Annotated in this window: 39 protein-coding genes, 1 tRNA gene and 3 pseudogenes; 22 read left to right on the forward strand and 21 right to left on the reverse strand. The window is 71.0% G+C overall.

The window, feature by feature from the left end:
* Positions 1–21: 21 nt before the first annotated feature.
* A complete protein-coding gene (locus D3105_RS10090) occupies positions 22–1,077 on the reverse strand; it encodes a helix-turn-helix transcriptional regulator (protein ID WP_118902368.1) in 1,056 nt (351 codons plus the stop codon).
* A 61-nt stretch (positions 1,078–1,138) separates the two neighbouring features.
* On the opposite strand from D3105_RS10090, the gene D3105_RS10095 reads away from it, so the two are divergent.
* Complete coding sequence (locus D3105_RS10095) at positions 1,139–2,695, forward strand: MFS transporter (RefSeq protein WP_412080938.1); 1,557 nt, start codon at positions 1,139–1,141, stop codon at positions 2,693–2,695.
* A gap of 63 nt (positions 2,696–2,758) precedes the next feature.
* On the opposite strand, the gene D3105_RS10100 is transcribed toward D3105_RS10095, so the two are convergent.
* Positions 2,759–3,514 carry a DUF6227 family protein gene (locus D3105_RS10100; RefSeq protein WP_118902374.1) on the reverse strand — a complete coding sequence of 252 codons (756 nt, stop codon included), beginning with the start codon at positions 3,512–3,514 and terminating at the stop codon, positions 2,759–2,761.
* Positions 3,515–3,741: 227 nt separating this feature from the next.
* Positions 3,742–4,824 (reverse strand): P1 family peptidase, encoded by a 1,083-nt coding sequence (locus D3105_RS10105; protein ID WP_118902377.1) that lies wholly within the window; start codon positions 4,822–4,824, stop codon positions 3,742–3,744.
* Positions 4,825–5,056: 232 nt separating this feature from the next.
* Between D3105_RS10105 and D3105_RS10110 the strand changes: the two genes are divergently transcribed.
* The 6 genes and pseudogenes from D3105_RS10110 to D3105_RS10135 all read left to right on the forward strand — a co-directional run bounded on the left by D3105_RS10110 (position 5,057) and on the right by D3105_RS10135 (position 10,612).
* Positions 5,057–6,166, forward strand: coding sequence for an MFS transporter (locus D3105_RS10110; RefSeq protein WP_118902380.1), 1,110 nt, complete (start codon positions 5,057–5,059; stop codon positions 6,164–6,166).
* Positions 6,163–8,490, forward strand: coding sequence for a molybdopterin oxidoreductase family protein (locus D3105_RS10115; protein ID WP_118902383.1), 2,328 nt, complete (start codon positions 6,163–6,165; stop codon positions 8,488–8,490). Before D3105_RS10110 ends, D3105_RS10115 begins: the two co-directional genes overlap by 4 nt.
* A 5-nt stretch (positions 8,491–8,495) precedes the next feature.
* Positions 8,496–9,098 carry a 4Fe-4S dicluster domain-containing protein gene (locus tag D3105_RS10120; protein ID WP_010059620.1) on the forward strand — a complete coding sequence of 201 codons (603 nt, stop codon included), beginning with the start codon at positions 8,496–8,498 and terminating at the stop codon, positions 9,096–9,098.
* A pseudogene (locus D3105_RS10125) lies at positions 9,095–9,784 on the forward strand (ubiquinol-cytochrome c reductase iron-sulfur subunit); the annotation flags it as partial. The gene D3105_RS10120 and the pseudogene D3105_RS10125, both read left to right, overlap by 4 nt.
* 146 nt (positions 9,785–9,930) lie before the next feature.
* Complete coding sequence (locus D3105_RS10130; RefSeq protein WP_118902390.1) at positions 9,931–10,326, forward strand: hypothetical protein; 396 nt, start codon at positions 9,931–9,933, stop codon at positions 10,324–10,326.
* Between the two features lie 61 nt (positions 10,327–10,387).
* Positions 10,388–10,612 (forward strand): hypothetical protein, encoded by a 225-nt coding sequence (locus D3105_RS10135; RefSeq protein WP_118902393.1) that lies wholly within the window; start codon positions 10,388–10,390, stop codon positions 10,610–10,612.
* A gap of 40 nt (positions 10,613–10,652) precedes the next feature.
* Here the strand turns inward: D3105_RS10135 and mscL are convergent, their stop codons facing one another.
* The 6 genes from mscL to D3105_RS10165 form a co-directional block, all read right to left on the reverse strand.
* Positions 10,653–11,186, reverse strand: a complete 534-nt coding sequence (gene mscL, locus D3105_RS10140) for a large conductance mechanosensitive channel protein MscL (RefSeq protein WP_118902396.1) — start codon at positions 11,184–11,186, stop codon at positions 10,653–10,655.
* A 113-nt stretch (positions 11,187–11,299) separates the two neighbouring features.
* Positions 11,300–11,821 carry a hypothetical protein gene (locus D3105_RS10145; RefSeq protein ID WP_118902399.1) on the reverse strand — a complete coding sequence of 174 codons (522 nt, stop codon included), beginning with the start codon at positions 11,819–11,821 and terminating at the stop codon, positions 11,300–11,302.
* 223 nt (positions 11,822–12,044) lie between these two features.
* Positions 12,045–12,929: an S-methyl-5'-thioadenosine phosphorylase gene (locus tag D3105_RS10150; RefSeq protein ID WP_118902403.1), complete on the reverse strand. Its 885-nt coding sequence runs from the start codon at positions 12,927–12,929 to the stop codon at positions 12,045–12,047.
* A gap of 106 nt (positions 12,930–13,035) precedes the next feature.
* Entirely contained in the window at positions 13,036–13,377 is a 342-nt protein-coding gene (locus D3105_RS10155) for an FmdB family zinc ribbon protein (RefSeq protein ID WP_118902406.1), read from the reverse strand.
* 66 nt (positions 13,378–13,443) lie between these two features.
* Complete coding sequence (locus D3105_RS10160; RefSeq protein WP_118902409.1) at positions 13,444–14,724, reverse strand: MFS transporter; 1,281 nt, start codon at positions 14,722–14,724, stop codon at positions 13,444–13,446.
* Between the two features lie 334 nt (positions 14,725–15,058).
* Positions 15,059–16,642 (reverse strand): potassium/proton antiporter, encoded by a 1,584-nt coding sequence (locus tag D3105_RS10165; RefSeq protein WP_240646858.1) that lies wholly within the window; start codon positions 16,640–16,642, stop codon positions 15,059–15,061.
* A gap of 278 nt (positions 16,643–16,920) precedes the next feature.
* Between D3105_RS10165 and D3105_RS10170 the strand changes: the two genes are divergently transcribed.
* The gene (locus D3105_RS10170) at positions 16,921–19,665 is read left to right on the forward strand and encodes a penicillin acylase family protein (RefSeq protein WP_118902415.1); all 2,745 of its coding nucleotides are present in this window, start codon (positions 16,921–16,923) and stop codon (positions 19,663–19,665) included.
* Between the two features lie 3 nt (positions 19,666–19,668).
* On the opposite strand, the gene D3105_RS10175 is transcribed toward D3105_RS10170, so the two are convergent.
* Positions 19,669–20,280, reverse strand: coding sequence for a 5-formyltetrahydrofolate cyclo-ligase (locus D3105_RS10175; RefSeq protein ID WP_118902417.1), 612 nt, complete (start codon positions 20,278–20,280; stop codon positions 19,669–19,671).
* 93 nt (positions 20,281–20,373) lie between these two features.
* Between D3105_RS10175 and galU the strand changes: the two genes are divergently transcribed.
* The 7 genes from galU (at position 20,374) to D3105_RS10210 (ending at position 25,972) form a co-directional block, all read left to right on the forward strand.
* Complete coding sequence (gene galU, locus D3105_RS10180; protein WP_118902419.1) at positions 20,374–21,276, forward strand: UTP--glucose-1-phosphate uridylyltransferase GalU; 903 nt, start codon at positions 20,374–20,376, stop codon at positions 21,274–21,276.
* A 4-nt stretch (positions 21,277–21,280) separates the two neighbouring features.
* Positions 21,281–22,591 (forward strand): gephyrin-like molybdotransferase Glp, encoded by a 1,311-nt coding sequence (glp, locus tag D3105_RS10185; RefSeq protein ID WP_118902422.1) that lies wholly within the window; start codon positions 21,281–21,283, stop codon positions 22,589–22,591.
* 99 nt (positions 22,592–22,690) lie between these two features.
* A complete protein-coding gene (gene moaC / locus D3105_RS10190; RefSeq protein WP_093811492.1) occupies positions 22,691–23,200 on the forward strand; it encodes a cyclic pyranopterin monophosphate synthase MoaC in 510 nt (169 codons plus the stop codon).
* Between the two features lie 68 nt (positions 23,201–23,268).
* On the forward strand, positions 23,269–23,772 hold the full coding sequence (locus D3105_RS10195) for a MogA/MoaB family molybdenum cofactor biosynthesis protein (protein ID WP_118902455.1): 504 nt from the start codon (positions 23,269–23,271) through the stop codon (positions 23,770–23,772).
* A gap of 17 nt (positions 23,773–23,789) precedes the next feature.
* The gene (locus D3105_RS10200; RefSeq protein ID WP_118902425.1) at positions 23,790–24,419 is read left to right on the forward strand and encodes a GNAT family N-acetyltransferase; all 630 of its coding nucleotides are present in this window, start codon (positions 23,790–23,792) and stop codon (positions 24,417–24,419) included.
* A gap of 157 nt (positions 24,420–24,576) precedes the next feature.
* Positions 24,577–25,791, forward strand: coding sequence for a gephyrin-like molybdotransferase receptor GlpR (gene glpR, locus D3105_RS10205; protein ID WP_118902458.1), 1,215 nt, complete (start codon positions 24,577–24,579; stop codon positions 25,789–25,791).
* Between the two features lie 107 nt (positions 25,792–25,898).
* Positions 25,899–25,972, forward strand: a tRNA-Ala gene (locus D3105_RS10210).
* Between the two features lie 126 nt (positions 25,973–26,098).
* Here the strand turns inward: D3105_RS10210 and D3105_RS10215 are convergent.
* Positions 26,099–27,166: a M23 family metallopeptidase gene (locus tag D3105_RS10215; RefSeq protein ID WP_118902460.1), complete on the reverse strand. Its 1,068-nt coding sequence runs from the start codon at positions 27,164–27,166 to the stop codon at positions 26,099–26,101.
* 242 nt (positions 27,167–27,408) lie between these two features.
* Between D3105_RS10215 and D3105_RS10220 the strand changes: the two genes are divergently transcribed.
* From D3105_RS10220 to D3105_RS34530, 3 genes and pseudogenes are all read left to right on the forward strand, one after another.
* A complete protein-coding gene (locus D3105_RS10220; RefSeq protein ID WP_118902428.1) occupies positions 27,409–27,939 on the forward strand; it encodes an Lrp/AsnC family transcriptional regulator in 531 nt (176 codons plus the stop codon).
* 173 nt (positions 27,940–28,112) lie between these two features.
* Positions 28,113–28,373, forward strand: a pseudogene (locus D3105_RS10225) (amidinotransferase); the annotation flags it as partial.
* A gap of 19 nt (positions 28,374–28,392) precedes the next feature.
* Positions 28,393–28,536, forward strand: coding sequence for a hypothetical protein (locus D3105_RS34530; protein WP_165890994.1), 144 nt, complete (start codon positions 28,393–28,395; stop codon positions 28,534–28,536).
* On the opposite strand, the gene D3105_RS10230 is transcribed toward D3105_RS34530, so the two are convergent.
* Entirely contained in the window at positions 28,528–29,283 is a 756-nt protein-coding gene (locus D3105_RS10230; protein WP_118902431.1) for a transposase family protein, read from the reverse strand. The two genes, D3105_RS34530 and D3105_RS10230, sit on opposite strands and share 9 nt — an antisense overlap.
* A gap of 206 nt (positions 29,284–29,489) precedes the next feature.
* Here D3105_RS10230 and D3105_RS10235 point away from each other — a divergent pair, with 206 nt between their 5' ends.
* Positions 29,490–30,113, forward strand: a complete 624-nt coding sequence (locus D3105_RS10235; protein WP_338103974.1) for an NUDIX hydrolase — start codon at positions 29,490–29,492, stop codon at positions 30,111–30,113.
* Here D3105_RS10235 and D3105_RS35855 read toward each other — a convergent pair.
* The 5 genes from D3105_RS35855 to D3105_RS10260 form a co-directional block, all read right to left on the reverse strand.
* Complete coding sequence (locus D3105_RS35855) at positions 30,092–30,775, reverse strand: hypothetical protein (protein WP_338103975.1); 684 nt, start codon at positions 30,773–30,775, stop codon at positions 30,092–30,094. The genes D3105_RS10235 and D3105_RS35855 overlap by 22 nt on opposite strands.
* Before the next feature lie 101 nt (positions 30,776–30,876).
* Positions 30,877–31,518, reverse strand: a complete 642-nt coding sequence (locus D3105_RS10245) for a GNAT family N-acetyltransferase (RefSeq protein WP_276311804.1) — start codon at positions 31,516–31,518, stop codon at positions 30,877–30,879.
* Between the two features lie 29 nt (positions 31,519–31,547).
* Positions 31,548–32,486, reverse strand: coding sequence for a MerR family transcriptional regulator (locus D3105_RS10250; RefSeq protein ID WP_118902437.1), 939 nt, complete (start codon positions 32,484–32,486; stop codon positions 31,548–31,550).
* 161 nt (positions 32,487–32,647) lie between these two features.
* A complete protein-coding gene (locus D3105_RS10255; RefSeq protein ID WP_118902469.1) occupies positions 32,648–33,310 on the reverse strand; it encodes a M15 family metallopeptidase in 663 nt (220 codons plus the stop codon).
* An 11-nt stretch (positions 33,311–33,321) separates the two neighbouring features.
* A complete protein-coding gene (locus D3105_RS10260) occupies positions 33,322–33,870 on the reverse strand; it encodes a GNAT family N-acetyltransferase (RefSeq protein WP_118902441.1) in 549 nt (182 codons plus the stop codon).
* A gap of 335 nt (positions 33,871–34,205) precedes the next feature.
* Here D3105_RS10260 and D3105_RS10265 point away from each other — a divergent pair, with 335 nt between their 5' ends.
* Complete coding sequence (locus tag D3105_RS10265) at positions 34,206–34,688, forward strand: maleylpyruvate isomerase N-terminal domain-containing protein (protein ID WP_240646860.1); 483 nt, start codon at positions 34,206–34,208, stop codon at positions 34,686–34,688.
* A 229-nt stretch (positions 34,689–34,917) separates the two neighbouring features.
* On the opposite strand, the pseudogene D3105_RS10270 reads toward D3105_RS10265, so the two are convergent.
* The 3 genes and pseudogenes from D3105_RS10270 to D3105_RS10285 all read right to left on the reverse strand — a co-directional run.
* Positions 34,918–35,160 (reverse strand): annotated as a pseudogene (locus tag D3105_RS10270) (transposase); the annotation flags it as partial.
* A gap of 595 nt (positions 35,161–35,755) precedes the next feature.
* Positions 35,756–39,085, reverse strand: coding sequence for a hypothetical protein (locus tag D3105_RS10280; protein ID WP_240646861.1), 3,330 nt, complete (start codon positions 39,083–39,085; stop codon positions 35,756–35,758).
* A 65-nt stretch (positions 39,086–39,150) separates the two neighbouring features.
* Positions 39,151–39,504, reverse strand: coding sequence for a hypothetical protein (locus tag D3105_RS10285; protein ID WP_240646862.1), 354 nt, complete (start codon positions 39,502–39,504; stop codon positions 39,151–39,153).
* Positions 39,505–39,832: 328 nt separating this feature from the next.
* Here D3105_RS10285 and D3105_RS10290 point away from each other — a divergent pair, with 328 nt between their 5' ends.
* Positions 39,833–41,053, forward strand: a complete 1,221-nt coding sequence (locus tag D3105_RS10290; RefSeq protein ID WP_118902450.1) for a S1 family peptidase — start codon at positions 39,833–39,835, stop codon at positions 41,051–41,053.
* 57 nt (positions 41,054–41,110) lie between these two features.
* Here D3105_RS10290 and D3105_RS10295 read toward each other — a convergent pair whose 3' ends face one another.
* A complete protein-coding gene (locus D3105_RS10295; RefSeq protein ID WP_118902452.1) occupies positions 41,111–42,214 on the reverse strand; it encodes a helix-turn-helix domain-containing protein in 1,104 nt (367 codons plus the stop codon).
* Positions 42,215–42,353: 139 nt separating this feature from the next.
* On the opposite strand from D3105_RS10295, the gene D3105_RS10300 reads away from it, so the two are divergent.
* The coding region (locus D3105_RS10300) for an RNA polymerase sigma factor (RefSeq protein ID WP_133305679.1) at positions 42,354–43,350 on the forward strand (997 nt) is incomplete at its 3' end.

Genomic DNA, 43,350 nt, shown 5'->3' on the forward strand with positions numbered 1-43,350 from the left:
CACCCCCCCCGGCGTCGGGGCTCATCCCTGTTCCGGGCCCGCCCCCTGACGCGGTTCCCTACCGGCCCCGGCGGCGGCCCGGGTCAGCCGGGCGCCGAGGCCCTCCAGGTACGCCACCAGCTGCGGCGGCCCCTGTACGGAGAACGCGCAGTCCACCAGCGCCAGCCGCAGCGCCACCCACTCCAGGGAGTCTGCGCACGAGGCCCGCAGCCGGCAGCCGCCCTCCCCGTCCGGCTCCGGCGTCCCGAGGTGCGCGGGCAGCCGCGCCGTAACGAACTCCGCCGGCGCGTCGAACCGCACGTCGAGGCGCAGCTCCGGCTGCATCCGCCGCATCGACCGGGCCAGGAAGGCCGCCGCGTCCCCACTCCCCGCATCACTCCCCGTACCGCCGCTCGCATCGCTCCCCGGGCCCTCGACGGGCAGGGGCCTCGGGGTGAACCGGGCCCCGGTCGCGTACGGCTCGCCGACCCGGTCCACCCGGAACGTCCGCCAGTCCTCCCGGCCCACGTCGTACGCCACCAGGTACCAGCGCTGTCCGGTGCTCACCAGCCGGTACGGCTCGACCTGCCGCTTCGACCGGGTGCCGTCGCCGCTGCGGTACGCGAACCTCAGCCGCTCCCGCCCGGTGGCCGCCGAGGCCAGCGTCGTCAGGGTCCGTGGATCGATGGTGGAGCCGTCGCCCCGGGTCAGCGGCACGGTGGCGTTCTGGAGCGCGGAGACCCGGCGCCGCAGCCGGGAGGGCAGCACCTGTTCCAGCTTCGCCAGCGCCCGTACGGAGGCCTCCTCGACGCCCTCGATCGCGTGCCCCGCCCCGGCCCGCAGCCCCACCGCGATGGCGACCGCCTCCTCGTCGTCCAGCAGGAGGGGCGGCATGGCGGCGCCCGCCACGAGGCGATAGCCGCCCACCGAGCCGCGCGAGGCCTCGACGGGGTAGCCCAGGTCGCGCAGCCGGTCGATATCGCGGCGAATCGTGCGCGGACTGACGTCGAGCCGTTCGGCCAGTTCGCCGCCGGGCCACTCGCGCGGGGTCTGAAGGAGGGACAGCAACTTCAGCAGTCGTGCCGGGGTATCGGACATGGCTTCAGCATGGCGGACCATCAGGTCATGATCTGACCTAATGGCCTTCTAGGTTCTTGCCATGCCTTCTTCCGCACCGCCGCCGCCCGCGGCACTGCAGCTCGCACCGCCCACGTCGTCCGTCCCGGTGAAGACGCCGGTCGCATCCGTACCTGCCACCGGACCCGCACCCGAGTCCGCCCCGGCCGACCGACGTCGCTGGTTCGCGCTCGCCATCGTGATGACCGCGGCCTTCATGGACCTGGTCGACGTCACGATCGTCAACATCGCGATCCCCAGCATCACGCGGGAGACCGGAGCCTCCGTCTCCGCGATCCAGTGGATCACCGCCGGTTACGCCCTCGCGTTCGCGGCCGGGCTGATCACGGGCGGCCGGCTCGGCGACATCTACGGCCGCAAGCGGCTCTTCCTCATCGGCATCGGCGGATTCACGCTCGCCTCGGCCCTGTGCGGCTTCGCGCCCAACCCCGAGATACTGGTCGCCGCCCGCATCCTCCAGGGCGCCACGGCGGCCCTGATGGTGCCCCAGGTCCTCTCGATCGTGCACGCCACCTTCCCGGCCCACGAGCGCGGCAAGGTATTCGGCCTCTTCGGCGCGGTCGTCGGACTCGGAGCGGTCTCCGGTCCGCTGCTGGGCGCCCTGCTCACCGAGTGGGACCTCTTCGGGCTCGGCTGGCGGCCGATCTTCCTGATCAACCTGCCCGTAGGCATCGCCGGACTGATCCTCGGCGCGAAGTTCATCAGCGAGTCCAAGGCCCCCAAGGCGGTCCGTCTCGACCTGCCCGGCGTCGCCCTGATCACCCTGGCGATGCTGATGCTCATCTACCCGCTCACCCGGGGACACGAGCTGGGCTGGCCGCTCTGGGGCCATCTCTCGATGGTGGGCAGCCTGTTCGTCTTCGGGGCGCTGGTGATCCTCCAGCGGCAGAAGGCCCTGACCGACGGCTCGCCGCTGATCGAGCTGTCCCTGTTCCGGGTGAAGAGCTTCGCCGCCGGCATCGCCGTGCAGCTGACCTTCGGCGTCGGCCTCGGCATCTTCTTCCTGGTCTGGACGCTCTACATGCAGATGGGCCTCGGCTGGAGCGTGCTGCGTGCCGGTGTGACGGGCATCCCCTTCTCCGTCGCCGTCTCGGTGGCCGCCGGAATCTCCGTGCAGAAGCTCGTGCCCCGTTTCGGCCGCAAGGTCCTCCAGGCCGGTGCGCTCCTCATGATCGCCGGGCTGCTGATCTACCTCTGGGAGAGCGAGCAGTACGGCATGGGCATCAGCTCCTGGCAGATGGCCGTCCCGCTACTGGTCATGGGCGCGGGCATGGGGCTGATCGTGGCTCCGCTGACCGACACGGTGCTCTCCGAAGTGCCGCGGGAGCATGCCGGTTCGGCTTCCGGCCTGATCAACACCGTGCAGCAGATGGGGACGGCGCTCGGCCTCGGTCTGGTGTCCGTCGTCTTCTTCGGCGCGATCGGCGACCGGATCGCTCCCGAAGCGGTCGGTCCGGCGTTCGTCGACGCGTTCCAGGAAGCGCTGTGGTGGGTGGCCGGGGTGCTCTCGGTGATCTTCCTGGTGATGTTCGCGCTGCCCGCCCGGCCGCGCGCCCACGCGGAGTCAGGCCCGCACTGACCGGCGCGGCGGTGGGAATCGGGCCCCGGGCGTCGGCCTTTGCCCGCGGGCCACGGGCCCGGGTCAGCAGATCCGGGTGCGGCTCTCCATCGCCGCGCGGGCGGTGTGCTCGTCCTCGTACACCTCGCACATGTGGCGGCCGTCGGGCGTCGCCGTGTGCTCGACCTCCCACAGGCTCGTCTCGCTGCCGTCCAGCAGCAGGAACGCGTGCTCGTAGAGCGTGAATCCGGCGGGCCGGCCGTCGACATCGCACTGCCGCCCGAAGATCTGGGTGATGTGGTGGGCGAAGGCGGCCCGGAGCAGCCGCGCCTTCTCCTCGCCCGGCCGGTCGGCGTTCTCCGCACGGCGCAGCACGCGGCGGGCGTGGTCCGAGGAATTGTCGGGGGCGTACGTCCGGGGGAGCGGGGCCGGCGGGGCGGACATCAGGACCGTCAGCATCTCCAGGTCCCCCGGCGCCTCCGGCGTCACCTCGTCGCCGAAGGCCGGGGAGTCGGAGAGGCTCCCGGCCAGCCGGGACGCGGCGATACGGGCGTCGCCCTCGTCGTCGTACAGCTCGTGCCGGCGTGGGCTCCGCACGTCACGGCCGCCGCTGTGCACCAGCTCCCACAGGGTGAGGGCGGAGCCGTCGGCGAGCAGATACGTGTGGCGGTAGGTCTCGCGGTGCAGCACCGAGCTGTGGTGCGACGAGTGCAGCGAACTGCTGTGGGCGAGCGCCGTGCCGAGGCGGTCGACCGTGCTGTCGGGAAGGTCGAAGGAGTTCAGGGCGCGTCGCAGGAGTCGGTCGAGGTGGTGCTCGGTTGTCTCGCACGGATCGCTCAAGGTGGTGTCTCCAGGCCGTCGCCGCGTGTTACTCGATGCGTGCTTAACGTAGTCCCTGGGCCTGACATCGTGACCGGGGTTGCGTGAAAACGTAAGGCGCACGCCGAAAGTTCCCCGCCCGTTCCCGGTGCATTTCGGGCGCTTGGGAGGAACTCCCTTGACTGGGCGGTGAGTCGGCCGTCCGTGCGCGCCCCCGGCTCACCCCGCACGCCCCCTCCGCCGCTGCCTCACCGCAGCCCGATCCCGCCTCCGTACAGCTCCGTGTACGAGAGGAGCCTGCCGCCCGGCCCCTCGGTGCTCCGGGCCGCGCGCACCGCCTTCACGATGGCCCGCGCCAGGACGTCGGCGCCCGCCGCGAGGATCTCGTTGACGGCGACCGGGTTCCCCGGCTCCACCGGCACCTGCCCGGTGGCCAGGGTGAACACGGTGTCCCCGTCGGTCAGCAGGTGGACCGGGCGCACCGCGCGGGCCAGGCCGTCGTGCGCGGTGCCCGCCAGCTTCTGGGCCTGCGCCCGGGTCAGGTCCGCGTCCGTGGCGACGACCCCGATCGTCGTGTTGAACGGTGGGGCCCCGCCTCCGGCCGCCTCCCGCTCCTGCGCGAGGCGCCGCTCCGCCGCCGCGTGGACCTCGGCCGGAGGGTGGGCCGGCGGCTCCCCGGCCCCGTACTCCCCGAACAGCACCCCGGTCAGGGGATCGACCACCGAGCCCGCCGCGTTCACCGCGACGACGGCGGCCACCGTGACCCCGGAGGCGAGGCGGACGCTCGCCGTGCCGATGCCGCCCTTGAGCTGCCCGGCCACCGCGCCTGTGCCCGCGCCCACCGAACCCTCGGCGACGGGCTCCCCGGGGCCCGTGGCAGCCGCCGCCTCCACCGCGGCCCGGCCGGTCGACGCGTCGGGGCGGGCCCGCCAGTCGCCGCCCCGCCCGAGGTCGAAGAGGGCGGCGGCCGGAACGACCGGTACCACCTGGGTGGGCCCGGGGCCGACCCGGACGCCCCGGCCCTGCTCCTCCAGCCACGCCATCACGCCGGACGCCGCGTCGAGCCCGAAGGCGCTGCCGCCCGTGAGGACGACGGCGTCGACCCGCTGGACCAGGTTGCGCGGATCCAGTGCGTCCGTCTCCCGCGTACCCGGGCCGCCGCCCCGTACATCCACGGCTGCCACCGCCCCGCCCTCGGGCGCCAGGACGACGGTCGTGCCGCTCAGCGCGCCCGCACCGGCGACCTCGGCGTGGCCGACGCGGAGACCGGCCACATCGGTCAGCGCGTCCAGCAGGGGCGGGAGTTCGGGGGCCTTGTCCTCGCGCGTCATCGTGCGGCTCCTCCGGTCGGCATCGGGGCCCGCCGAAGAGCACGGGCCACTACACCTCGAACGTACCGGCGAGCCGAAACCGGTGGGCGAGACTCCGTACGGCCGGTGCGCGAGGCCCCGCCCGGGGCCCCGGCCCGGGCAAGGCGCCCCTTAGCGACTGTCCGGGCGACCTGCTCACCCTCCCACCCCCTAAAACGGGTTCAATCGGCCCAAACAGTCCTACGGTGTCCGGGTGACCGAGCCCTCAGAAGCCACCGCAGCAGCCGAGCCCTCCGTCCCCGGCAACCCCGCGGCCACTTTTCCCGCGCCGACCGGCCCCCGGTCCGTCACCACCCGGGCCACGCTCGCCGGAGTGGCAGTCTCCGCCCTCCTGATCCTCGCGATCGTGCTCGGCAGCCGCATGCTCCGCAACTTCGACTCGGCCCTCCTCCCGTACGCCGTGGCCACGGTCTTCCTCGCCTTCGGCGTCGCCTACCGCTACACCGTCTGGATCTCCGCCCCCGGTGCCCGACGCCTCTTCAAACAGGGCTGGCGCAGCCTCTTCTCGATGGAGAACTTCCGCAGGGCCCCCACCGCCCTGCCCAGGATGATCGCCACCTACCTCGGCTTCCAGAAGTTCCTCGGCGCCCGCTCCCACGCCCGCTGGGCCGCTCACCAGCTCATCTTCTGGGGCTGCGTCCTCGCCGCCCTGATCACCTTCCCGCTCACCTGGGGCTGGTTCACCTTCACCTCCGGCACCGGCTCGGGGCCCGGTTACGAGATGCGCATCTGGGGCTTCAAGATCCTCGGCTTCGACTCCCTGAACCTTCTCGGCTGGCTGATGTTCCACGGCCTGGACATCGCCGCCGTCCTCGTCATCCCCGGCGCCTCGTACTTCCTGTGGCGCCGGATGAAGGACCGCGGCGCCGTCACCGGCCAGCGCTTCGCCTACGACCTGGTGCCGCTGATCGCGCTCATCGTCATCTCCGTGACCGGCCTGCTGCTCACCTTCTCCTCGGTCTTCCTGCACGGCGGCGGATACCAGTTCCTGGCGATCCTCCACATGGTGTCCGTCGTCTTCACCCTGATCTACATCCCGTTCGGCAAGTTCTTCCACATCGTCCAGCGCCCGGCCGCGGTCGGCATGCAGCTGTTCAAGTACACCGGCCGCAAGGACGACGAGGTCTTCGCCTGCCGCCGCTGCGAGGAACCCATCGACACCGGGCCCTACGTCGAGAACCTGCGCGGCACCATGCGCGACCTCAGCCTCGACTTCGACACCTGGGCCGAATACTGCCCGCGCTGCAAGCGGGTGCTGCGCGGCAGCGCCTACCTCTCCCATGTCAAGAAGGGCTTCAAGTGACCGCGGATCCGCGAGCTGCTGCCGACCGCCGCACCTTCATCCCCCTGGATCCCTCCCTCGCCCCGCCCGGCACCCGCGCCTTCCGGGACGCGGGCGGCATCCCGGCCGACCGGTGGCACGCCGACCAGAACGGCGAGACACTCGTCCCCACCCACTGCTGCTTCTGCGGTGTCCAGTGCGGGATGTATCTGCGCGTGGACCACGGCGGCAAGGTCTTCGGCGTCGAACCCCGCAACCACGACATCAACCGGATGCGGCTCTGCCCCAAGGGCATCAACGCCTATCAGCAGGTCAACCACCCCGACCGGCTCACCGCCCCGCTGATGCGCCGCTCCCGCGACGAGGAGTTCCGCGAGGTCTCCTGGGAGGAGGCGCTCGACTTCACCGTCTCCGAGGTCAGGCGCATCCAGCAGACGTACGGCAACGACGCCTTCGGGCTGCTCGGCGGGGCCAGCCTGTTCTCCGAGAAGACCTACCTGGTGGGCAAGTTCGCCCGGGTCGCGCTCAAATCCCGGCACGTCGACTACAACGGCCGCCTCTGCATGGTCAGCGCCGCGGGCGCCAACAAGCTGGCCTTCGGCATCGACCGGGCCGGCAACCCCTTCTCCGACATCCTGCTCACCGACTGCCTGCTCATCGCGGGCTCCAACGTCGGCGAGTGCTTCCCCGTGATGACCCAGTACGTCTGGGGAGCCCGCGACCGCGGCGCGACCCTCATCGTGGTCGACCCGCGCGAGACCGCCATCGCCCGGACCGCCGACATCCACGTCGCCCTCAAACCCGGCACCGACTCCGCCTTCTTCACCTCCGTCCTCAACGTCGTCATCGAGGAAGGGCTCACCGACGAGAACTTCCTCGCCGATCACGCCACCGGCTGGGAGGAGCTCAAGGCCAAGGCCGTCGAATGCCCGCCCTCCCGGGCCGCCGCGATCTGCGGCATCCCCGCCGAGCAGATCGTCCGGGTCGCCCGGGCCTTCGCCCGCGCCCCCAAGGCCATGGCCTGGCACGCCCGAGGCATCGAACACCACTCGCAGGGCGTCGAGAACTGCCTCTCCGTGATCAACCTCTGCACCGCCACCGGCCACATCGGCAAGCCCGGCGCCGGCTACGGCACCATCACCGGCCAGGGCAACGGGCAGGGCGGGCGCGAGCACGGCCAGAAGTCCGACCTCCTCCCCGGCGGACGCTCCATCATGAACGAGGAGCACCGCCGCCAGATCTGCGAGATCTGGGGCATCGAGGAGTCCGAACTCCCGCCCGCCGGCACCTCCATGATGGAAATGGTCTGGCAGATGCAGCGCCGCGAGATCCGCGGTCTGATCGGCATCTGCAACAACCCCTTCGTCTCCCTGCCCAACTACCGGGTGGTCAAGGAGGGGTACGACACCACCGAGTTCCACGCCCAATTCGACTTCTTCCTCTCCGAGACCGCCGCCAACGCCCATGTCGTCTTCCCCGTCACCACCTGGGCCGAGGACGAAGGCGTGATGGCCAACGCGGAGGCCCGCGTGGTCAAGCACAACAAGGCCCAGGACCCGCCGCCAGGCGTCCGGACCGACACCTGGGTGATCTGCGAACTCGCCCGCCGCCTCGGCGCGGGCGACAAGTTCGACTTCCCCGACTCCCGGTCGGTCTTCGACGAGCTGCGCGTCGCCTCCGCCGGAACGGTCAACGACTACTACGGCATCACCTACGAACGGCTGGAGGAGACCGGCGGCATCGCCTGGCCCTGCCCCGCCACCGACCACCCCGGCACCCCCCGGCTCTTCGAGGACGGGAAGACCTACCACCCCGACGGCAAGATCCACCTCCAGGTCGTCGAATGGCACCCGCCGATGGACCCGTACGACGACGAGCACCCCATGTCCCTCACCACCGGCCGCACCGTCGCCCACTTCCTCTCCGGCAACCAGACCCGCAGGCTCGGCGCCCTCGTCGAACAGACCCCGCGCCCCTGGGCCGAGATCCACCCCTCCCACGGCTTCCGCAACGGCGAACCCGTCCGCGTCGTCACCCGGCGCGGCAGCGAGGTCTTCCCCGCCCTGGTCACCGAGGCGATCCGCCCCGACACCGTGTTCGTCCCGTACCACTGGCCCGTCCCCACCGCGGCCAACGCCCTCACCATCGACGCCCTCGACCCCCGCTCCAAGATCCCCGAGTACAAGGTGTGCGCCTGCCGCATCGAGCACGCCGAGCGGATCGACGAGGTGCCCGCCCCGCCGGTCGCCCCCGGCCATGTCGCCTATCCGGAGACCCAGGTCTCCCGTACCGACCCGCTGCCCCCCACGGCCCCGCAGGGCCGTGGCACCTCGGAGAGGAGCTGAGGCCCATGATGGGCAGAACGATCTTCATCGACCCGGGGCGCTGCATCGGCTGCCAGGCCTGTGTATCCGCCTGCCGCGAATGCGACTCGCACCGCGGCAAATCGATGATCCACCTCGACTACACCGACGAGGGCCAGTCCGTCGCCTCCCTTCCGACCGTCTGCATGCACTGCGAGGACCCGGTCGCCCCGTGCGCCGAGGTCTGTCCCGCCGACGCGATCCTGGTGACCGCGGACGGTGTGGTGCAGCAGGCCGACACCACCCGCTGCATCGGCTGCTCCAACTGCGTCAACGCCTGCCCCTTCGGCGTACCGAAGATCGACCTCCAGGCGAAGCTGCAGATGAAGTGCAACCTCTGCTACGACCGCACCGCCTACGGCCTCGCCCCCATGTGCGCCACCGTCTGCCCGACCGGAGCGCTCTTCTACGGCACCGTCGAAGAACTTCAGGCGGAGCGCCCCGGCGTCCAGGTCGCCGACACCTTCGTCTTCGGCGAGACCGAGGTCCGCACCGGCGTGGCCATGGTCGTCCCCGCCGAACGGGTCCAGTGGCCGGTGCCCGGCGGTCTTCCCGTCGTCGAGATCAACGGGAAGGACGTCCGCCGATGAGCGTCACCGGCCGGCAGCCGGCGGGCGAGCACCCCGCCGGGGGAGACCCGCGCGAGGCGCTCCAGGACCGGATCGCCGCCGACTCCCTCACCACCCGGCGGGACTACCTCCGGATCGTCACCACCGTCTCCGGCGGACTCGCCGTCGGCGGGATCGGGGTGGCCGCGGGCATCCTCCACCGCCACGGCGACGGCGAGGAGGGCAAGGCCCCCGAGCCGAAGCGCATCGCCGCCGGGCTCCCGCCCGGCGAATCGATCGCCTTCCGCTACCCGGGCGAGGAGGACCGGGCCGTCGCCGTCCGCCTCGACGACGGCACCCTCGTCGGCTACTCCGCCGTCTGCACCCACCTCGCCTGCGCCGTGCTCTGGCGCAAGGACCGAGGCGCCGAGGGCGAGCTGTACTGCCCGTGCCACGAGGGAGTCTTCGACGCCCGGTCCGGCGAGGTCACCGCGGGCCCGCCGCCGCGCGCGCTGCCCAAGGTCGTGGTCGTCGAGCAGGACGACGGAAGCGTCTGGGCCGTGGGGACCACCCGGTCCGGCGAGAGCGTCGAGGAGGGCCTCTGCCGCCAGCTCGGCGGGGAGCGCCCCGACCTCGCCGCCCGTATCGGCTGCCCGGGCGTCGACGGCGGAGCCGAGTCCCCGCCCCGGGCCGCCGGAGCCGGCCCTGGGCGCGGAGCCGAGTCCACGCCCCGGGCCGCCGGAGCCGGTTCCGCGGCCGGCCCTGGGCGCGGAGCCGAGTCCACGCCCCGGGCCGCCGGAGCCGGTTCCGCGGCCGGCCCTGGGCACGAAGCCCGTGCCACGTCCGCCACCGCCGAGAACCCGGGCAGGCGGTCATGAACGACACCCCGCATCCCGAGCAGCCGCTGCCGCCCCCGGGCACCCACTACCCGACCTACCACCCCGGCAGCGCCGACCCCCAGCTGAACCGGCCCGTCCACGAGCGGTATCCGCAGATCCGCCCCACCAGCGGATACGGGGACCCCCGGGTCCGGCACACCGGCCCCGGACCCGGAGCGGGCACCGACCAGGACCCCGAGCGCTCCTCGAAGCTGACCGCCCGCCTCGCCCTGGCCATGTCCGTCGTCATCGGCCAGCTCTGGGGGCTGACGATCCTGATCGACGAGTGGATGGAGGGCAACACCGGCACGGCCTGGTGGGGGGCCGGTTTCCTCTGCCTGTCGTTCCTCGTCGTGCTCGGCCTGTGGCTCCTCGACCCGAAGGACCGCTGACGCCCGCCGCCCGGTCCCACGGCGGCTCACCCCCCGTGGTGAGCCGCCGTACCCTGGAGACATGAGCGCCGCCCCCGCCCCCAGCCCGCGTGATGCGAAGCAGCAGCAGCCACAGGAGCAGCCGCACCGGGAACCGAAGCCCAAACCGGTTCTGATCTTCGACGATCCGCTGGACCGGCAGTCCGCGGACGATACGGACCAGGGGTGGGGCGAGCGGCCTCCGGCCGGCGGCAGCGCCGCGGACCTCGCGCGCTTCCTGGACGAGAAGCCGCCCCACCACATCTGAGCGATGCCGCCCCACCACATCGGAGCGGTCGCGCGGAGGGCTACCGGTCCTCGCGCGGGCCGGCAGCAGCCCCGCCGACTCCGCCCGGTCCGTCGCCCGAGGCCGGCCCGGGCGCGCCACCGGTGCGCTGGGCGACCAGTTCGTCGCGGATCTCCTTCAGCACCTCCAGCTCGCTCACCTCGATCGTCTCCTGCACGCCTTCCTTGGCGGCCTGCATCGCCGCCCGCCTGGCCAGGTACTTGGCCATCGGCAGCACCATCAGGAAGTACACGACGGCGGCGGTGATCAGGAAGCTGAGGGTGGCGCTGAGCACCGAGCCCCACAGGATCTCGATCCCGTCCATCTTCCCGGTCTTCGGGTCCGTGGTGCACGGGCCCTGGAGGCAGGAGCTGTAGCTGTCCAGGTCCTGCGTGCCGAACGCGCCGACCAGGGGGTTGATGATGCCCTTGACGACCGCGTTCACGATGTTGGTGAAAGCGGCACCGATGACGACAGCCACCGCGAGGTCGATCACATTGCCGCGCATCAGGAAGGCCTTGAAGCCCTCCAGCAGACTGACCTTCTTCTCGCTCACGGGTGAGCCTTCCTTCGCAGGGACAGTGAGGGGAGCACACTGCCCCACCACCCAAGTCGGGTGAAGGCGCTACTGTCCAATCCGCCGATTTCCACGGGTGCGGTGACAGGACGTCAGTTCGCATCGGACACCGCCACGGCCAGCCGCCCCGAAGCGCCCGCGCCGAGCAGCGCCGTGGCCGTCGGCCGCTCCACGGACAACACCACCAGCGCCCCGGCCCCCGTGGACGCCGGCGGCACCTTCGCCACCCGCGCCCCTCGGGCCACCAAGCGCGCGTCGCCGCCGCCCGCATCGCCCACCGCGATCACGTCGACCCGGTCTCCCGGCCGCAGTAGCCGTACGGTCTCCGGGTCCGCGATCCGGACCGGCGCGGAGACCAGCCGCACCGGCGACCGGCCCGCCCCCGGCGGATCGTCCGGCGGGCCGGCCCCTCCGTCGGCGCTGCTCAGCCCCGTGGTGGCCAGTGCGGCGCCCGCCAGCGCGAGCCCCGCGGCGGCCGCACGCCGTTGGCGGCGCAGCATCCGCCGCAGCCGGTCCGCGCCACCGCCCCGCACCCGCAGGGGCCCGAACGGGCCCACCCCGCACGGCGCGGGCACCGGAGCAGGGAAGGGGGAGGGAGGGGAAGAAGTGGACATGGCACCACCTGGGATCAGTGCGGACGAGCGCAAGGGCAAGCGCACGACCGCGAAGGAAAGAGCTACGGAAAGGGGAGTCCGGACCGGTGTGACCCGGCCGGACTCCCCTCACTTTCCACCGTTCCAGCAGATCCCGCTGAGCCCTGTGGACAGCCTCCGCGCTGTGGACAACTCCGTCACCCGAACCGTGAGTTCCGCGCTGTCCGAGCAGCAGCCGTCCCCGCTAGGGCAGCGTGATCCCCGTGTCGATCCCGTCCAGCGCGTGGGCGCATGTGCAGTTGCGGCTCTCGGTCTTCGGCAGCCCCGCCACCGCGTCGAACAGCACCGAGCGCAGCCGGTCCACATTGGCCGCGAACACCTGGAGCACCTCCTCGTGCGAGACGCCCTCGCCGGCCTCGGCCCCCGCGTCCAGGTCGGTCACCAGGGTCATCGTGGTGTAGCAGAGCCCCAGCTCCCGGGCGAGGACCGCCTCGGGGTGCCCGGTCATGCCCACGACGGACCAGCCCATCGCCGCGTGCCAGCGCGACTCCGCGCGGGTCGAGAACCGGGGGCCCTCGACCACCACCAGGGTGCCGCCGTCCACCGGCTCCCAGTCCCGGCCGCGGGCCGCCGCGAGCGCGGCCTTGCGGCCCTCGGGGCAGTACGGGTCGGCGAAGCCCAGGTGGACGACGTTCGGCACGGTCCCGTCGGCCCGGGCCTCACCGTCGTAATAGGTCTGCACGCGGGTCTTCGTGCGGTCCACCAGTTGGTCGGGGACGAGCAGGGTGCCCGGCCCGAACTCCGGCCGCAGTCCGCCCACCGCGCACGGCCCGAGCACCTGCCGGACGCCGACGGAGCGCAGCGCCCACAGGTTGGCCCGGTAGTTGATGCGGTGCGGTGGCAGGTGGTGGCCGCGTCCGTGGCGGGGCAGGAAAGCCACCCGGCGGCCGCCGAGCTCGCCGAGGAAGACCGAGTCGCTCGGCTTGCCGTAAGGGGTGTCCACCGCGACCTCGGTGACGTCCTCCAGGAAGGAGTAGAAGCCCGAGCCGCCGATGACACCGATCTCCGCGGACCCCTCGGCCCCCGCCGTACCCGTACCGGAGTTCGTTTCCGTATGTGCGTTCACCATGCGGTCACCGTATCCGCAGGGGTGCCGCCCGGGGGAAACGACCGGACCCCGCCGAGGGGTCTCGGCGGGGTCCGGTGAAAGGCGGGTGGTGCGGGTGTACGTGGGCTCAGGCGGCCGACGTACCGCTCGACGAGGCCGACGCGGGGGTCGACGACGAGGAGGAGGCGGACGACGAGGCGCTCGCCTTCGTGTCCGAGCCCGTCGACGACGAGGACGAACCCGAGTCGGACGACTTCGAGGCAGTCGACGCCGGCGTGCTGCTCGACGAGGAGCCGCGGCTGTCGTTCCGGTAGAAACCGGAACCCTTGAAGACGATGCCGACCGCGGAGAACACCTTCTTGAGGCGTCCGTCGCAGCTCGGGCACACGGTCAGGGCGTCATCGGTGAACTTCTGCACCGCCTCGAGGCCCTCGCCGCACTCGGTGCACTGGTACTGATAGGTCGGCACTTGCTCCTCCTGGCACTCTCACTCAATGAGTGCTAACGACGCTCCATACTGACGTATTCCGTCGGATCAGTCCACCGTGACCGGCTCGCGGTGACCGATCCCACGTGCCACCGTGCGTCCCTGGGACTTCGGAGCCAGCCGGGAGCGCAGGGCGAGCAGGGTCATGAGAGCCAGGGCGGTTCCGGCCAGGGGGACCAGGAATCCGGTGCTCGCGCCGTGGGCGTCGGCGAGTCGCCCCGCCACGGTCACGGCCGCCGCCTGGCCGAGCGCCACCGCGCCCGTCAGCCAGGTGAAGGCCTCCGTACGGGCGGTGGCGGGAACCAGCGCCTCGACCAGGGTGTAGCCGCTGATCAGGGCCGGGGCGATGCAGAGGCCGACCAGCAGGCCGAGCCCGGCCAGCAGCGGTACCGAGTGCACGGCCCACAGGCCGGACGCGGTCAGGGTCAGCGCCACGTACCCGACGATCAGTCGGCGGCGCGGGCTGCTCTTCCAGGCGATGGCGCCGCAGGCGATGCCGGCCAGCATGTTTCCCGCGGCGAAGATGCCGTAGAGGACACCGTTCACACCGGGGTGGCCGATCTCCTCCGAGAACGCGGTCAGCGAAACCTGCATGCCGCCGAAGACCGCGCCGATGCCCAGGAAGGTGATGGCCAGGACGCGCACGCCCGGTACGGAGAGTGCCGATGCGTGCGGCTCGGCCGCGGTGGCCTTGGCGCGCGGGGCGGGCTGGGTGGCGCGCTGCGCTGCGAAGAGCAGGCCACCGATCAGGGTCAGGGCGGCTTCCGTGATCAGTCCGGCCGCCGGGTGCACGCCGGTGCACAGGGCGGTGGCGATCACCGGGCCCAGGACGAACGTGAACTCGTCCGTCACCGACTCGAACGCGGCCGCGGTGGACATCAGCGGGGAGGCGGGCCGGTCGGGGGTCGCCCCCAGCATCGCCGCCCAGCGGGCCCGCACCATGGGGCCGATCTGCGGGATCGACGCACCGGTCGGCACGGCGGCGGCGAACAGCGCCCACAGGGGCGCGTCCGCCAGCGCCAGTACGGTCAGGGCGCTCACGGAGACGGCGTGGAGCAGGACCCCGGGCACCAGGACGGCACGCTGGCCGAACCGGTCGGCGAGTTTGCCGCTCTGCGGGGCGAACAGCGCCATGGAGACGCCGGAGACCGCAGCGACGGCGCCCGCGCTGCCGTACGAGCCGGTCGTGTGCTGCACGAGGAGGACGATGCCGATGGTGAGCATCGCGAAGGGCTGCCGTGCGGCGAAGCCGGGGAGGAGGAAGGTCCACGCACCGGGGGTGCGCAGCAGTTGCCCGTATCCGGGGCGGTCGGAGACCGTGGTCGCCACGGTCCTTGCCTTTCTGCCGCCTGGTGGCCCTGCTTCCCGGCGCCCTTGTGGGGCGGGCCGGACGGAAGCGGCCGAGAGCTGTCCTCTTCGCGCGGAACTGCGGTAGATGCCGGGCGGCTCGCTGCCATCGGCGAAGAAACGCCGGGCGAAGAGACACCACGACCGCCATACGGTCGCGCCAGCTCTGCATCAGACAGAGTTGGTCGATCAGGTTTGCCTTCATGCTACAGGTAGGAAGCCCTGTGCGCCTGAGAATGCGCACAGGGCTTCCGTGTCAGCCTGTGATCTACGACGCGTTTGTCGTAGGTTGCCTGTGTTGTCACCTCTCAGAGGCTCAGGGACGGGTCTTCGTGCCGCTGCCGCTCCCGTTGACGCCGGTACGGGTGTCGGCACCGGCGCCGCCGAGCTTCTTGGCCAGTTTCATCGCCTGGGGGATGGCCGACCCGCCCTGCGGGCCCGTGGCCCCGGGGGGCCCGGAAGCGTGGGATCCGCCCGTGCCCAGCCAGCCGGCCAGCTTGCCGCCCTCGGCGACCGCCCGCAGGCGTTCCTCCGCCCGGTCGCGCACCGGGTCGGTGGCCACCACCAGCAGCTCGTCCCCGCGCCGCAGCACCGTCGCCGGGGAGGGCACGAAGGTCTGGTTCTCCCGGACCACCAGCGTGACGGCGGCGCCGGCCGGGAGCCGCAGCTCGCTGACCTCGACCCCGTGCATCTTCGACTTCGCGGGAACGGCGACCGACAGCAGATGGCCGCGCAGCCGCTCCAGCGGCGCCGACTCGATGCCCAGGTCGTCGGCCTCGGCCGGGTCCTCGGCGATGTCCAGCTTGTTCGCGACCCAGGGCAGCGTCGGGCCCTGGATCAGGGTGTAGACGATGACCAGGACGAAGACGATGTTGAAGATGCGCGTACTGCCCTCCACCCCGGACACCATCGGAATGGTCGCCAGGACGATGGGCACCGCCCCGCGCAGTCCGGCCCAGGACATGAGCATTTTCTCGCGGGCCGGAATCCGGAACGGCGCGAGGCTGAGGAAGACCGACAGCGGTCGCGCCACCATGGTCAGCACCAGACCCACCACCACAGCGGGCCAGAAGTCGTCGACCAGGTCGTGCGGGGAGACCAGCAGGCCGAGCAGCACGAACATGCCGATCTGGGCCAGCCAGCCCAGCCCGTCGGCGAAACCGCGCGTGGCGGGCCAGTGGGGCAGCTTGGAGTTGCCGAGGATCATCGCGGCCAGGTAGACGGCGAGGAACCCGCTGCCGTGGGCCAGGGCGCCCGCCGCGTACGCCGAGACGGCGATGGCCATCACGGCGATCGGGTAGAGGCCGGAGGCGGGCAGGGCGACGTGCCGCAGCCCCAGGGAGCCCAGCCAGCCAACCGTGATGCCGATCGCGGCGCCGATGGCCAGCTCCATCGCGATCTCCGCGACCAGGACGTACCAGTGCTCGACCGGGCCGACCGCGGAGAGCGCCACGACCATGATGACGACGGGAGCGTCGTTGAAGCCGGACTCGGCCTCCAGGACACCGGTGATCCGGGGCGGCAGCGGCACCCGGCGCAGCACGGAGAAGACCGCCGCGGCGTCGGTCGAGGAGACGACCGCGCCGATGATGAGCGCCTGACGCCAGTCCAGGCCGACGAGGTAATGCGCGGCGGATGCGGTGATGCCGACGCTGATCGCGACGCCGATGGTGGAGACCACCGCGGCGGCGGGCAGGACGGGTTTGACCTCTTTCCACTTCGCCCCGAGTCCGCCCTCGGCCAGGATGACGACCAGGGCGGCGTAACCGATCACCTGCGTCAGCTCGGCGTTGTCGAACTTGACGTCGAAGATGCCGTCCTGCCCCAGGGCGATCCCGATGCCGAGGTACAGGAGCAGGCTGGGGAGCCCGCTGCGCGAGGAGATCCGTACCGCCGCCACGGCGACGAGCAGGACGAGCGAGCAGACGAGCAGGAGTTCGTTGAGCGCGTGGACAGTCAGGGTCCGTTCCTTCCCTGCGTGCGCCTGCCGGATCGGCCCCCGGCAGCCAGGTACTTCGTTACCTTACCTAATCGTTAACGATTCCTTGACGGCATCGAGTGTTCGTACGAGGAAGACGCAAATGGATGCATCCCTATACCGCGTCCGAGTGGCTTCTCCGCTGCGCCTATGGTTGCTCCTGCACTCCCAGGACCACCCTGCCCCCTCGAAGGACAGCGATGCCCGCCAACACAACCGCCTCTTCCGGCCCTTCCGACGCGAAGAAGCCCGGCAGGAAGAAGGGGCGACGCGCCCGCCTGCTCGTGCTCGTCCTGGTGCTGGCGCTCGTCGCGGGTGTCGGGTACGGGGCGTACTGGTCCGTATCCACCGTGCGGGCCTCGTACCCGCAGACCACCGGGTCGATAACGCTCGACGGTCTTTCCGGCGACGTCGAGGTCAAACGCGACTCCTACGGGATTCCGCAGATCTACGCGGACTCCGACGCCGACCTCTTCCGCGCCCAGGGCTTCGTCCAGGCCCAGGACCGCTTCTGGGAGATGGATGTCCGGCGGCACATGACGTCCGGCCGGCTCTCCGAGATGTTCGGTTCCGGGCAGGTGGAGACCGACGCCTTCCTGCGCACGCTCGGCTGGCGGGAGGTCGCGCAGAGGGAGTACGACGAGGTGCTCGACGAGAGCACCAAGAAGAACCTCCAGTCGTACGCGGAGGGCGTCAACGCGTATCTGAAGGGCAAGGAAGGCCGGGACATCTCGGTCGAGTACGCGGCGCTGGGCCTGACCAACGACTACAAGCCCGGCGAGTGGACCCCGGTCGACTCGGTGGCCTGGCTCAAGGCGATGGCCTGGGACCTGCGCGGCAACATGCAGGACGAGATCGACCGTTCGCTGCTGACCAGCCGCCTCGACCAGGACCAGATCGAGGACCTGTACCCCGGCTACCCGTACAAGCAGCACAAGCCGATCGTCGAGCAGGGTGCGATCTCGCCCGTCACCGGGAAGTTCGACCCCGAGGCGACCCCGTCGGACTCCGTCGGCCCGACGACCCCTCAGGGCGCCGCCGAGGGCCTGAACACCCAGCTCTCCGCGCTCTCCGACACCCTCGACGAGATCCCGGCGCTGCTCGGCCCGAACGGCAACGGCATCGGCTCCAACTCCTGGGTCGTCGGCGGCGCGCACACGACGTCCGGCAAGGCGCTGCTCGCGAACGACCCGCACCTCGCGCCGATGCTGCCCTCCCTCTGGTACCAGATGGGTCTGCACTGCCGGAAGCTCTCGGCGAGCTGCCAGTACGACACGGCCGGCTACACCTTCTCCGGCATGCCCGGTGTGATCATCGGTCACAACCAGGACATCGCCTGGGGCCTGACCAACCTGGGCGCCGACGTCACCGACCTCTTCCTGGAGAAGGTCTCCGACGACGGCTATCTGTACGACGGTGAGACCAAGCCGTTCAAGACCCGCGAGGAGACCATCAAGGTCGCGGGCGGCCGGGACCGGACGATCACCGTCCGCGAGACGAACAACGGCCCTCTGGTCTCCGACCGCAGCAAGGAACTGGACAGGGTCGGCCAGAAGGCCCCCGTCAGCAACGCGGCCCCCGACCGGGCCGACGGCTACGCGGTGGCGCTGAAGTGGACCGCGCTGGAGCCGGGCAAGTCCATGGACGCCGTCTTCGCGCTCAACCGGGCCAAGGACTTCACGACCTTCCGGGCCGCCGCCCAGAACTTCGAGGTCCCCTCGCAGAACCTCATCTACGCCGACACCGAGGGCAACATCGGTTACCAGGCGCCCGGGAAGATCCCGGTCCGCTCGGCGGGCTTCGACGGTACGGTCCCGGCGCCGGGCTGGGACCCGAAGTACGCGTGGAAGAGCTACATCCCCTTCGACGAGCTGCCCTACGAGTACAACCCGGACCGCGGTTACATCGTCACCGCCAACCAGGCCGTCATCGACGAGAAGAAGTACCCCCACCTCCTGACCAAGGACTGGGGCTACGGCGCCCGCAGCCAGCGGATCAACGACCTCCTCGCCGAGAAGATCAAGGGCGGCGAGAAGGTCTCGACCGATGACATGCAGAAGTTGCAGATGGACAACTTCAGCGAGATCGCCGCGCTGCTGGTGCCCGAGCTGAAGAAGATCAACATCTCCGACCCGAGCGTCCGCGAGGCCCAGAAGCTGCTGGACGGCTGGGACTACACCCAGGAGTCCGACTCCGCCGCCGCCGCGTACTTCAACGGCGTCTGGCGCAACATCCTGAAGCTCGCCTTCGGCAACAAGCTGCCCAAGGAGATGCGGGTCAAGGGCGACTGCCTCAACGTGCCGCCGGCCAAGAACAGCGGCCCGGCCGATGCGCAGAAGAAGCTCGTCCGCGAGTGCGGCCAGCGCGACGGCGACTCCGCGCAGCCGGACGGCGGCGACCGCTGGTTCCAGGTGGTCGGCGACATCGTGGACGACCCCGAAAACGAGTGGTGGAAGGCGCCCGCCCGGGGCCGCGAGGACGCCCTGGAGAACCGGGACGACCTGTTCGCCCGGGCGATGGAGGACGCCCGCTGGGAGCTGACCTCCAAGCTCGGCAAGAACATCTCCACCTGGAGCTGGGGCCGGCTGCACCGGCTCACGCTGAAGAACCAGACGCTCGGCACCGAGGGCCCCGGCCTGCTCCAGCGGGCGCTCAACCGCGGCCCCTGGAACCTCGGCGGCGGCGAGGCGGCGGTCAACGCCACCGGCTGGAACGCGGCGAGCGGCTACGAGGTCGTCTGGGTGCCGTCGATGCGCATGGTCGTCAACGTGGGGGACTGGGACAAGTCCCGCTGGATCAACCTCAGCGGGGCCTCCGGGCACGCGTTCAACGCGCACTACACCGACCAGACCGACAAGTGGGTCGACGGCGAACTGCTCGACTGGTCCTTCGGGACCGAAGCGGTCGACGCGTCCACCGTCGACACGCTGACGCTGAAACCGTAGGCCCTAGAGAGGGCTCACGAAGCGCCGCGCTCCGGCCGGTGTGACGACGGCGTCCACGGGGTGGTCGTGCGGTTCCGACGGGACCCGCGCGACCACCTCGTTCTCGTACAGGAGCACGACGAGCGACGGGTGTGCCCCGTCGGCGCTCAGCCGGGCCAGCACCCGGTCGTAGCTGCCGCCGCCCCGCCCCAGCCGCATCCCGGCCCCGTCCACCGCCAGGCCGGGCAGCAGCACCGCGTCGGCGGCGAGGACGGCGTCGGGACCCAGGCGGGGCCCGTCCGGCTCCAGGAGGCCCCGCCCGGCAGGGAGCAGGTGCGCCGGACCCTCGTAGGCCGCCCAGTCCAGGTCGTTGTCGGCCAGGAGAACCGGCAGCAGCACGCGCACGCCGCGGCCGCGCAGCGCCTCCAGGAGGGCGCGGGTGCCCGGTTCGCGGCCCACGGAGACATACGCGGCGACCGTACGGGCGTCGGCCAGTTCGGGGAGGTGCAACGCCGCCTCGGCGAGAACCGCGGCGGCCCGGAGCGCGTCTTCCTTCGTCAGGAGGGCCCGTGCGGCGAGCAGTTCGCGGCGCAGGGAGCCCTTCTCGGACGCCTTTCCGGACTTGTCGGTGTTCATTGGTTACTCGCACGGTTCTCGTATGGGCATATTTAAGGACGAAGTTAACCGGAATATCAGCTTCCGGCCGTGTGCACCCGTTAAGGTCGGCACATGACTCAGTCGCCCTCCAGGATCAGCAAGGCCGTCATCCCGGCAGCAGGTCTCGGCACCCGGTTCCTGCCCGCCACGAAGGCCACTCCGAAAGAGATGCTGCCTGTCGTCGACAAGCCGGCCATCCAGTATGTCGTCGAAGAAGCCGTGGCCGCCGGTCTCTCCGACGTACTGATGATCACCGGTCGCAACAAGCGTCCCCTGGAGGACCACTTCGACCGCAACTACGAGCTGGAGTCCGCGCTCACCCGCAAGGGCGACGCCGATCGCCTGGCCAAGGTCCAGGAGTCCAGCGACCTGGCCACCATGCACTACGTGCGCCAGGGCGACCCCCGTGGGCTCGGGCACGCCGTGCTGTGCGCCGCCCCGCACGTGGGCGACCAGCCCTTCGCGGTGCTGCTCGGCGACGACCTGATCGACCCGCGCGACGCGCTGCTGGCCCGGATGGTCGAGGTCCAGGAGCGTGAGGGCGGCAGCGTCATCGCGCTGATGGAGGTCGACCCCTCGCAGATCCACCTGTACGGCTGCGCCGCCGCGGACGCCACCGTCGACAGCGACGTCGTCCGCGTCACCGACCTGGTCGAGAAGCCCGACCCGGCCGACGCCCCCAGCAACCTCGCCATCATCGGCCGGTATGTCCTGGACCCCGCGGTCTTCGACATACTGCGACACACCGAGCCGGGCCGCGGTGGCGAGATCCAGCTCACCGACGCGCTCCAGCTGCTCGCCGCGGACGAGAAGATCGGCGGCCCCGTGCACGGCGTCGTCTTCAAGGGCCGCCGCTACGACACCGGCGACCGCAGCGACTATCTGCGCGCCATTGTCAGACTGGCGTGCGAACGTGAAGACCTGGGGCCGGACTTCCGGACCTGGCTGCGCAAGTACGTCGCTGAGGAGATGTAACCCCGTGAGCAGCACGATCTGGTCGGTCGACGATCACCTGGACGACATCCTCGCCTCGGTGAGGCCGCTGGAGCCCATCGAGCTGCAGCTGCCCGACGCCCAGGGCTGCGTCCTCGTCAAGGACGTCGTCGTGCAGGTGGCCCTGCCGCCCTTCGACAACAGCTCCATGGACGGTTACGCGGTCCGCATCGCCGATGTCGAGGGCGCGAGCGAGGAGTTCCCCGCCGTTCTCACCGTCATCGGTGACGTTGCCGCGGGCAGCGCGGGGCTCGCCGACGACCAGGTCGTGGGACCGGGACAGGCCGCCCGCATCATGACGGGCGCCCCGCTGCCCGCCGGTGCGGAGGCCGTGGTCCCGGTCGAGTGGACGGACGGCGGCACGGGCGAGGGCCCGGCCGAGGGGATGCGCGCCCACGCCGACGCGCCGGAGGGCGCCACCGGCGAGGTCCGCGTCCACCGTCCGGTCACGGCGGGCGCCCATGTGCGCGAGCGCGGCAGCGACGTCGAGCCGGGCGAGCTGGCCCTGGCCGCCGGATCGGTCGTCGGTCCGCCGCAGATCGGGCTGCTCGCGGCGATCGGCTGCTCCACCGTGGTCGTACGGCCCCGCCCCCGCGTGGTCGTCCTGTCCACCGGCAGCGAACTGATCCAGCCCGGTGAGGGCCTGACAGGCGGCCAGATCTACGACTCCAACAGCTTCGCGCTGACCGCCGCCGCCCGGGACGCCGGAGCCATCGCCTACCGGGTCGGCGCGGTCGCCGACGACGCCGAGACGCTGCGCGCCACCATTGAGGACCAGCTGATCCGCGCGGACATCGTCGTCACCACGGGAGGCGTCAGCGTCGGCGCGTACGACGTCGTCAAGGAGGCGCTGTCCTCCGTCGGCGACGCGGACGAGCCGGGCAGCGGCGTCGAGTTCCGCAAGCTCGCCATGCAGCCGGGCAAGCCCCAGGGCTTCGGCTCGATCGGCCCGGACCACACCCCTCTGCTGGCCCTGCCGGGTAATCCGGTCTCCGCCTACGTCTCCTTCGAGCTGTTCGTCCGCCCCGCCATCCGGGCGCTGATGGGCCTGCCCGATGTGCACCGCCCCACGGCCCGCGCCGAGCTGCGCGCCGACAAGGCGCTCACCTCGCCGTCCGGCCGCCGTCAGTTCCTGCGCGGCCGTTACGACGCGGAGGCGGGCACGGTCACCCCGGTCGGCGGCTCCGGCTCGCATCTGATCGCCGCGCTGGCCCAGGCCGACGCGCTGATCGTGGTGCCCGAGGACGTCACCTCGGTCGAGCCCGGCACGGAGACGGACGTGGTCCTGCTCCGCTGACCACCGCCCCGTGGCGGTACGGTGTCTGCCGCCGTGCCTTCCGGGGGACCCCCTCCGGGTCCGAGGCCCATCGGTGCCCCTACCGCTAGGCGGAGTGAGTTGAGTACGCAGAACAGGCTGACGCACATCGACGAGGCGGGCGCGGCCCGCATGGTCGACGTGTCGGCGAAGGACGTCACCACCCGCGTCGCCCGCGCATCCGGCCGGGTGCTCGTCGCGCCGCGCGTGATCGAGCTGCTGCGCGGCGAGGGAGTCCCCAAGGGCGACGCCCTCGCCACCGCCCGGATCGCCGGGATCATGGGGGCCAAGCGCACCCCGGACCTGATCCCGCTCTGCCACCCCCTGGCCGTCTCCGGTGTGAAGGTCGACCTGAGCGTGGCCGACGATGCCGTGGAGATCACGGCCACCGTGAAGACGACGGACCGCACGGGCGTCGAGATGGAGGCCCTGACGGCGGTGTCGGTGGCGGCGCTGACCGTCGTCGACATGATCAAGGCGGTCGACAAGAGCGCGGTCATCACCGACGTACGGGTCGAGGCGAAGTCGGGCGGCAAGTCCGGCGACTACCGGCGCACCACGCCGGCGGCACCGGCGGGACCGGACGCGTGACGCCGCCCGAGCCCACCGGAGCCGTCGGCCACGAGCGGCCTGCGCGGGAGGCCGGGCCCACCGGAGCCGTGCCGGGCACCCCGTACCGGGCCCTCGTCGTCACCGCCTCCAACCGGGCCTCGGCCGGCGTGTACGCGGACAAGGGCGGCCCGTTGATCGCCGAGGCGCTGGCCGGCCTCGGTTTCACGGTCGAAGGCCCGCAGGTCGTCCCCGACGGCGACCCGGTCGAGGCGGCCCTGCGCGCGGGCGTCGCCGCCGGGTACGACGTGATCGTCACCACCGGCGGTACGGGCATCTCGCCCACCGACGCCACCCCCGAGGCCACCCGCCGCGTCCTCGACCACGAGATCCCCGGCATCCCGGAGGCGATCCGGGCCGAGGGCCTCGTCAAGATCCCGACCGCCGCGCTCTCCCGGGGGCTCGCGGGCGTCGCGTCCCGCACCCTGATCGTCAACCTCCCCGGCTCCACCGGCGGGGTGAAGGACGGGCTCACCGTCCTCGGCCGGCTCCTGGTGCACGCCGTCGACCAGCTGCGCGGCGGCGACCACCCCCGACCGGGGAGCCCGAGCTGAACATCGCGACCTGGCCGGTGACGCTGACCGACGGCGAGATCGTCCTGCGTCCGATAAAGATGCGTGACCAGCGGGTCTGGCGTGAGGTCAACCGGCGCAACCGCGACTGGCTGCGCCCCTGGGAGGCCACCGTCCCGCCGCCCGCCCCCGGCGGCCCGACGGCGCAGCGCCCCACGTACCGGCAGATGGTCCGCCACCTGCGCGCCGAGGCGAACGCGGGGCGGATGCTGCCGTTCGCCATCGAGTACGAGGGCCGGCTGGTCGGCCAGCTCACGGTCGCGGGGATCACCTGGGGCTCGATGTGCTCCGGCCATATCGGCTACTGGGTCGACCGGAGCGTCGCCGGACGTGGCGTCATGCCGACGGCGGTGGCGCTCGCGGTGGACCACTGCTTCCGTACGGTGGGCCTGCACCGGATCGAGGTCTGCATTCGCCCGGAGAACGCGCCCAGCCGCCGGGTGGTGGAGAAACTCGGATTCCGTTCGGAGGGCGTGCGCCCGCGCTATCTCCACATCGACGGCGCCTGGCGCGACCACCTGATCTTCGCGCTCACCGCCGAGGAAGTGCCCGAGGGGATGCTCCGGCGCTGGCGCCGGTCGCGGCCGGTGACGCCGGGAGGGCCCGGGACGACCGAAGAAATAAAATAAGTGTTCGAATTTGATCGCCGAGTGACCGTATGGGATAGGGCTATCGGCGTCTGTTGATCTGAACAGTCACAAAAAAAGTCCGTGATATCAGCCGGATCGTGCGACACACCGGGCCAATTGGCGGATCCTTCCGTGCAAACCCCTCTACGGTGTGAGCGTGAGCAGCAGCGGCCTCATCTACGCAGTCATCGTCGGGGCCTGGGCCGCCTACTTGGTGCCGATGTGGCTCCGCAGGCAGGACGAGCTCAACGAAGCCCGTCCGACGGAACGCTTCAGCACCGCCATCCGGCTGCTGTCCGGCCGGGCGGCGATGGAGCGTCGTTACGCCAAGGAGCTGCGGGAGCGCACCGCCGAGGAGGCGGGGCCCGAGGTCGACCCGGACCGGGAAACGGACCGTATGGAATCCGTGGACGTCCGGGCCTTCGCCGCGCCTCCGGCGCACACGGAAGCCCGGCTGAGCGACCCGGCGCACGCGCCCGAGCGTGCCCCTGGCCCCCAGGCGTCCGACCGCCCGGCGCACGACCGGCTTCCGGGGCACCAGCCCCCGGACCGTCAGGACCCGGACCGCCCGGCGCACGAACGCCGGTCCGGCGAGCACGTGCCGCCCGCCCGGCGGCACCCGCGCTCCGGTACGGCCGACGCCGAGCGGGCCCGGCGCGCCCAGCGCTCCCAGGTTCTGGCGCGGCGCAGGCGGACCACGGTCGTCCTCTTCCTGGCCTTCACCCTCGGCGCGATCGTCGCGGCGGTCGGCGGCCTCGGCTTCCTCTGGGCCCCCGCGGTGCCGGCCGTGCTGCTGAGCACGTACATCGTGCATCTGCGGGCCCAGGAACGCCGGCGGTTCGCCTTCACGATGGACCGCCGCCGGGCCGAGGACGCGGCGCAGCGGCTGCGGGAGAACCGCCCGCGCCGGAACCAGCCCGCGGCCTCCGACTCCGCCGAGCCGGACGACGACTCCGAAGCGCACCACGCGGAGCCGGAACCCACCCCCACGGTCTCCCCCCAGGAGGCCGGCCGCCGCGCTCTCGTCGAGCAGACGGACCACGCGGAGTGGGTGGACCAGCAGCGCGAACGCGGCCGCGCCCAGGGCGACAGCTGGGAGCCCGTTCCCGTACCGCTGCCCACCTACGTCACCGCGCCCGTCGCCCCCCGGGCCACGGGCGGTGTGGAGGTCGGCGACCCGGAGACCTGGAGCGCGGCCCGCTCCAGCACCGCCGAGCCCACCCAGACGGGCACGTCGCACCCGACGGCCCCAGAGGTCGACCCGGCCCCGCGTCAGCGCACCAACCAGTCCCGCCGCAACCGCGACCGGGGCCGGACCCCGCTGTTCGACCAGTACGACGACGAGGACCGGCCGCGTGCGGCCAATGAGTGAGGCCCCCGGGGACGCCCGGGGGCACCGGGAAACCCGACACCGCTGACCAGCGGAGGAACGGATTTCCAAGCACCCCTGTGAGGGTGCTAGAGTTTCACACGTCGCAAGGGCCTGTGGCGCAGTCTGGTAGCGCACCTCGTTCGCATCGAGGGGGTCTGGGGTTCAAATCCCCACAGGTCCACAACCGACAGTTCTTGAGTAGCTCTCAAGAAACGTCACGGGATCCCGTCCAGTTACGCAACTGGGCGGGATCTCGTCGTACTCCGGCCATCGGGCCCGTGACGTCCCGCAAGCGGTACCCCGGGCGTCAGCCGGTGCGGTTGTAGATCGCCGTACCGGGGCAGGCCGTGACGCCGAGACGGGTGCCGCAGCCGGAGTACTGGAGAGATCCGTTCCACCACGCCCAGCCGCCGATCGTGCGGCCGTTCAGCCAGGTGTACTGGCCGTTGTAGTCGGCGTCGTACGTGCGCAGGGCCCAGTGCACATGGGCGCCGGTCGCGGAACCGCCGGCGCAGGTGTCGGTGCCGATGCTGCCGAGCAGGGCACTGCGCGCGATCGATGTCCCGTTGTAGTAGGTCGTGTTGTGCAGGTGGTAGTAGTCCGTGGAGAAGCCGCCGGGGTGGATCACCCGGGTCCAGCCGCCGCCCGCGCCGCACATCGAGGTGGCCGTACCCTCACGCGACGAGCGCACCAGACCACTGGCGTTGCCGCCGGCGAAGTCGAGGGAGCTCCAGTAGCCGGTCGCACCGTCATGTGCATGGGCGCCGCCGGTCAGGGTCATGTAGTAATCCGGCATCCAGGGCAGCAGCAGCCCGTTGGTGTTGGCCAGGGTTCCGGCCGGCGAGGCCTGCGGGTCCGGGGTCACCTCGCGTTCGGCGTAGGCCGTCATCGTCCGCCGCTCCGCCGCGCCGACCAGCGGTGAGTCGGCCACGTGGTCGGCGAAGTCACGGTCGCCCTCAAGACCAGGGACCCATCGCCCGTCCTCGCGGTGGGCGATGTAGAGCCAGCCCTCCGGCGCACCGTGCCGCGTGCGCGACGCCTCGACGTAGGCGACGCCACGGGCCCAGTCGCCCGCGACGTCGCGCACGTCGACGACCACCTTGCGGCCCTCGTCGGCGAGTTCGCCGACGGCGGCACTCGGGGCGAGACCTCTGGTGTCGTGGGACCGCGAGAGGACGTCCGCGGAGACGGCGTCCACCAGCGCTTCGCGTTCGGCGCCGAGACGGTCGGCGACGGCGGCCGGCATCTTGACGGTCACCCCGGCGGACGGGTGCCCGGCGCCGGCCGAGGAGTCCGCCGGAGCGGCGGGTGCGGCGGCGAGCAGCCCGGTGACGGCGAGGGCTGTGGCAGCGAGGGCGGTGACGGCGGTTCTCATGTACGCGGACACACTCGGTCTCGGCAGCACGGGACATCCCCTGTCGTTGGTAAGGCGGTTGTCATGGACCTGACCGAGTCTGGTGTTCCTTGTCAACGCGCGTCAACCAGGCAGGAGTGCCGTCATTTGTCGGCCCAATGACGACGGATCCGGGCCGCCGCGCTCGCCTGCCGGGGCTCCCCGGCAGGATGGGAGGGAAGACGGCCCCTTCCCGGGGCGGCACGAGGAGAAGGCCACCCGCCATGACCACGAAGCCCACGCCGTTCGACGAGCTCGACCGGAAGATCGTCGCGACCCTGATCGCGAACGCCCGGGCGAGCTTCGCCGAGATCGGCACGGCCATCGGGCTGTCGGCCACCGCGGTCAAACGACGGGTCGACCGGCTGCGCGCCACAGGGGTGATCACGGGGTTCCGGGCGACCGTTCGCCCGGCCTCGCTCGGCTGGCGCACCGAGGCGTACATCGAGGTGTACTGCGACGGCGCGGCGCCGCCCAGGCGGCTGTCGGAGGTGGCGCGCAAGTACCCGGAGATCGTGGCGGCGATGACGGTGACCGGGGCCGCCGACGCCCTGTTCCACATCAGGGCCACCGATGTGGAGCACTTCGAGGAGGTGCTGGAGCGGATCCGCAGCGAACCCTTCATCCGCAAGACGATCAGCTACATGGTGCTGTCCCACCTGCTGCCGGACAGCCCGGAGGCGGGAGTCAGCGAGCCCGCGCCGGACGCCGGGGAGAGCCCGGGCGGCCACGCTGACGCACTGAACCTGCCCTGAGTGACGTATCTGCGCAGCATTCCTGCGTATGTGTGCAGCTTTTCGTTCTTGTCGGGCGCACAGGCCGCTTTCTACGGTGAGGGCATCCCCATCGTCACCGGAGAAGGCGGAGGAAAGCCGTGCCCGCGGAACGTGGCCCGCTGGGCCATGGCCCTAGCCTCAGGCGCTATCTGATGTGTGAGCCCCGCTATTTCGAGGTGGCCTACGCCATCAACCCGTGGATGGACACCGGCACACCGGTCGATCTCCCGCTCGCCCGTGACCAGTGGCTGACCCTGGTCGAGGCGTACCGGGGCCATGGCCACACCGTCGAGACGATCGCCCCGGTCGCCGGTCTGCCCGACATGGTGTTCGCGGCGAACGCGGCCCTCGTCATGGACGGCAAGGTCTTCGGCTCGTCCTTCCACGCGCCCGAGCGGCAGCCGGAGGCGGCGGCGTAAGCACGCCTTCCGGATGGGCAAGGTCGCCGAGGTCTATCCGTACCCGCATCAGCACCATCTCAACTCGTTCTCCAAGGCGTGGATGGCGATGACCATGACGCTTTCCATGACCGAGAGTGCCTTGACGGGCAATGAGCCTTTTCCGACCTCACGCTGACGCGTGGTGAAGGACAAGAACGGCCTGGACGATCGCGGTGATGCGGTTGGTGCTGCAGCGGAGTTTCCGCAGGAGGCGCCAGCCCTTGAGGGTGGCCATGGCCTGCTCGCCAAGACAACGGATCTTGGCGTGGGTGGTGTTGTGGCGGCGCTTCCACTGCTTGAGGTGGCGCCCTCTAAACGGGACACGGACGGGCCTGCCGGCTCCTTGGTATGCCTTGTCCGCCCAGCACTTGAGGCCCGCTGCGGCGAGCGCGTCGATGTTCCCGTGCTGCCGGGCGGCGGTCAGGTCGTGGGTCGAGCCGGGCAGAGCCGGTGAGGCCCACAGCAGACGGCCGAACGGATCGGTGAGAACCTGGACGTTCATGCCGTGGCGTTTGTGTTTCCCGCAGTAGTAGGGGGTGTCGGCGGCGATGCGGTCGATGGGCAGCAGGGTTCCGTCGAGGATGACGAACGCCTTCGTCCGGATGGTCCTCATCGCGTCGGCCAGGGTCGGGGCGAGGGCGGCCAAGACCTCGATGGCTTCACGTATGTAGCGGTGGACGGTGGCGATCCCGATGCCGAACCCGGCCGCAAGCCGGGCGTAGGTGTCGCCGCACCGCAGCTGGGCCAGGGCGAGCAGGGCCTGACGTGCCACGGGAAGCCGTCGCCACCGCGTCCCGATGTCCCCACGCCTGGCCGTCAGCTGTCCGGCCAGGAACCGCAGGGTGCGGGTGGACAAGTCGATCGAGGACGGGTAGACAAGCACGCGAAGCTCCTGGCGGAAACGGGTCATCTTGGTCGAGAACCCGTCTACCAGGAGCTTCGTCGTTGTGCGGAACCGTCCGACACGCGATCAACGCCGCCAGCTTGAAAGAGGCTCAGTCCGTTCCGGGCGGTAACAGTGGGTCCTTTGGATCAGCCTTGCGGACCACATGGCGTTGGACTGTTTCGACGCAGTCTCACCGTGTCCTCGTGCTATCTGACATCTTGTGGCTCATGAGTGAACTTGTTGAACGGGTTGACGACCGTGATGAGGTTCTGACTGTCGTGAGCAGGAGCGACGCGATTCGGGAGGGATGGTTGCACCGCGTTGCCACGATCGTGTGCCGTGACCCCGAAGGGCGCACGCTTGTGCATCGCCGTACTGAGGGCACATCGCGATTTCCGGGCCACTTCAATTGGATGCTTGGCGGTGCAGTGGAGGTTGCCGAGACCTATGAGCAGGCCGCTGCCAGGGAGTTGGAGGAGGAGATAGGGGTCCGGACCTGTCCAAGGTTCGTGTTCAAGTTCCGGTGCACCGGCGCCATCAGCCCGTACTGGCTTGGGCTGCACGAAGTCGTTGTGGACGAACCGATCAAGCCGGACCCCGAAGAGATTGCCTGGCACGACTGGCTGACGGAACACGAGCTCAACGAGTTGGTTCGGCATGATGCGTTCGTCCCCGACGCCCGCGAGGCATTCGAACGCTACCTCGCTATCCGCCCCCGAACCCAGTCACGAGTGGGTTCGGGGCAGACTCCGACGGACCGGCCACGAGAGGACGCTCGAGGACATGGCGGCCAGTGTGGGGGCGGTCACGATCGAGAGCGTTGGTGACGCCAAAGGAAGGCTGCGCCAATCATCACTGCCAAGGTGGTGTTGGCGGCGCTCCAGAACATGAGCTTGGAGTTCGCCCCGTTGACCGTGCGCAACTCCCCGTCGGCATGGCGACAGAAGGAGTCGGGCGGGAAGTACTGCGAGACAGGAGTGCCGCTCGTGCCGTAGCAGGGCGAGGTCTCAGGAAACAGGAACGGCTGAGCGCGCTGTGAAAGAGCCCACCCAGCCAACACGGTCAGCCAACCAGCCAGCAAGAAGACGGTCAGCATCCAACTGGGCACCTTCGCGCGCCGTCCCAGCAGCCACACCGTGGCGGTTGGTATGCCGATGATGGCAGTCGCGGCGAACAGCAAGATCAGAGACATGATCCCGTCACCATACTGATCAAATATCCGATGGACAGGGCCTGTGCGCTGGTACAGCGGGAATGCCAAGAAGGGTCGGCCCTCGTGGGCTGGCCGCTGCGTCGCCACCCAGTCAGGGGCGACGTGGGCATAGAACTGTGGTGTCCCCCGAGAGTATTCCTTCTCGAACCGGCGGACCAGCCCGCCCGAGCGCAGCCGTACGCCGGCTACAAGGGAGAGGACGCAGGCGATCTCATCGTCGAAGGTGAGATTTACTGCTTGTTTCAGAATGGAAGGAGTTGCGTCCGTGTACGGCACCGAGCTCCAACAGATCCCGGCCTCCAGCCACACAGAACACGTCGGCCGCCCACGCAGCCGGTGCGGAGGGACGCCCCGAGCACGTCTCGGCGTGAACAGCCTCAGCCGGTCCGCAGAAGCCGTGAGGATTTCAGACGCTCTCGCGCCCGTATGTGCAGGTGGCCATCGCGGGGGAAGGAGGGCGGTGCCGCGGGCAGGAGGGTGTCGAAGTCGTAGCGGCTCTTCTGTGCAACCCGGCACGATGCCAGGTTGTCCACCTGGTGCAGGAGTTCGAGACGCTCCAGCCCGTCGGCTTCGAAGGCGTCGAAGGCCCAGTTGGTGAGTGCCTCCAGAGCGCGGGTGGCCACTCCCCGCCCGCGGGCGTGTGCCGCGGTCCAGTAGCCCACTTCGGCTGCCGGTTTGCCGGAGGTGACTTTCTTGAGGACCACGTTGCCCACCAACTGTGCGCGAACTGAATCGGGTTGTGTCTCAAGGACAGCGAAGCCGAACCGGTCCCCCGCTGCCCAGCCCTGCTGCTGAGCCTGCACCCAGCGTGTCCCGTCGGAATCGTTGTCCACGCCAGAGCTCGCCCACCGGCGCAGTGCCCGATCCCGGCTCACCTCGACCAATGCGGCGACGTCTTCCATGCGCCAGGGGCGAAGAACGAGAGCGGGAGAGACCGGCGACGCGGCCACCTGAAGTACGACCGGGGCACTCGTCAGCCGATGATATGTGGCGGCGTTTTCACCCAACGTCGGCCGCATCCGCCCCATGCCGCCTTGTGACCGCCCCGTCATCGCCGTGTCCGGGCGCGCAGAGCCTGGACGGACCAGTCGAACACCGAAGCCAGGCTCTCCGGGGCCGGCCAGCCGTTGACCACTGCGAGCAGCTGGAGGTACCGCCGCCAGCGCGGTTCGTTCACGCTCTCCAGCCGAGTCGCCAGCCGACGGCGAAGCTCGACGTCGTCGGGGCGGCCGAGGAGGTGCGCGTAGTGCGCCGTGAACTGCGCGACGATCGGATTAGCCTGGGGCGAGGCCGGGTCGATGCCGGCGGTCACGGCCGGGCCGGCCTGGTCACGGACGGCTGCGGTGATGTCGCGGCGCGGGACCGTCACGCCGCTTCGGGCGTGCTCGGCCGCCTGGTCCTCGGCCATCCGCCGCACGACGGCGCGGAAACCCGGGTCCAGAGACATTTCGGCCAGCTCCACCCACGCCTGGACCTGCTCTGTCTTCGGGTTACGGGGCAACTCGGGGGTCATCGAGCGCATGACCCCCGCAAAGGTGGGGGCCGCGTCAAGACCGCCGAAGACGGCGTCGAGGAAATCGCCGGTCAGACGGCTGCGTTCGTCCTTGGAAAGCCGGGCCAGCTGGTGCATGCGTTCCGTCTCATCAGGTGTGGACCCGCGCTCGGCCACCGCCGTCAGCACCGCGCGCCGCAGGCGCAGGACGCGGATCTGCACCGTCAGTGCTTCGGCATGCGCTGCGGCGACCTCCGGAAGCGAGAGCTCACGGTCCACGACCTTTCGGATCGTGGGAAGGTCCAGTCCCAGCTCGCGCAGGGTGCGCACGAGGTCCAGGCGTGCGACGGCGTCGATGCTGTAGAGGCGGTAGCCAGCCGGGCTGCGGTCGGTCGGCGCCACGATTCCGCGATCGGAGTAGAACCGAATGGTCTTGACCGTGAGACCGGTCCGTCGAGCAAGTTCGCCGATCGAGTAGAGCGTGTCGCCGTTCATGTCCCCACCTTCGTGTCTCCCCCTACGGGAGACTCAAGTCCCTTCGCCTGCCGGCAGGCAACCACTCCTCATCCACAAGTCGTGACAATTCCTATTGCCGGATCAAGGCGGACGGCTCGCCGTCGGTACGCTGCCCGGGCCGGAACAGGACGTCTGGTCGGTCAGTTGCGCGAGTCGAGCTCCTTGGGGCCGTAAAGGGCCGCGGGCTTTCCCGTGAGCAAGGCCCAGTAGCGGTCCCCGAAGGACCAGTGCCACCACTCCGTGGGGTAGTTCACCAGCCCTGCGGCCGTGAGCACGGTGCCCAGCAGCTTCCGGTTGGCGCGGGCTTCCTCGCTGATGTCCGGGGCGTGGGTGTAGCAGGCGCCGGCGCTCTCCTCGGGATCCGCGTTCATGCGCGTGCCGAGGTCCAGTTCGTGTCCGTCGGCGTCGGCGAGGGTGAGGTCGACGGCCGCGCCGGCGCTGTGCGGCGCGATGTCGGGGGGTGAGACGTACCTGCTCGCCGCTGAGTGGATCTCATGGGAGGACCAGCCGGGGTTGGCGGCCCGCAGCCGGCCTGCGTACTTTTCGAAGTACTCCCGCTGGAGGGAGGGGGGTCGGTATCCCTCGACGAACAGCAGCCGGATGTCCGCCGGCAGCATCGTCTGTGCCGCGAGCAGCCGCTCCAGCACGCCTTCCCGCAGGTGGGCGAAGGCGTCTGCCTGGTCCTGCTTGCGGGTGTCGACGAGCAGTCGGCCGCCGGGGCGGACGTCCACGAGGCGTTCGCCGGACTCGATCAGGGGCACGGCGGCGACCTTCGGATCCGACATCAGGACGATCGCGTTCATGGGGCCGCCCTTCATCCGGCCGGTGTGGCCGGGGCGCGCACGCCGAACCACTGCTCGGCGCCGTACTCCTCGAACCGTTCGACCTCGGTGAAGCCCAGTCTCGCCGCGAGGCGCATCGCCCGGTGGTTGGTGCTCTGGGTGGAGAGCACCACGGGTTCGCCGGGCCGTGCGCCGGTGAACCAGTTGAGTGCCGCCGCGCACGCCTCGAAGGCGTACCCGTGTCCCCACGCCTCGGGCAGGAACAGGTAACCGAGTTCGGTCTCTCCGGCCTCGGGGCGGACGTGTCCCCGGCGTTCGGCGCCGCGGGGGTCGAGCGTGATCATGCCGATCATCGTTCCGTCGAGTTCGACCACGAAACAGCCGGGGCGTCGGCCGGGCACTTCGGGCATCGCGCGTTCAAGTTCGTCGCGAGTCCGGGCGCCGCCGATGTAGGTGCCCACCTCGGGCGAGGCGAACAGTTCGACGAAGGCCGTACGGTCGCGGGCCTCGGACGCGCGGAGCACGAGCCGTTCGGTCGGTATCGGAGCCGTCGGCCAGGTGAAGATTCCAGGTTCGATCATGGCGGGGAACCTATCGCACGCCCCGCAAGGAGGATCGGCGGAGAAGCCTGGCGCCTACTTGGCAATCGGTCCCGGCGGTCTGCAACCGGGACCGCTTCGGCGCACGTATAGATGATCTGAGAAGCGAGCGCGGAGGGGAACCGGCGGGACGGCGAAGTGAGCGCGGAATGGCGAACGGACGGAAGGCGACACAGCGTGGGTCACGACCAGGCTCTCCAAGCGTTTCAGCTGGAATGCGGAGCTCTCGGCGACGCCGTGGCCGGACTGTCCGATGCCGAGTGAGACCTTCCGACACGCTGCACTCCCTGGACCGTACGCGACCTGCTCGGGCACGTGTGCGTGGTGATCGACTGGCTTCCGGCCATCTGGACGCGCCGTCACCCCCGGAGGCGGAGATCTCCGCGGTGGAGTACTACCGCCCGGACGACCGCTTCTCACCGCAGACCAACGGCAAGCGGATCGCCCTGGCCCAGGACCGTGCGGCGAGGCCGCCCGACGGCGGCGCCTTCGCCGAGGACTTCGCCGCGACGTGGCGGCGGGCCTACCGGCTGTGCCGGGACCAACCCGGGGGCCGGACCGTGCGGACACGTCATGGCGGCGCCATGCTCCTGTCGGAGTTCGTCCTCACCCGCGTCGTGGAAGTCGCCGTCCATGGACTCGACCTGGCCGACGCACTCGGGCGCGAAGCCTGGCTCACCCCGGCGACCGGTGACGCCGCCCCGAGCTGCTCCTGGGCGCGGAGCACGCCCCGGCGGCCGACAAGCTGGGGTGGAGCCGTTCCCGCTTCCTGCGCAAGGCCACCGGTCGGGAGCTGCTGAACGAGGCGGAGGCCACGCAGGTCGAACGGCTCGGCATCCGCTGGCTCGCCCTGGGCTGATTTCCGTGCACAAGGCGGTCTGGGTCGGAGACCGCCGAGGTAGTAGTGGCATGTGGCACCACGCGGGCAGGTCGAGAGGGGCGGCCGGGACGGTGCTCGGGGCAGCGCGGTCGATCTACTTGCGCAGGCTCACCCGCGGCCTCGCGCTCTACAGGGCGTAGCTGATCGTCTCAGGATGCGGTTCGCAGGCGGCGCAGGCATATGAGGCTGCAGGCCAGTTCGAGCAGACCCTGATGGAGATCGGCGCGTCGCTCGTAGCGGGTGCGGAGCCGTTTGAACTGGTGCAGCCAGGCGAAGGCGCGCTCGACCACCCAGCGCACCTTGCCCAGTCGGGAACCGGGGGCGACGCCGCGCCGGGCGATCATCGGCTTGATGCCGCACTTCCACAGCAGGCGGCGGTACTTGTCGAGGTCCGGGTCGTCCTCAGGCGTGAGCCCGCGAGCCGGCACGGTTTCGTCGCGCTCACCACCGTCCCGATCTATCTGTAGAGGTCTCACGCCCTGTCCATGAAGCCGCTCGAATTCGACCGCCGCTACGGTGAGTTGGACCAGGTCATCAGGGCGTACACCGGGATGTCGGCCGATGACGAGCCGGACAGGCCGAGCGAGGCCCTCCAGGCCTACCTCCGCCACACCTGGCACACCCGCCCCGACGCCCTGGCCACGGCCGACCGGCAGATCCGCGACTACGCCCGCAACCCGCCGGGACGCCTGCGCCTGAGCCTCGGTGAGTTCTACCCCGTACCGGATGTCGGCCTGCCCCGGCCGGCGATCCAGGACTGGCTGTTCGTCGTCGCTGACCATCTGAAGCGGTCGATCGAGGAAGGTGAGGTGCCGCCCGCGGCGAGCCCCGCACCCACTGGGAGTGGAGGTCGACCCTCCCCAGCCGTACTCTCCGAGCGGGTGGCTGGCCCACCTCGCGGACGGCCTGAGCGGATTCAAGGCGGACTACGGGACCGGCCCCGCCGCCGGCTGACCGCGCGGTCGCCGCGCCCCGCGCGGAGCGCGCCTAGTGCTCGTTCCGGGACAAGGCCGCCAGCAGGAGCAGATGCTCCGGGGCCACTCCGGCGATCTCCTCGACCAGTTGGTTCCAAGGACCCAGGGCCAGTGCTTCGACGAGCAGGACGCGCCCCTCCGGGGTGGGGCCGTGGGCGTGGGCGATGGCCGCTAGGGCCTTGCTCCGGTGGCCCGGGTCGGTGATGGCGTCGGCCAGGGCCTGGGCTTCGTGCGGCGCGTCTGCCCGGGGCGATGCGCTGACGATCTCCCTCATGGCCTCGTCACGCAGGCCGGGTACGGAGATCTCGTCGAGCAGGGCCACCGCGCCGGGGACATCACCCCTGGCCGCCATGCCCGCCGCGATGTGTATGAGGCTGCGATCGCCTTCAACGGTGCCCGTCAACTCCCAGGCGAGCCGCCCCGCCCACGCGTACTCGCCGGCCGCCACCAGCTTCTCCACGACACCGGAGCGGAAATCCGCCACCACGTCGTCCGGCAGGGAGTCGGTGAGAGCCAAGGCCTTGTCGAAGTCCCCGGCCGCCAGATAGGCGCCGGCCGCGCTGTATCTGTTCCACCCCTGCTGGTACGCGCTGTCCAACGCGTCCGCACTGTCCAGGAGCTCCCGGGCCACCTTCCTCGCAAGGTCGGGGTGGCCTGTCTCACCGAAAGCCTCGGCCACGTGCTGCTGGGATTCCGCGTGTTCCGAGTGGTGCGCCTCCTGCCGGGCCTCGTCGAGCAGCGCGGACAGCATGGTCACCTTGCGGTCGTCCTGGCCGATCACGTGCAGCCCGCCCGCCACGTCGACCAGACGCAGCAGCCGGACGTATCCGTCCTCCGCTTCGGCCGACTCCATCGCCCAGTCGACGAGCCGGTGTGCCTCGGCCTCGGCGCCCGCCGCCACCAGGGCCCTGGCGACGGCGATCTGCGCGGTCACGCTGCCCCGGGGCGTCGTACGGTTCCGGGCGAGAACCGTCGCCGTGGTCGCCACGGCCTCGGCCTGTTCCCGCGCGCCCGCCCGGAGGAGGAACTCCGACGTGCTGGTCAGAAATCCCACCTGCCATACCTCGGCGGACACTTCGTCGATCACCGTGAGAACCCGCCGGGCCAGTTGCGCGGTCTCCGCCGGGTCGGCGGACCGCGCCGCCCTCCTACCGACGGCGACCAGAACACTGGCCCGGTCGATCGGATCGGTGAGACGGTCCGCAACCTCCAGCGCCCAGCCCGGGGCGCCGGCCTCGGCCGCTGCCCCGGCTGCGGCGCACAGCCCTTCGTCGAAGTCGGCCGGATCGGGCAGAACCCCGGCGATCTGTTCCGCGCGCTCGTACTGCCCGGTCGCCGCGAGGCCCGCGGCGATCTGCGGGAAGAGCCACTCGACGCTTCGGGGGTCGTCGATCGTGTCCGCCAACTCGGCCGCGTCACGGGCGATGCTCGCGGCGCGCTGCGCGAGACCTGGTGCCGGTGCGAGGCGTTCGGCTATGTGACTGAGATTCTGGGCCTGCCGGAACGCCCCTTCGCCGTCCGAACGGTCCCGGACGGCCAGGTCTATCGTCTCCCGCGCCTGTTCCTCGTCACCGAACAGGGAGAACGCACAGGCCAGATCGGCGTACAGCTCGCCCTGCTCGACGCCGCGAACCGTCGCGACGGCCTGCACCGCCTCGGCGAGGTGCGGCGTGATCGCCTCCTTCCCGACCCGCCCGTGTGATGCGTGGTCGCCGGCCGCCCGCCTGACCGTCGCGACGAGAGCCTTCGCCAGTCGGTCCGTGCCCTCCGTCCTCGCGGCCGTCCGGAAGGCCTCGCTGTAGAGGCCCGCCTCCGCCAGCCCTTCTGCGATGGCCTCGAGGAAGCGTGCCTCGTCCTCGCCGCTGTCGGCGTCCGCCGCCAGCGCTTCCGCCCGCTCCCGGTGACCGGTGGCGGCAAGACAGGTGGCGACGGCGGTCAGGGCGCTCACCCGGTTGTACGACTTCTGTTGCGATTCCGCCAGGCTGATGGCTCGGCCGGTGTGCCCGAGCCGTGCCCACAGGCCGATGAGACCGGCGGGCAGGACAGCCGTCCGCTTGTGCAGTCCGTCGCGGGCGGCCGCCAGACGCAGAGCGGCCGAGACGTCCAGGTCGCCGCTCCGCCTGCCGCGTGCCAGCAACTGGTCCAGCGAGGTCGACAGTTCGCTGAGCGCCTCGAGGTCCGCCCCGGTGACCTGCCACAGCCGCTCGTGCCGTGCGGCGTCGCACACCAGCTCCACCAGCTGCCCGGTGCTTTCCAGTTCGCGCAGGAGCTGGGCGTAGCCGCGCAGCAGATACTCGGGCGTCGTGGCGGGCCAGCCCGCGCTCCGGTACGTCTGGGCCCATCGGTGCAGACGTGTGCGGCAGTCCGCCAGCTCCGCGTCGGTGATGAGATCCGCCGCGCTGCGCTGGATCTCCTCGTGGGCCAGGAGGTAGACCTCGGGACCGTGGGACGCCCAGTGCACGGAGCGGCGGCGGAAGCTGCGACCGGTCACCGCCGACAGTTCGCGCTCCACGAGGCGGGGGCGGCTGCCGGTCAGTTCGGCGATGTCCCTCGCACTGAGGCCACCGCCCGCCGCCACCGTCAGGCCGACCAGCTCACGCCCCAGTCCGCCGCCGTCGAGCAGGCGCAGCAGGTTCTGCTCCGCGTCCCAGCGGACCGCCTGAGCGTACGGGGAGGGTGCCAGCCAGTGGTTGATCTCCGTCGTCCGCAGCGGATGGTCGCCGGGCACGTCGTCCGGAACGGGCGGGTGCGGGCGTCCGGCCACGATGATCCGCATGTCGTGCGGGGGCGTACGCGGCAGCAGCGCGGCGATGCTGTGGCAGTCGGGACCGGCGGTGACGCCGTGGTCCTCGTCCAGCCCGTCCACCACCAGGACGAGCCGTCGGCCCTCCGCCGCGCAGCGCTCCGCCGCACGGTCCATGGCGAGCCGCAGCTGTTCGTCCCGCGTGGCGGGCGTGCTCAGCGGCTCCTCCTCCCGCAACAGGGCGTACAGCTGCCGCTGGACGACCTCGCAGAAGGCGGCGGCGTCGTTCTGGCCCGCCATACGGGAGGTGATGAAGAACGCGACGACGTCGATCCCGGACGGCGGATTCAGGACGAACTCCGCCAGCAGGGCGGACTTTCCGGTCCAGGCGGGGGCCAGCCAGCGCCAGTAGTTCCTTTCGGCCGCTCCCTGCGGACGTTCCTCTGTGCCGAAGGACGCCAGTTCCGAAAGCTCGGCCTCACGTCCCCGAAAGTCGGCCGCCGCCACCCTCTCGACCTGGAGCAGATAGCCCGATACGGCGGGTCGTTGCCGGGCAAGGGTGACCGAGCCGTTGAACACCCCGGTGTTCGAGAAAGCCACGTCCCCTTGTGCCGACGCGTCGCCCGTATCCTTCGCCCCGATCCTGCCGCCGGTCACAGCTCCGCCTACCCCTGCCGGAATCCGGTGTTCGCGCTGCCCCCGTCGGCCTCCGCGTCGCCGGTGTCGCTGACGGACACCGAGCCGGGCGCGGTGGTCGGGGCCGGAGCGACGAAGCCGGTGTTGGCCTCGCCGCCGCCGCGGGACACCGCGCTTCCCGTGCCCGAGACCTGCACGTCGGGGCCCCGGGCCGGGCCGAGCGCCCCGTACACGCCGACTCCCAGGGCGGCCACGCCCACCACGGCGGAGATCACTCCGGCCACCTGGTCGGCCCGGTCCCAGCTGAGGAAGGACAGCACTCCCGCGAGCACGGCGACCGCCAGGCCCGTCCACATCAGTACAGCTCTTCGGCCTCGGTTCATGCCGGTGTCCCCCCTCATTCGGAAGTCAACTCTACTGCCGGGGAATGGTGCTGGGGGTGGACTCCGGAGCGGGCGTACGACCCGGCACAAAGGTCCGCACCAGCGCTTTCCGCCGTTCTCTCTACAGTTCTCGGCCAGTTCTGTAGAAAAGAGCCCCACCGCCACTTCTTGTCGCGGCAGTTCCGGCTGCGCCAGAGTTCGAGGCGCGGCGACAGGAACATGTCATCGCCGCCGGGCAGTGTCCATGGAACACATCGCGCTTCCCCAGGCGCGGTGTGGCCACCCCCCCCATTGTCTGGACGCTCGCCTGCGTAGCGGAAGGAATCGCGTGAAGCACGGAAAGAAGAACGCGCGCAGATACATCGTGGCCGCCTCGATCGGCGCCCTTCTGTCGGCCGGAGTCGCCACAGGGGCCTACGCCGGTACGACGGAGGAGCCCTCGGCGCCCGCGGCGGCGCCGGCCTACCAGCCGGAGATGGTCAAGGCGCTCGCCGTGACCCTGGGCGTCAGCGAGAAGGCCGCCGTCGAGCGGCTGGACCGCGAGGCCGATCAGCAGGACCGGTTCGCGGAGCTGCGGAAGGACCGGGTCGACACGCTCGGGGCCTTCTTCGCCAAGGACGGTTCGCTGGTCGTCAACGCCGCCGACGCCGAGGCGGCGAAGGACGTCCGGGCCGCGGGCCTCAAGGCCCGGGTTCCCGAGCGCGGCGAGAGCGAGCTCGACCGCATCAAGGCCCAGCTCGACGCCAAGGCGCTCAAGAGCGCCCCGGCCGGGGTCTCCGCCTGGTCCGTCGACCTGGCCTCGGACACCGTGACCGTCGAGGTCAACGGCGACACCGACGCCGCCACCCGCAGCTTCCTCAAGGCCGCGCAGAGCAACGGCGACGCCGTGCGCGTGGTCAAGGGGCAGGAGAAGCTGGAGACCCAGGCCGTCGTTCCGCCCGGCAGCCGGATGACCTTCAACGGCTACCTCTGCTCCGTCGGTTACGGCGCCAAGGACCGTAACGGCAAGCAGGTGCTCGTGACCGCCGGGCACTGCATCGAGGACCTGCCCGCGCTGGCGTACAACGGCACCCGGTTCGCCAAGGGCACCCACACCCGGTTCGCGCTCGGCACCCGCAGCGTCGACATGGGCATCGCCTCCGTCGACGCCGGGAACTCCATCGGCCTCGACATCACCACGTACGGCAGGGCCGGCACCGTCCCGGTCAAGGGCAGCAAGCGGGCCCCCTCCGGTGCGGCGCTCTGCAAGTCCGGCCAGACCACCCAGTGGACCTGCGGCAAGGTCGGTTCGTACAACGTCAGCGTCACCTACACCGACCCGAACGGCGGCCCCGACACCGTCGTGACCGGCCTCGCCAGCTCCAGCGTCTGCACCCAGGGAGGGGACAGCGGCGGCGCGTACGTCTCCGGTGACCAGGCCCAGGGCATGACGTCCGGCGGTCCCAGCAACCAGCGCTGCAACGGCCAGGTCAACTCGCCCGGCTCCTCCTACTTCCAGCCGCTCGACGACGCCCTCGCGTACTACGGGCTGACGCTCAACACGAAGTAGTCCACGACAGACACCGACCGAACGAAGGCCACCCCCCAGACGCGGGAGACCGTCCACTCATCCTGGGCGGTCTCCCGTTCCACTTGGCCCCGTACCACCCGTTCCCGTTCCGTACTCCCACGCCACCCCGTGGACGCCCGGCTTGCACCGGGAGGTGAGCACATGGACGTCGTGCGCCTCGCTCAGCGGGATGCGACGGCGGCCGCGCGGCGGGGCGCCGACCTTCTCCCGGACGTAGCGGTGGCAGTCCGCGGGCAGGGCGGCGGGGTGGAAGAAGACCTGCTGGAGGTATTCGTGGAGGTTGGTCCGCGACCAGCGTTCGTAGTGCGTGGCCGGAGTCTCGGAGGGACTCACCTCGACCGCGTAACTCACCACCGTGGTGTCCAGTTTGGCCAGCTCCCGGCCGAAGTGGATCTCCAGCACCAGGGACTTGAGCCCCTTCAGATACGTGGCCTCCGCCAGGCGGCCGCAGGTGACCTTGATGTCGACGGGTTCGGCCGCCTCGTCGTCGAAGCTGAGGACGAAGATCGCCCGGTCGGCCCCGGCCCGCTTGGCCCGCAGCACGTTCGTGGTGGAGATCCCGCTCAGCGTGCCGGTCTCGCCGACCCGGACGATGTCGTGGACCATCAGCGAGCTGGTCTCCTGGTTGAAGTGGCGGAAGCGGGCGCCGAGCGCCTTCTCCACCACCGAGTCCTCGCCGAGGATCTGCAGCGCCGCTCCCTCCGCGTCGGGCGGGGTGGTCCGGCCGCGCGGGCGGCGCGGGCCGAGCAGCGAACGCAGGGACCCGGCGGGCAGCTCCAGGATCTCCTCCAGCACGTCCACCGCCTGCAGGGAGCGGGCCCGTTCGGGCTGGCTGCGGCCGCGCTGCCAGCTGCTCAGGGTGGCCTGGCTGATGGTGATGCCGCGCACCCTGAGCCGTTCGCTCACCCGCTCCAGGGAGAGCCCGCGGCGGTTCAGGGCCTCCCGCAGGACCACGGGGAAAGTGTCGGCGCCGGTCGCCGCCGCGTGCAGGGCCGAGGTGGTGATGGCCTCGCCCGTCCGCGCAGCGGTCGCGTGCGCTTCGGCGTGCTGCGCCGGGGTGGCCTGCACCTCGGCGGCCTGTGCCCCGTTGGAGCCCGGACCGGTGGCGTGCGCCTCGTCGGTGTCCGTGTCGCTCGACATGTCTCTCCCCGCTCCCGCACTCTCTCGGCGGGACTGCCTGCCGGCCCCCGCATACTGGTTGACCACCGGACGGGGGGCGGATAACAAAACCCCCAGGGGTGACCTGGCCCACATTCCGGGGGCGAACCGAACGAAGGGCGTGAACGGCGTGGACAGCACCGCTCTGGTCATCGCGGCGAGGAACGGCGACCGGGCCGCCGGGGAACGGCTGGCCGCCCAGTACCTCCCGCTGGTCTACAACGTCGTCGGGCGCGCCCTCAACGGCCATCCGGACGTGGACGACGTGGTGCAGGAGACCATGCTCCGGGCGCTCTCCGGCCTGCCCGCGCTGCGCGATCCGGCCCGTTTCCGCTCCTGGCTCGTCGCCATCGCCATGAACCAGGTCCGCAGCCGCTGGTCCAACCTCGGCCACCGCCCCGCCCCGTTGGAGGAGACCGCCGATCCCGCCGATCCCGCCGCCGACTTCGTCGACCTGACGATCCTGCGTCTGGAACTCTCCGGGCAGCGGCGCGAGACGGCCGAGGCGACCCGGTGGCTGGACGACGCCGAGCGCGATGTGCTGTCGCTGTGGTGGCTGGAGACGACCGGCGACCTGACCCGGTCCGAGCTGGCCGAGGCGCTGGGTCTCTCCCCGCAGCACGCCGCCGTACGCGTCCAGCGGGTGAAGAACCAGCTCGACGTCGGCCGCACGGTCGTCCGGGCCCTGGCCTCCGACCCCCGCTGCCCGGCCCTGGAGGACCTGCTGGCCGACTGGGACGGTACGCCGACGCCGCTGTGGCGCAAGCGGATCGCCCGCCATGTACGGGGCTGCGCCTCCTGCTCCGACGGCAGTGCGGGGCTGGTCCCGGCGGAGGGCCTGCTCTCCGGGCTCGCGCTCGTGGTGCCGCTCTACGACAGCGGGCAGCAGGTGGCGGTGGCCCTCGCCTCCTCGGCCACCGCCGCCGCGCCCTCGGTCGCGTCCCACGCCGCCCCGGCCGCCTTCTCGGCGGGGAAAGCGGCCGTGCTCATAGCCGGGGCGGCCGCCGTGACCGCCCTCGCCGTACTGATCTGGCCCTCCGCGCCGACCGAGCCCGAGTCCCGGGGCGGCGGTGTCACGTACAGCCCCGCGCCCCCGCCCGCGAGCGCCCCCGCCGAGC

The sequence above is a fragment of the Streptomyces globisporus genome (assembly GCF_003501885.1).
Classification (GTDB): Bacteria; Actinomycetota; Actinomycetes; order Streptomycetales; family Streptomycetaceae; genus Streptomyces; species Streptomyces globisporus_D.

Excerpts from the sequence above, each read along its gene's own strand:
- D3105_RS10090 (WP_118902368.1), bottom strand. The coding sequence starts at position 1,077 with ATGTCCGATACCCCGGCACGACTGCTGAAGTTGCTGTCCCTCCTTCAG.
- D3105_RS10095 (WP_412080938.1), top strand. The coding sequence starts at position 1,139 with ATGCCTTCTTCCGCACCGCCGCCGCCCGCGGCACTGCAGCTCGCACCG.
- D3105_RS10105 (WP_118902377.1), bottom strand. The coding sequence starts at position 4,824 with ATGACGCGCGAGGACAAGGCCCCCGAACTCCCGCCCCTGCTGGACGCG.
- D3105_RS10120 (WP_010059620.1), top strand. The coding sequence starts at position 8,496 with ATGATGGGCAGAACGATCTTCATCGACCCGGGGCGCTGCATCGGCTGC.
- D3105_RS10130 (WP_118902390.1), top strand. The coding sequence starts at position 9,931 with ATGAACGACACCCCGCATCCCGAGCAGCCGCTGCCGCCCCCGGGCACC.
- D3105_RS10135 (WP_118902393.1), top strand. The coding sequence starts at position 10,388 with ATGAGCGCCGCCCCCGCCCCCAGCCCGCGTGATGCGAAGCAGCAGCAG.
- D3105_RS10145 (WP_118902399.1), bottom strand. The coding sequence starts at position 11,821 with ATGTCCACTTCTTCCCCTCCCTCCCCCTTCCCTGCTCCGGTGCCCGCG.
- D3105_RS10150 (WP_118902403.1), bottom strand. The coding sequence starts at position 12,929 with ATGGTGAACGCACATACGGAAACGAACTCCGGTACGGGTACGGCGGGG.
- D3105_RS10170 (WP_118902415.1), top strand. The coding sequence starts at position 16,921 with ATGCCCGCCAACACAACCGCCTCTTCCGGCCCTTCCGACGCGAAGAAG.
- D3105_RS10175 (WP_118902417.1), bottom strand. The coding sequence starts at position 20,280 with ATGAACACCGACAAGTCCGGAAAGGCGTCCGAGAAGGGCTCCCTGCGC.
- galU (WP_118902419.1), top strand. The coding sequence starts at position 20,374 with ATGACTCAGTCGCCCTCCAGGATCAGCAAGGCCGTCATCCCGGCAGCA.
- D3105_RS10215 (WP_118902460.1), bottom strand. The coding sequence starts at position 27,166 with ATGAGAACCGCCGTCACCGCCCTCGCTGCCACAGCCCTCGCCGTCACC.
- D3105_RS10220 (WP_118902428.1), top strand. The coding sequence starts at position 27,409 with ATGACCACGAAGCCCACGCCGTTCGACGAGCTCGACCGGAAGATCGTC.
- D3105_RS34530 (WP_165890994.1), top strand. The coding sequence starts at position 28,393 with ATGGGCAAGGTCGCCGAGGTCTATCCGTACCCGCATCAGCACCATCTC.
- D3105_RS10245 (WP_276311804.1), bottom strand. The coding sequence starts at position 31,518 with ATGCGGCCGACGTTGGGTGAAAACGCCGCCACATATCATCGGCTGACG.
- D3105_RS10250 (WP_118902437.1), bottom strand. The coding sequence starts at position 32,486 with ATGAACGGCGACACGCTCTACTCGATCGGCGAACTTGCTCGACGGACC.
- D3105_RS10255 (WP_118902469.1), bottom strand. The coding sequence starts at position 33,310 with ATGAACGCGATCGTCCTGATGTCGGATCCGAAGGTCGCCGCCGTGCCC.
- D3105_RS10260 (WP_118902441.1), bottom strand. The coding sequence starts at position 33,870 with ATGATCGAACCTGGAATCTTCACCTGGCCGACGGCTCCGATACCGACC.
- D3105_RS10285 (WP_240646862.1), bottom strand. The coding sequence starts at position 39,504 with ATGAACCGAGGCCGAAGAGCTGTACTGATGTGGACGGGCCTGGCGGTC.
- D3105_RS10295 (WP_118902452.1), bottom strand. The coding sequence starts at position 42,214 with ATGTCGAGCGACACGGACACCGACGAGGCGCACGCCACCGGTCCGGGC.